The following is a 57671-nucleotide window of genomic DNA, read 5'->3' as shown; positions in this document are numbered from 1 at the left end:
ACAACTGCGCGGCGAACTGCAGAGTGGACTGCAAACGATTTGCGGAGATAAGGAGGTGGTTGTAAATCAGGCGCAGTTCCGGGCCTTAGCTGCGGCTTTCTGCCGATCCACTTCGCTTTCCACTCTCCGCGAGACAACAGGCCCATTGACCAATAAGAGGGCTCGCTCCATTCGGTTGCCGTATCCTGATTATCCCATACTCGTACCTTCCACCAGTATTGTCCCTCCGATTGAAGCGGTTGTCCGGCGTATGGAACGTGAACCGAGCTGCGAGACTCCACCTTGCCACTGTCCCACATGTCAGCATCGCCATGATCGAGCTTGTCGCGGGAGGATGAGACCAGCACTTGATAAGCCAGCTGCTTCGCATTGCGCTCTTCAGATTCCAGCTGCCAGAAGAGGCGGGGAACCAGAACATCTATTCCAATTGGATTGTGTTCGTATTCGGTTTTGCACATTGTGATTCGCATGATCGAGGTGACCTCCTTTTTCTATATAGTTTGTAGTTGGTGCCATTGTTTAAGCCTTTCAGCCATTTCTGTGTCATTGAGCATCACCATATCCGTTCATGATTCGGATTGTGCCGCTCAATTGGCTTGTGCAGCGGATTGCGTCCGCTCGTGATTGATCGCTTGAGAATGGTTTCAATCGAACCGTAAATGCTATTGATTCTGGGGCAAGCAGGTAAGACGGTAAGGTCGGGGCAAAGCCGCAGCTATGATTGCCAAGACCCGATTGTCTCCAATCGGCATTGATTTCCACTTCGCCCAGACGGATCAGGTCAGAATGATGCTTGGCTTCGGTCAAGGCTTGGGTTCCATATGGGCTTGCGCCAACTTGCCCGAGCGTCATTCCTGCTCCTGTAATAAGCAGTCCAACGCCGTCGACGTCAGCGATAGCAGCCCAGCGCACGTCTGCCTTGCTTCCATTCTCTTGCGGTTTGATATAGGGCACGAATTGCTCATCGATCATCCCTTCGTACACGCCCAGCTTCCCGCTGGCTTTGCGATCGGCGTAACATTCGTGCGGACCTCGCCCGAACCAGGAGAAGCGGTCGAATCGATTCGGCATCGTAAACTGAATACCGGCTCTGGGAAGAGGCGGCAGACCTTCCTTCAAGGGCTCAAGCCAGTTCTCCAGCATCACATCTCCACTGCCATGAATCGTATATAGCTGCTTCACTTGGAATAGTGGCCTTGAGCCTTTAACGCCGAGTACGGACTCCGTCTTGATCTGAACGGCTGAGTTGTCATTTAGAGGGTATAACTCGACATTGCGAACGTAGGCATCAAGCTCATGATAGCCCGCATCACACCATTGCTTCGCCAGATGGACATCGTTGTCGATCGGCGCGCGCCATAGATTGACTCGAGGTCCTTGCACAAGCAAAGACACCTCTTCATAATCCCAAGCACTTATCTCGCCGTTCAGCTTATCGAAGGTCAATGTGAATTCTTTGCCCTTGACACGAATAATTCGATCGTTCTCCATCGCGGATACTCTGGCGGGCACTTCCATATCAATGGCAGACTCTGAACAAGCCGAATGGTTCAGCGGTACGTCCGCCCATGCCACTTCGTGACCCGCCTGCGCCCAAACCGTATGCTCGAGCAGGACGAAGCTGACATGCAGCCAATATTCGCCGTGCCCATCCGTTGGCCGCGTGCGATAAGGGATCGTGACGAGCTCCTCGCCTCCTGCCGGAATATGCAGCGGCGCAAGCTCCCCTTCCTCCATCTTGATGCCGTCCCTATATACACACCAATGGACGGCAAGATGCGTAAGCGATACCCTATCGTAACGATTGCCTATCTGTAAGACGCCTTGCTCCGGCTGCACCGGATGAACGGAGACTGGCTCGATCGCCTTCTTGAATTCAATTAAGGCAGGCTTGGGGCTGCGGTCGGGGAACAGCAGGCCGTCGATGCAGAAGTGGCCGCTGTGAGGCTCATCCCCGAAATCGCCACCATAAGCGTATTGAAGGCAGCCATCGCTTACTTGGCGGCGAATTGAGAGATCCGTCCACTCCCAAATCAAACCACCGCATAGCCGGGGGTAACGGTAGACGGTCTCCCAATATTCCTTCTGATTGCCGAGTGCGTTGCCCATCGCATGCCCGAATTCCACCATCAGATAAGGTCGGGTTTCTTCTTTCTCCCCTTCGGCGATCAGCATGTCAACCGAAGGATACATAGAGCTGACAATATCGACAAGCGGCGCATCCTTAGCCCGTTCATAATGAATCGGACGTGTCGGATCCGCCGCTCTTGTCCACTCGGCCATGACGGTGTGATTATCCCCATAGCCTGATTCATTCCCGAGAGACCAGACGATGACGGAAGGATGGTTCTTGTCACGCTCCACTAGGCGGGCCATCCGATCCAGGAACGCCTCTCTCCACTCGGGATCCTCAGCCAACCGGCTTTCGTAAGCGGTCTTCTCATCAGGATTGTTGATCCAGCGACTGATCTCACCGAGAAATACACAGCCGTGCGTTTCCAAATCTGCTTCGTCGATAACATACAATCCGTATTCATCACATAGATCGAGCCAGCGCTCGTCGTTCGGATAATGAGAGCAGCGAACGGTATTAATGTTGTGCCGCTTCATCAACGTAATGTCACGTACCATCGCCTCCATCGTCGTCACATGACCGAGATCGGGGTCGAATTCATTGCGGTTCACTCCGCGAAGGATGACCTTCATGCCGTTGATTAGCAGCTGACCTCCCTTCACCTTCACTTCCCGGAAGCCGACCGTATAGCGGTGTACTTCTGCTGCCTTCCCCTCCGCATCGGTCAACGTCAGCAGGAGCGTATAGAGAGTAGGCTGCTCTGCTGACCATAGCTCAGGATTGCTGACCGGGATTTCAGCATAGACGACAGCTTCGGCACGAGGACCAGGCGCAGCCGCGGCAAGTGTTACGCTGGCAAGCTGTTCAAGATCTGGTCCGAGCAGTTCCGCATGAAGTCCACAAGCCGCTCCCATTCGGTCGGATCGATTCGTTAAGGTGACCGCAAGCTGCAGCATGCCGTCACGGTATGATTCATCAAGCTGGGTCCGAATGCGGACGTCGACCATATGAACGAAGGGGACAGATAGCAGATACACGTCCCGAAATATCCCGCTCAGCCGCCATTTGTCTTGATCCTCAAGATAGCTGCCGGTCGACCATTGATAGACGCGGACAGCCAGCTTGTTCTCTCCAGATCGGACATAGGACGTAATATCGAACTCCATCCGATTATGGCTGCCTTGACCGAAGCCGACTTTCTTCCCGTTCACCCACAAATGAAAAGCCGCATCCACACCGTCGAACGCAAGTATGACAGATCTGTCGATCCAACTGTTGGGGATAATAAACATCCGCACATAGCTGCCCGTCGGATTCATCTTTGGAATGAATGGCGGGTCAACGGGGAATGGATACTTGCTGCTGCTATATAAAGGCACACCGTAGCCGTGCAACTGCCAATTCGACGGAACGGGTAGCGTATCCCACGCTTCGCAGGAAAACGTTGCCTCGTGAAATCCCTCCGGAGCATCAAATGGGCTCTTCGAGTAATGAAATTTCCATTCTCCATTCAGACATTGATAATAAGGGGAGGCCGTTCGATCGTTCTCTATAGCCGCCTTAGCATTCGCGAACGGGATAGCAGCGGCCCTTGGACGCTCTGTGTTCAGCTGTAACACGTTCAAATTCTCATAATCGGGCACACTGGCGATGCTTTGCCTTGAACTATCCATTCCTTTCCTCCTCCTTGGATGGCAAGACTCATTCGTTCCTTGCACTTCTGAATGTGGACCACCTCCACTGACAAAGGCATCCGCACCTATCAAATCATCCCGCTCCTATTCCTCTTCGAACCTGCTCGAAAAATGTTTCACTGCCGACTTGGCCGCCCTTCAGTACCAGCTCCAGTCCGTCGAATGTAGAATTGTGGGAGTAGGCGCGGCACAAAGGTCCTCCTGGTTCAAGTGTGGCGATGCATTCCAACGCATAAATTCCGATCCCCCGCGTGACATAACCGGACGTATCTCCGCCAGCAATGACGATACGCGATAGACCTGCCTCGGCGACCACTTCCTTGGTCAAGTCGCCAAGCGTCTCACCGAGCAGACGGCTGCTCTCCTCTGCTCGCTGTCCCCGCGCGGCAAGCGCCTCCCGCAGCAGCCCGATGCTGGCATCCCGAGGCCCCAAGGCCGAATACAAAATAACGCTGCGTCCCGCCTTGAGGAGTTCCAATGTATCCTGCCGCAGCCTCGAGAGTGTGGAATCTCTCTGCTCAGGCAGCAGAAGTTCTTCGCAAGGGATACGAATTCCCGCATATCCAGCTTCTAATGCGCGCTCGATCTGCCTCTCGGTCACCGGCGAACAGCTCCCCGACACAACAAGCAGCTTGTCGACGGCCTCCGCCGTTTCCTCCGAAGGACCCGAGATCGGTGCCAGCCCTTCAGCCCGCCATACCGAACCAAGCGCATATTCGACACCAGAGGAACCGACGACAAACAAGCCTTCACTGTCAGATGCTTGTTCCCATATGACTCGCCCAGCAGCCTCTAATCGCTGTTCGTCGAGCACGTCGAACAGAACGATATCCGGCCGCTGCTCCCGCACGATCAAGTCGAGCCGCCGGCGCACGGCGTCATGATCTCCGTCGAGAGCCACGATATCGAGAAGTGACGTTCGCATGCCCGTCTGTCTTCCCAGATGCAGTCGTAGATCGGATTCCCCCATTGGCGTCACCGGATGCCTCATCATGGTAGGATGGCGGTCTAGTCGATGCACCTCTGTACCAGCTCCAGCAAAGTGATGACCGAACACGGTATAACGACGCAAGTAAGGGACGCCAATTAACATCGGTATGAACGATTTCTCCTTCTGCCCTTGAAATACCTCACGGCCGATCTCGGTCGCCTTGCCGATACTGCCCGTGTCCGGGGAAGAATCGAATGTCGAGCATACTTTATAATGCACGACCGCAGCCATCGCCGTACGGAGTGTTTCGAGAACGGGGCGTAGCTCGCGCTCCAGCTCCTCAGGGGACAAGGAGCGGCCGACTCCGGCTACTCCGAAGCAGTCTGCATCACGGAACTTTCCTTGTAGCAGCTGCTGATCGGGCGGCTCCAGAAACAGAATTGTGCGAAGACCGGTCCGGAATAGCGCCTCGAGCACGTCCGTAGAGCCCGTAAAGTCATCCCCATAAAAGCAAAGCAGCCGCTTCGCGATCGGAGCGGCATTCATCTCTCGAGCTTCCGACATTCCGCCTCATTCCTTTCTAATTGTTGAAATACTTTTGCAAGAATAGCTCCTATACGTGGAAGCTATAAAGTCGCTACCATACGAATTCGTTGTCCAATCGTCGATAATCACCTTCGCGCATTGGAGACTGTTCGAACACTTTGCGTCCGCTGTATAGCGGCTTTTTCGTGCCCTTTGGCGTTATGCCCACGACATCGTCTCCACGCCATTCGGTCTCAAACGTTTGACCGACCGCATTCTCCAGCGTCTTGCGGAAGCTCAGAGGGAAGGTGACCGTAATTTTTTCCCCAGCCACAGCCGGACCTAGTGTGAGGAAGTGACGGTTGACCCATCTGCTCGCCTCGCTGCCCCTGCCCTCGGTCATGACCCCGCCTTGCTCGCGGGTATACCTGATCTTCGTAAATCCAGCCCACTCCGGAATCCGTATCAAGAGACGCGAAATATCCGAACGCACGTCGAGCACGACTTTGCCTTCATGAGGGAGATAACTGCTAACATCGAGCCACTTCGAGCCGCGATTCAGCAGAAAATTGATACTGACCGTACCGTTCTTCTCCGTAATCGTATTGCTCCAACCCATGAACAAGCCGCGTGTACCCGAGCCTAGACAGCAAATTTGCAGGTCACTCGTATGTCCCCGTCCTTCGTTGACATCGCATACGAAATCATTCGGCGCGGAATAGCCGGCGAATGATCCGCGGGTACGCTCCGCCACCTTGTAGAACGATTTGTTCGCCGGAATATCATTCGACTTATCTTCCGTTTGCTCTACCCAGTCGAGATCGAGCAGCTGGGATTCTGCCAGATGGTTGCGCAGAAATCGCTCAGCGATGCCCCAATACTCTACATAGCCGCTCTTCGCGAGTGTAATACCGCAAGCAATCAAATCGACAAGCGAGCACGTCTCATGCTCATAGGCCTGCTCGTGCAGATCGCCCGGCGTCCAGCCGAACGCCGTGCATTTGGTTAGCACCCAATCGTAACACTTCTTCACCCAAGCGATCATTGCCGCATTACCCGAATGCATGCCGAATCGCGCAATAGCGTCCAGCGTCCCAAGACGGGTATGGAAGTGGCCGCTGCGATAGGCTAGCGAATCGTTGAAGCTGCCGTCCTTGTTGAAGACTCCGCTCCGTTCCATTATTAGCGAGGTGAAGAACTGACATAGCTCGTAAGCGTCTTCATTGTCTGTCAGCTCGTAGTATTTCAGCAGCGGCATGACTAGCCTTCCGCAGAAGGCAGCAGGATCAGGTGCAAGTCTCAGCTGTACACCGTTGGTCGAGGGCCAGCCTGTTTCCTTGTATTCGGAGGCAGGATAATACCAGACATCCCGTTCCTTCACAGCGATCCGCTTCAAGGCAGCCACATGCCGATCCGCCGCTTCCTTCACCTTCGGATCGCCTGACTCCATGTACCAGCTCGTCAGTGACAGAATAACGGCACGCTGGTCGACCAGGTTTGCATTCGGCTCCCAATTGTGAGTCGGATTCATTTGTCGATAGCTCATGCCATCCTCTTTGAAGAATGACAGCAGGTTCTCACGATATCGCTCCTCTACCTCCTTGCCGAATGTCTCGCCTGACATATGCCTTGCCAGAATCAAGCCGTCCACCATTCTCCCATGTGAGGAGCCGTAATCCCAGTCGCCATGAACCATATAGGCGGGCTTATGCATCAAGTCCGCACTGAAAAATGGAATGCAGCCATGGTCGTGGTCAGCCATGCCGATCATCGCATTGATCGCATGGGCCGCTCGCTCCTCCAGCATTAACGTATCCGGTATAAGGTTTCTTCGTTGTTGTTCCATTCTTTTCTCACTCCTTATTAGATTTACTATTAACAGCGCCTTCGCTCTGAAGCCTTCCTGCGAACATTAGATTCCGACGCATCCGGCAGCTTCGTTTGAAGCGCTTCCATTCTATTTCTGCCGAACATGATAATAGTGGCAATACTCCATTGCAACAGGCGCCAGGAAGGTAAATATCAGCTTCAGATGACTAATCCCCAGCGTATATAATAATTGTATAGACGTGCGCCTAGGATGAATAGTGATGAAAACTTAAAAACCAGCGAACATTTTTAAGATGTGTGTAAGCGTAATCATTATTTTCAAAACCAATTGATGAATCTTATCAGTCAGTAAGAAACGTACAGTAATTGATGGTGACTTAACAAAGCAGGAGGATGAAAGTATGAGCTTGACCCCAAATCAACGAAACGTGTTGCTATCACTAACCACTGAGTGGCAGTCACCCGTGCAAATCTCCGAGCTCCTTCCCCAAGAATCGGACAATCTATCTATTGTAAATCAGTCGCTTAAAGATTTAATGCATGCAAGATTAGTGCAAGCCAATTCAGTCATACTCGGTCTGTATCGATTAACCACGGATGGCACGATTAAAAAGAAATTGGAATTAAGTGAGAAGTAATCATAATGTCAGCAGTTATAAATTCGGACATAGTAAAACACAATAACCCGAAAGTTGGTCACTTTATCTACAGTGACTTACTTTCGGGTTTAGTAATCTCTCACTTATGCTCCTATTTGCGTCTGGAGGGATGGGATGTGTTCAGTGCAATAGTGCCGCGGACGAGTGTCGATAAAGCCACTCTCCTTCCTTTCCCAACTAGGTCAATACCTTCCCAAGCTCGCCGCACCATTTACCCCAGCCATATCTAGCGCCTTCGAGACCTTGAACATTGGCGAATCCGGTTTGCTCCAGATGAAGGTTAACCTTTCCATCTCCTAATTCCTGCAACGTCCAGGTGACCGAATGCTTCTCCCCTCCGCTAGCCCAAGTATAGGAAACTCGGTTTGGTGCATCCACGGTAAGCACTTCTCCGTTAATAATGCCATCCCAATAATCGGATGGTTGAGTGCGGAATTGAAATTGATGTCCTATGACAGGCTTAAAATCATTCTCCATCGCCTCACCTGTCTGGATGTTGGTTACCCACTTAGTAAGCTTGTTTGAATCAGTTAGGGCAGACCAAAGCTTCTCAATCGATGTCGTATACTGAAAGTCCAAGGATAATGCTGCACTCATTCGTCTTCCTCCTCTTAATAGTTTCAAGTAAGGCTTATCTGTAACTTTCAAATTGAATAATTTTTAATTGGACACCATTTGGAGTCGTTTTAATTATATGACACCATTCAGTGTCGTGTCAATAGCATCTATAAACTCGTGCGACGAGCACGACGGAGTTTGATTGGAAGCATGACTAAGAGCCCCCTTTTATGGCAAGGGCGCATGAGGTTGCATAACTTCACATGCGTGTTATCTTAGTCGTTGAAATACTTTGTAATATCACTTGCTCGTAACGTTACGTCATATGCTTAAATGAAGGCAAGGAGGTTAGCGTATGAATGAAACACTATACACTGTAGGCCGACTAGCAGAGCTTACCGGCACAACCATTCGTAGCATTCAATATTATGACAAAATCGGTCTTCTAGTGGCCACACGCTATGGCGACAAAAAAGCTAGGCTATACAATGAGCGCGATTTGGTGAAGCTGCAGCAAATCCTTTTCTACAGAAAACTGGGACTGTCTTTAAAAGAGATTCAACAACACTGTTTAAGCTATAACAATCAGCAGGATTTGAAGCGAATCTTAGAGCAGCAGCAAGAGATGCTATTCATGAAGAAAATGGATATCCAAGCAGATAGGGCTGTCATTGGTGCCATCCTTTCAACTATGACAACGGATAACGATTATAACTTGGAAGCAATCATGAAGCTATCCCTTCACTTGAATAAAAGAACCCTATTGGAATACACAGCAATAGAGTTTGATCCAAGGTTAACTGCTGCCTTTCAAGATCATGATCCAGAGCATGATAAGACCATTGAGATCTACTGGACATGGAAAAGATTGCTGCTGGAAGCCATCTCCCTGAAGGATAACGATATCAAGCCAGAGAGCGACGCAGGTTATCAGCTTGGCAAGAAATGGTCCGCCTTCATCCAGCTGGCCACGAATGACAATATCGAGATGATGGAGGCTTATTCTAGAACCTATCAACAGAGTGAGCGCTGGCCTGCTGAGGATCAATTATTAATGGATGATTGCGATGATTATATCGAAACTGCCTATCATTACTATCTTAGGAAAGAGGCTGGACATGAAAAAGATTAAGGCTGCGTCCATGATCGGACATTTCACTTCCGACGAGGGTGAACAGGATTTTTTATCCGCATATCAAGAAGCAATGTCTCTCCTGCCTCAGCCGGTGAATACAGGTGACATACAGACAGAGTTTGGCACGGTCCGTGTCTACTATTTCACTAAAGAGAAGAATAAGCACAAGGATCCTATTCTTCTACTGCCAGGACGCTCCTCCTCTACACCCATGTGGGAACCTAACTTGGAAGGACTGTTGAGTGAAAGGCCTGTGTACACCATTGATCTGCTCGGAGAACCGGGAATGAGTATTCAGAGTAAAGAGATTACAACTCAGGAGCACCAGGCTGTCTGGCTGCATGAAGTACTAACTGCTCTGGATGTAGACAAAGTACACCTTATGGGGGTATCTATCGGAGGATGGACTTCAATGAATCTGCTCCGGTACAATCCAGATAAGATTGCTTCCGTTAGCCTGCTGGATCCAATCTTCGTCTTTCAGCCTATCTCATTCAGAATGATCCTGGTATCCATTCCAGCCTCAGTTCCCTTCATACCTAAATTCATCCGTGAGAAAATGCTAAGCTACATCGCCGGTGGAGCCAAAACGGATGACAGTGAACCCATTGCCAAATTAATCGAGTCAGGCATGCGGAACTATCGACTTAAACTTCCTGCGCCTGACCTAATAAGCGAAGCAGAATTAAGCAGGATTACGGTCCCTATTCTTGCCATCATGGCCGAGAATAGTACGATGCATAATTCTGAACAAGCGGTTGCCCAAGGAAAGAAACTTGTGAAAAATATCGATATTATGAATTGGTCCAATGCCTCTCATGCCATCAATGGGGAGTTCGCGAATGAAATCAATGCAAGAATACTCGAGTTTGCGAAGCTGCATTCTCGTGATGACAATGGCATTGAACGTCAATAGGCCGATAGATGTTTGCTAGCTTACTAACTTCAACACTATTGCAGCACCGAGTACCATGGCAATGAACACAATTCTTAAGATATTTCTTGGTTCACCGTAAAATATCATACCCAGAATTGCCCCTCCGGATGCTCCTATCCCAGTCCATACGGCATATGCTGTTCCCATCGGCAGGGTTGCCATCGCCAAGGACAAGAACAGGAAGCTTGATCCAAAGCCTGCAATTAATAATAGGAATGAGACCATGTTACGGTCTTTGTTCAATTTATTGATCATAAGTACTCCGAACATCTCGAAAACACCAGCTAGAATAAGAAATACCCAATCCATGCGTTAGGTCACCTCCTTCTTTTTCTCTTTACTTAACATTTTTAGCCCAACGACACCGAGCAGCAACATCCCAATAAGCACCATCTTTGAAGCTTGAATCGGATAACCGAACAGTATAATTTCTGCGAACACAGTACCTGCTGTACCTAAACCAACGAATACAGCATATACGGTTCCTACAGGAAGTGAGCGGGAAGCCATTATCATCAATGTAAAGCTTACAATGATGGCAATCACTGTAGCTCCCCATTCTAGAATCCCACTGGCATGTTTCAATCCAATGACCCAGCCTACCTCAAATAACGCTGCAATAATGACAGACAACCACGTTTTATTCATTACTATCACCTCCTTTTATTCGTAATAAGCTGCATGTAGTATTTACTAGATGTAGCCTAAATATAAAAAAGCCTGAGAAACAAACTGTTTTTCAACAGTTTATCTCCCAGGCTTTTATCCCTCCGTGACACAGCCTTTAAGCTGTGCGTTTTCTCTCGGACCAGCCGATATCATATCGCGGAACCCTAGAAAACATTTGTTATTTAATTTTCATTTCATTATACACATCTATTTTCAATAATCAACTGGATCAAGATACCAGAATCCGTGATGCATGGGTTAACTCCATTTGGGGCAAAGTTTTGAGAACCCACTTTTTATAAAGGACTTGATTGGATGCTGGTACGGATGCTGGTTCTCTTTATATTGATTGTAACCGCTATTTCCTTACTGATTTATGTGCCTACGCCTATAGGGCTTGCAGATAATTCTGACTTTGACAGGACGATGAGAGCGTTTGGGCTGACCTCTATCCATCACATCAAATATTTAAGTGCTGAAGATTGGTATCATATCTCTGATCCTTCTCGAATTATTCATTATTTTTACCATATCGTTATACCCATCACAGACAATCCAGCAGGATATTATTCCACGCAATTTTTCTTTATCCGAATAGCCCTATTTATTAATGCCATCGCCAACAAACTTTCACATCGTGATCCCCACTTGTTTAACCTGTTCTTTCAAACCGTTCAGTATATTATTATCTACGCAATTGCCCTAGCTTTATTTCTGAAGAATAGGTGGAAAGACAATAAATATGCCAATCTTGCCGTGAAGATCGCTTTTTTATTTGTTTTTTTAGACTGTGGCTATTTGGTTTATTTTAACTCTTTTTATGGAGAAGCCACGACCCTTCTTTTTTTAATTCTGTCTTTTGTCTTGCTTTTATATCTCGAGAAGAATAAAAACAGTTATTGGGTGTACATAGGATTAACGCTTTCACTGTTTGTTTTCTCCGGTTCAAAACCAGCCAACTTCCCGTCAACCTTGTTGTTGTCCGTCCCCCTCGCTTATTATGCGATCAAAAATGAAATGCGCAACAAGAAAATCATCGTCTGCGTTTCAATAGCTGTTATGCTTCTCGCATCCTTCAGTTATGCGAAGCAAACGCCAGAGTGGATGAATAAGGCCACTACCTTTCAATCCGTTTTTTTTGGCGTATTATACAATAATCCAGCTCCGAAGCAGTCCATTAAAGCACTGGGTTTACCGCCGCAACTGTCCAAGTTGGAATCCTTAAATGCTTACGTGAAAGCCCCCTTGAATCCTTATAATATCTATGATTCAACCTTTCAGTCATTGTTTTTTGACCGAGCAAGCAAATTAAGAGTTTTAAACTATTATTTAACCCATTTCACTTTTTTTGTTGAAAAGTTGGATGTAAGTGCCGAAGCGGCGTTGCCTCTAAGGCCTACTTATTTAACCAACAAGAAATTGTCAGACGAGCAAGCAGACTTGTTGTTTAATTTCAGATTTAATCCGTGGGAAAGCATTAGAAAGCAATTTTCTGGCTTTGCTTCTGTATTTATATGTATGGTATTTGTTCTGTCTATGGCTAATCTAATTGCTTTATACAGGAAAAGGGCAAGCGTATACAGCATCTTACTGAGGTTGGCACTTTTGGTTGCAGCAGCAGGACAGTTGATTGTCCCCATTGTGAGCAACGGACACGCGGATCTGCAAAAGCATATGTTCTTATTTAATGTACATTTGGATATCCTGATCATCCTTTTGTTGCTGGATCAACTTAATTTTAAAAGCCGGGTATTCAGATGTGTTGGCATTGTCTCCGTGGCTTTGCTCGGGGTCATTTCCTCTTATCCGGGTAAACCGGAAATGATTACGTTGGGCAGCATAGATGGCAAACCCATCGAGTGGTTTGTTTTGGAGAGAAGCAATAGTTTAGTTAAGGTTATCGCTAAAAATGCGTTATATAGTGCCGCATACGATGAACGATCTAACGATTATACACAAGCCAGCATACAGAAAGACTTGAATGCCAGAATGGATATCTGGTTTACAGATGACGAGCGGGCTCGCATTCAAAAAGCATATTATCCTGCATATAGTAATAAAGAAAACTGGCTGAATGCCGATGGCGGAGACCGGCCTCATTACTGGTTTTCACCAATCAAATATGTTACACAGAACAGCAATCGGGCATTTCGAGAAGTGTACACCGCTTATTTAACCTTGCCGACCGTAGACGATGTGCAGCGGCTGTTTGACCTATCCAAGACCGCCTCTTTTCTGCCAAGTGATTATTGGCTCTCGTCCCCTTATTACAGCAGTACTGACAAAGCGCGCATCGTTTCTTCTGATTATCAGGTTTATCATCGAAGGGTGGATACTAAACTAGGCATACGTCCGGTCATGTGGATTAGGGAAACCAGTAATCGGGGTAATGCCAGCGTAGCTGACACCACCCGCAAACGTATGGATTATATTGGAAACTTATTAATAACCTCGTTATATTCATTTTGTGCGTCGGTAATCGCAAGCTTTGAATAAACTTCTAACGACTTTCTGCTTTCATGGCCGGAATACGGTTGAATCAGAGCGTCATCGATGCCTTGCTTTTTTAGCCAGGTTAATAGAAAATGACGTAATTTATGAGGAGACAGGTTTTGAGATAACTTGGCCTCCTCTGAATATTTGGCCAAAATCTTACGGATTCCTCTGTCAGTGTACTTTTTTTCCATAAGGACTCAAACAAATAGGCCGCTTGCTTCTTTTTCATCGAATCCGCGTGCATGGCCAGCAGTTCTTTGAAAGTCTGAGGAAATGGAACAATGCGGTCTTTGCTACCCTTTCCTTTGTTGATCCTGATCTGACAGTAATGAAAATCGATGTCCGCCAGCTTAATGCTGATTAACTCACTGACCCGGACACCTGTATACATGAGGGTTTTCACAATCATCATGTCCTGAAAATTCTTGGCTCTCCAAACCACTTCATAGTATCTTTTTAATTCTTCTTCTGTCGGCACGTAAGGCAGCTTCTTTGATGATTTTGGAACCTCAATTTCAAGCTCACTTCTTAAATGTTGAAACAAACTTTTTAAGTAAGCATAGTCCGGTCGTTCTGCGCGAAGATATTTCGCCAGTTCCCGGGCTTTCTTTTTTGCGGATACGCGGTTTTCAATCATGCAAGTTCACCTTCCAATGGAAAAAAGCCGACCAAGACTGTATTGTTCCAGTTTTGATCGGCTTTGTTGATGCTCCTACCAAGAATACGTTGAATACATGTAAATGTGTAGGCCTTTATTTTTCAAGAGGTTTTCACATGCTCGTTTAGATAAACGCGGAAAATATACGCTAAGACTTCGATCCTATCCGGCATTTATCTCATGATTTAATTACGGGGTGTCTATAGTCCAATCATTTAAGGAATTGATTGGTATTGGACAGTGTAAAGCTCTGATTTAATTATTGTTCGTTGAAAGAGAGGAAATGATTTTGGTGAGAGCTTGGGTGTCCAAGCCAAATTGATACGGTGACCCAAGAAGTTTCGGGATCGGCATGAATGTGTTCGCCACAGAGAATCTATTTAAAAATACGATCAATTTCGTTGATTTCTTCTTCTGTCAGGTGGACGTCAAATGTTTTTAAATTATCCAGCACTTGCTCTGCTCTTTTTGCTCCAGGAATGACAACATCAATTGAATCATGTGTTAAATACCAAGCAAGGACTACATGAGCAACTTCGGCATTTTTTTCATTTGCAATTTTACGGAGCTGCTCTACCTTTTCTAGATTTTTTTTAAATTTACCGCCCTGGAAGTGAGGCATATCTTTGCGTAGATCATTGAATGTCATATCCTTATTGTATTTACCGGCCAGCAAGCCAGATGCTAGTGGAAAGTATGGAATAAACGCGATATTATTCTCTGTCGTATATGGAAAGAATTCTTGTTCCGCTTCACGCTGCAACAAATTGTAGTTTCCCTGTAATACATCGATATAACCATCCTTATTTGCTTCTTTCAATTGTTCAAGTGAGAAGTTAGAAACGCCAATTGCTCTAATTTTACCTTCGTCCTTTAGCTGTTTTAAGACTCCAACCGCCTCATCTTTTGGTGTATCCTGATCTGGAAAATGAATATAAAATAAATCTATGTAATCTGTTTGTAGCCTTTTCAAACTATCTTCAACGGCTTGTTTTAAAAAAGCAGGCGAATTATCCATGGCAACATCATTGCCGACAAGTGTAAGGCCGCCTTTTGTTGCAAGGATGAGTTCATGACGCTTTCCTGCTTCTTTTATCACTTCACCTACTAGCTCCTCTGAACGTCCTGTTCCATAAAAAAACGCTGTATCTAAAAAATTCACTCCATGGTTGATCGCAGCCCGCACCAAATCTTTTCCTACTTCTTCATTTAAATTAGGATAAATATTGTGCCCACCTACAGCGACTGTTCCAAGTCCGATTGGATTGACAACTAAATCTGTTTTACCAATTCGTGTTTGTTTCGTCATTCTCTTCAACTCCCTCTCATTTTTAAGCTTATCGTACGTTTTCCGCGTTTTGTTTGCGCTACCCTACTTAAGCATGACTAGGTAATGCAACTACCTTGATTCTTTGGCAGCGCCGGGTGCAACTTCTGGAATACTACCGGCTTGGTTAGACTGAGTCTCTCCGATTGGTCGTACGTGCCGAAGCCGCGTAACGACAAGGATGATGGTAACAAGCATGATAGCGCCGCTGGCTGCCGCAACGGCGTGCATCCCACCGGTAAAGGCTTCACGTGCGCCGGTGAGCAGTGCCTTGCCGACTTGTTCGGAGAGGCCTTCCGCTATAGCCGTGGCACCGGCCAAGCTGTCGCGGGAAGCTTGTACCGCGGATGCCGGCAAGTCCGCGGGAATAGAGTTCGCCACCTGGTTGCGGTAAACGACCGTGCCGATGCTGCCCAAGACTGCGATGCCCAGCGCGAAGGCTAATTCGCCACTGGTCTGCAGCAGGGAGGCTGCAGATCCCGCCTTCTCGGGCGGGGCAGAGCCGATGACCAGGTCGCTGGATAGACTCGGCAACGGCGTTGCGCCTATGTTGAAGAAGGTATACCCGATGACCAGAATCGTGAGCCCGGACTGAGTTCCTACCTGTGTCAGCAGCAGACAGCCCGCAGCCGAGATCAAAAGACCAGTCCCGATAAGGAGGGCTGGGCGGATCCGGCGCGCGATGAGCGGCGAGAGGATCATACCAGCCATTGAGGCCATGACTCCGGGCAGCATGTATAACCCTGCCTCAAGCGGCGACATCCCTTGCACGAATTGGAGGTACTGCGCGATGAAAAGCATGGTCGCTCCTGTCAGTGTAATACCGAACATGCCTCCCAGTGCAGCGCTGAATCCGGGACTCGCGAACAGGCGCAGGTTCAGCAGGGGACTCGTCAGCCTGCGCTGCCGCGACACGAACACTGTGCCGAGGACGACGCCCGCCAGTATTAACAGTATAGGCACCATCTGCAAACCGTACTTGGCGATTTCCTTGAGGCCGTATATGACCGGCAGGACGGTGCCCAGCGATAACGCGACACTGGTCAAATCCAGCCGGCCGGCTTCGGGGTGCCGGTATTCGGGCAGCAACATGGGTCCGGTTATTAGTAGAAGCAACATGACAGGCACGCCAATAAGGAACACCGAGCCCCACCAGAAGTGATCTAGCATGATACCTCCAACCACAGGACCGAGTGCCATGCCGCCCATAGAGCACGTTAACCATATGCCGATGGCAAGGGAGCGTTGCTTATGGTCACGGAACATGTTGCTAATCAAGGCTAGTGTAGAAGGCGATACAGTCGCTCCGGCTATACCGAGTATTGCACGGGCCGCAATGAGCATCTCAGCGCTTCGGGAGAATGCAGCCAATATCGAGGCTATCATGAATGCGGTCCCGCCGATCAACAGCAGTTTGCGGCGGCCGATCCGATCTCCCAGCGTCCCCATGGTGATCAATAACCCGGCGAGCATGAATCCGTAGATGTCGATGATCCACAACTGCTGAGCGCTATCGGCGCCGAGGTCGGCGCCAATTTGCGGCAGTGCGAGAATCATTACCGAGAGATCGATCGAGACAAGAAGGGCTGGCAGGGCTAGTACCGCAAGCCCTGTCCATTCCCTTATGCCGGCCTTCATCTCATTTCCATGCAAGGTGTTCTTCATTCGTTCTGCAGCTCCAAGCCCAGCTTATCTAACATAAATTTTGTGCCGTGCTCGCGCTGTTCTGGTGTATCGTGACCATCGAAAAAGGCTCCTTGTTCGGTATAGATGAGTTGAGTGCCGTTGCCTGACTGCTTTATTTCCACTGTCGTCACGGAGACTGACATCCGTGACTCTCCTTGGTCCAGGGTGTAAGTATAAACGATGCGTCTGTCCTGAACGATCTCTTGATAGCAGGCGTCGAAAGTGTAAATCGGACCGTTCGGCGGGCCGCCGCGGTTGATTTCTCGACCACCAACCCGAAAGTCAAACTCGTCGGCTTTCGGGAACCACCGGGCTTTGGCTGACGGGTCCGACCAGGAGGAGAATACCCGCTCGGGCGATGCATTATAATTTTTCTCGATAACAAAGGTAACGCACTTTACAGATCGTTCATTCATGGTTTATTTTGTCCTCCCTTGGGATGCGTCATCTGGATACTCGCCAAGATAATCGCCAAGTCGATCGAGATGGGATTCCCAGCTCGCTTCCCGCTCGGCAAAAAATTTATGATGGCTCGTTCTCATGGCGCTCAATATTTTGGTGAATTCTTGAACGGTCAACGGTTCTTTTCTCTTCATAAGGCTTGTTACATGCTCTAATTCCTGTAAAAGCTTTTGTTGTAAGCTTATACTTTCCTTCAGACGCTCAATTTGAAAGGAAACAATGTCGAACAGGCTGAAATGATTGCCGGCAATAACGGATTTGACCTGATCCAACGACAAGCCGAGCTCCTTCAATGACAGAATTTGCTGCAGCCATGCAATATCGGATTCGGTATAGATCCTGTGTCCGGAGTCAGTATGACCGGATGGCGAGAACAAACCGATTTGGTCGTAGTATCGCAATGTTCTAACCGTTAATCCTGCTAATTTCGCAAGTTCTCCAACTTTCCACTCCCGTATCATGATCATCCCCTTTTTTTTCGCGCGAGGTTTTTACCGGTATCCACATCATAATGCATTACGTTACGTAAGTTTCAAGAGCATAATGAAAATTTTTAAAGTATGAATAGGGCCGAATGGCCCAATAACTGGATATGGTGTAAGAGTCAAACCTAGCATCGGTTCATGAGCGATCAATGTCTCCACGTTCTACATGAGAGTCATCAATACTAACGCTCGGGATGCTCAATGCGCATAAGAATGATCCCGCCCCAAGCAATCCGATCGACAGCAGAAATATTCGCTTAGCTCCACAACGACTCCTGAAAATAAGAGATTCCATCATTAGATTCCAAAATGAAGGTTCTTAGCTTGATGGGCATGGGGTCCAGACATCATTTTAACGAAAATACGATATGGACGGTTTAGGTTGCGTGTTTACCCTACTCTAGGCCTATCGGTTCACCAAAAAAGATATATAACCCTTAATTGTGCCGATTATAACCCTTTGTTTCCAATAAGAACTATTAGACTTAATACCGCTGCCTTTTTTTGATTCGTGATTTTTTCGGCCAGTGCAGCGGGGCAACATGTTTAACCATTGTTTGGAATATTCCTGCCCACTGAAGTTCATTTAATGAACACATAGGAGTATCTCTGGCAATCCCCAAGCTCACAACTAAATGTTTCAACTGAGGGGAAGTAAATACTTCCCTTAGCGCATCGCTAAATGACAATTTCGGATTTCTTAACCCATGTTCAGCAAGACCCATAAATACAGATTCATAGCGGCTTGGGATATCAGGGTTTGCCTTTCTCTGAATAGACAATATGCTGCATTCAACCTTTGGAGGGGGCGAAAAATAAGTTGGAGCTAGCACCTGCACCATCTCAATGTCATACCACATTCTCCATTTTAGTATTTCGGGATTTTTCATTAATGAGGCAGTAAAACGAATAGCAGCTCCTTTTTCAATAATGATAGCCGCTCGTTGCAGCGGTATTGCCGGGTCCAAAAGTTTTCTCAAAATTGGTGTAGTGATAGAAAATGGAATATTCGCTACTACACAGAAGGGTTCTCGCGGAAGATATCCTTGTAGAAAATCTCCTTGGATGGTTCTAATATTTGATACGCCCTCAACCTTATCATGCAATTTCCGAAGAAAACTAATATCATTCTCAAAGGCAACGACCTTCATTGCCTTCTCAGCCAAGGGCAGTGTAATGGCACCTAAGCCAGCACCTATATCAATGACTACATCGTTTTTTGTAATCTTTGCGGTTGTTATCAAGTCATGCACCACGCGTTTATTATGCAATAAATGCTGACCAGAGAAATTACGGCCGTTGCCGTTTGTATGAGTACGGGATTTATTCCCGGTGATGTTAGACCACTTCTTTTTTTTGAACAACACAAAAAACACCTCATTCATTTGTTTAGGTAAAATGAAAAAGGTACATTACAAATAAACCCAGACCATTCTTCAAAAAAATGGATGAGTCAACATGTACTGTACCTCACATTACCTTAAACGCATGAAATGGGTGATCAAAAAAAAGCACCTCCTTTAAGCTATAAGTATTATAACAAATAATCCTTGGGAGGCCAAAATAAACTTATGGGGGTTTAGCCGAAGGATGAATCAAAGACGTTTATCAAAGATTTGGTTCATGATATTAGTGCAGTTTATTATTATCGTATCGGCTGTTAAACCCCGTATAAAGATAAAGGATTATCAATTCCCATTTTAATCCATTCGATTGCGGGTAATGTCAGCTACGCTGGTACTACCCCTAATCGCGAATGAGGCCGCTCAGTTCTAATTCCAGCCTGTATTACAATAGTGAATTTTTTTGTAAATAGAGGAATTAATATGTAGAGCTATCTCTAAAAAAAGCAGCCCTCGGAAGGGCTGCTGTTCTCTATCTATTTGACTGTTGGCAATTGACCTCCGGTCTCTTTTTTCTTCACTCTTATACCGAGAATGATGAAAGCGACATAGAATACGATGGCAATGGAATCGATTAACGTATCCGTAAGTTCCGTAACGTCATGAAATGCTGTTATGCCAAGAATGACAATCAATCGAACGATCAGAAGCGAGACGATCGTCCATGCGGCAGACCGGATCATGGATTGGTCACTTTGGAATGACATGATCATGAATACGATGCCGAAGACTAGATTTTCCGCGGTGATGATGTGCCAGACAAACTGGAATATTGTCCGGGTATCCATGGATATTGTACTCTCGTGGAGCGTAGGAAGCACAGCGGATTGCCCGTTCCATGCGTGCGTAACGGCAAAGAGTATCGCGAGAATGCCTGCAATTAGATAGTAAAAATTCCTAATCTTCATGTCCATTACATTCCTCCTTGAATAGTTCCGTTTTCTCTTTTCGAATACCTTGGTAAATTTCTCGAACAATCTCTGCCAGCTGCTGGTCTTTTTCATGATTGAAGTCCCTTAGCGTTTCGGATGCTACGTCGAGCAACTGACTGACCTTTTGTAGATGCGCAATCTTCTTGCGTGTCTCTACATTCTTGTCATCGAGGAACGCTGCAACCTCCTTGCAGTACGCAGGGTCTACTTTCTCCATCCTGTGGAACCTAAACTTGCCCTTGATTTCGTCAAGAGAAAAGTCTGCATACTGCAAGATTTGAATATTCATTAAATCGATGAGGTCGTTCTTCGAATACCTTCGGTAACGATTGTCTTCCCGGGACGGTGATACGATGCCAATCCGGTCATAATATCGAAGCGTATCCTTCGGGATCCCAAGTAACCGCGAAACCTCCTGTATAGAATAAAGTTTATCCATGAATTCAAATTAACATTGGAGTGCCCTCTAATGTCAAGTCATTTTTCCACTCGGTAACTTATACCCCTAATGCAAAGAAAGCCGCTAAATTAGCGACTTTTCAACGAACTATTATCTGTGTCATCAACAGCAATATTCCAAATTGTAAAAATACCCAATGGTGCTTATGGAGCAAATGATGCACATGAAGTCAATGTAGATTTCATGTGCATCCCTTTGTTCATTTATTGAAATATGTTGGTTGCCACATACGCAAGATCCATAATATCGATCTTATTATCGCGGTTCATATCTGCTTTTTTGATCGTTTCCCACTCTGGATCAGTGGAATCTTTGCCATAGTAGTAAGCTACAATTGCAAGGTCACCTACATTAATGCTGTCGTCATTGTTGAGGTCGGCAGACACTTCTTTAATAACAGCCTCCTTGAAGACATTTACAGCGCTGTTAAGTGCTGTTACGGCATGATCCACCTCAGACTGTGTGACGCCTTGTTTGTCTTTAACAGCTTTCGCATCGTTAATCGCTGCTTCAAGTGCATCCTTGGCTGCCTCAGGATATTGACCAGGCAGTGTGCCAATTACTGCTGCATCATATAGAGCCTCTGCATTCGTAATGGCAGATGTCAACGCAGTTTTATCTACAACCACTTCATTCTCACCGATTGCTATGCTGATGCTATCAGGGGCCGCCTCCACGACACTTCCCTCTGGAGCTACACCCAGCTTCGCCTGCGAAACGGCAATTATTCCCGTCGTATTTTGTATGCCGGCTTTTACCTTGAAGGTTACATCCAAGACCGGGGTACTGGCACCAGTAATTCCTCCGATATTGGCGGTAACAAGTCTAACTACCCCAGCAGTGTCGTTATCCTCTGATACAATCTGGATGCTGTCGTTAGCACCAGCCGCACTTACATATTCGAATACATTGGAATCATAAGTCAGGGTGATATCCTCGGCATAGACGCTTCGTTCCAAGTTGTCTAGGCTGACTGCCACTGTGAAGCTCTTTCCTGGCTTCACGCTGCTGTCTGCTGACAGCGACGCAGTTGGTACTAACAGCTCAACGGAAGGTGTCACCGTTACATTACTTACCGCTGTTCGATTACCATCGGCTGTAGTTGCAGTAATCACTGCATTTCCTGCAGCCATTGCGTTAACGGTTACACTTGTCGTACCTGATGAAGAATCATAAACAGCACCAGTTACTGTGGCAACATCTATGTCGCTAGATGAGAAGGTTACGGTTTTGTTTGTTGCGCCTGAGGGAGTAATTGTGGCAGTGAGTGTTTCGGATGTACCTGCTGCAAGATTTAATTCCGTTTTATCGAGAGTGATTCCTGTAACGGATACATTGCTTGAGGGCCAGATGGGATCAGTAGTTGCATTGCTTGTCGTTAACAATATTCGGTCAATTGTAAGCCCATCTTCCCTTCCCCAGAAGTTCAATTCATGCACGCCAGCTGTAACATTCAATGTAGCACCACCAAACATACCGCCAGCAGTACCACTTATATTAACCCATTTATACTGGCCGAGGGTTACAGCTTCAATTTCATTGGTCGTGAATTTATACTGATTATCTAATCCAACGTGGATAGAGTCAGAATCATAACCAGTAGTCTTGACAAGCAGCCATACATTGTAAATTCCAGCAGTTGGGAAGTCAATACTATAACCCAACTTGGCACCGGAAGCGAGAGTAGCTGTATCTGTACCTGACATTGCGAACCCCGTATTCGGCCCAAAATACATAGCTTTTGTTGATACTCCATCTACTAGTGTCCAGGTATGGTCGTTGATGGTGCCAGATACATAGGCAGTGGATGTATTTTCTGCTGCTGTTTCTGCCTCAATGGCAATTACCGTAGGAGTATTGACGGTTACCGTAATTTGTGCGGTAACAGCATCACCTAATGTTCCTTTGAAGCTTACAATAACATGAGTTGTTCCGCTCGCTTTAGCCGATATCGAACCGTTCGATACCACTGCAATATCAGGACTCGGATTGGTGTACGTTGCTTTGTTGGTAACATCTTCAGTATGTCCGTCGATGTATTCCGCTGTTACTTTGAACGCTGCTGTACCGCCAGAATCCAGAGCAAATGAACGATTATCAATTGTAATTTTATTCACTGTTAGTTCACTGTTCAAGTCTTTGACAAGCACATGTAGTGTATCGAATTGACCGCCATAGCTCACTTCAATGCTCGTTGAGCCATAGCCAATTCCAGTTACAACACCGTTGCCGACAGCTACAATACCGCTTTGTACGGGTGCAACCAGTGCCTCAGCTGTAACATCTGAACTCGTTCCATCCGCATATATAGCTGTAATCAGAAGATTAGCCTCGTTGGTTCCCGGAACAATATCAATCTTATGATTATCCATGGATGCATGAATGGCAACAAGATCATGATCAGCACTTTTTTGCTCGAACTGCCAGTAATCTACCTTAAAGAGATTGGCTGCTGATGCCCCTCTGTATACCATGTACAGATCATGTACACCTGTGGCTCCGGAAATGCTAGTTGTTTTCGTCTGCCAGCTGTCTTCTCCACCTGTATTGGATATTGGAAGTGTTCCAATTAATGCGCCATCTGCACTGTCAAGGCGAAGCTCTATTGCCCCACCATTGGAACCGCTTGCAACATTAGCTTTAAAAATACCTGCTCCTGTGTTGCCGAAATCAACCTGTGAGACGGCAGTCCAGTCCGCATCATTAATACTTCTAACAGCAAGGTTGATGCTGCTTACCATGCTCCCAGGTTGTGTGATTTTTTCAGTGGAAATGCCGCCGCTCCAGCCTATGTTTTCTGCCTCAACTCTTGTATAAGGATCTACATTATTCACCTGAGCAACACCTGCATAATCGGCCGTAATATTCTGGATCACTCCGTTTACATCATAGCTTAGCTTATTGATATGTGCATTACGGTATCCATGCGGTTGTCCACCCATTTCGGGTACCGTCCCACTTTCTGCCATCGCCTTAGCAAGGGTTTGAGCATGGTATGTAATATACCATTCGCCTTTGAATTCAAAGATGCTATGATGATTGTTCCCACCAACACCGAAGAAGATGGCAGGGTTTGGCATTATCGTTTTCACATACGTGAACGGGCCCATTGGATTGTCGCTCACCATATATGCAATAGTACCTGTGGGTATATCCGCAGGATGCCCACTAGAGAAATTAGTGCAGTATGAGTAGTAGTATTTTCCATTGTATTTATGGATGCCTGAATCCTCGAACAACCAAGGTGGATTAATAGGTTTAGCAGTCCCATCACTAGCAGATAACTCCAAGCTGATCATGTCCGCCCCTAGCTTGACAACACGTGCTGTTCCCGGATCAGCCTCCTTGCCTGTCGGAACGCCGCCACCGAAATATAAATATCCACTTCCATCGTCATCAACCAGCACCGCAGGGTCAAATAGCCATGTAACATTGCTTGCCCCAGGAGTACTTCTATTGACCAGCGCTTTCCCAATTGGATCAACGAATGGACCGATTGGACTATCTGCTGTAAGTACACCAATGCCGTTAGCACTGTCTGCAAAATAAAGGAAAAACTTTTCCTTGCCGTCAATTATTTTGTGAGCTGCTGATGGCGCCCAGGAGTTATTCGCCCATTTCGCTGCCCCTTGTGAACCGGCAGCAAGTATTTCACCATGATCTGTCCAGTTCACCATATCATCTGATGAAACAACTGTAATTTTATTAATCAACCCATAGCTGTTATCCTTAACTGTTCCGTTAGCATTGTACTCTAGCACATCATTAGTCATGTATACATATACTCTGCCGTCATATACCATAGCGTATGGGTCGGCACCAAACTTTTGTGTGAATAGCGGGTTGGCATTTCCTGGTGTTTTAGCTATTGCTGGTGTTAACGCAGCTGCTGCAGCTGCTCTTTCCACCACCGGGCTTAATGTAATTATGAGTGTTACGGCCATCATTATAACGATTAACCTCTTCCAAATTTGCATGTGATAATCCCTCCTTCATATTTTGATTCATTGTTGCCGTTGATTCCTAATTATTTGGCTGCCAGGCTCTCTCGTAAGCAAGCACCTCCCTTCACTGCCTGTAAAGCTAATGATTCAATATCCGATATATAATAACGGCAGCTTCCGCTCTTATGGCTGTACCATTCGGCTTAATCAGGCCATTGTCGCCTTTGATGATTCCTTCTTTGGTCATTTGAGCCAATGGGCTCGCAGCATATGCTGCTACCTCACTGGAGTCACTAAAGCTGCTTAGATCTGTTGCTGATTCGTCCAGCGGTCTTCCTGCAATCATCATTGCTCTTGCAGCCATCACCATCATATCCTGTCTGGAAATGCTGCTCTTCGGCTCGAACCGGTTGTCACCTGTTCCCTGAGCAATACCAAGCTTTTTCGCTATTCCAACCTCTTTGTAATAATAGTCGGACTGTTCGATATCATTGAAATTACCATCGACTGTTGCACTAAGCTTCAATGTTCTAATTAACAGACTAATGAAATCTGCCCTTGTAATATTGGCTCCCGGACTAAAGGTAGCAGCAGACGTTCCCTTGATAATTCCCGAAACCATTAGAAATTCGATCTCCATCTTGGCCCAGTCATAACCCGCTAGATCGTTAAAAATGGTATATATAAAGGTTGTTATTGATAGATTCGGATCAAGGGCCTTAACATAGGCTAACTCAATTCTGGCATCCCCCCGTGCCTTCCCTTTGAAGACAATGGTGCTCAAGGCTGTGTTCCCCTGCTCTCCAGCTTTTTCCCCTATATGTGTAAAGGCGATCATTATTTTTCCGTTATCTATCTTTGGAGGTATAAAAAAACCGTCCAGCCTCGATTCCGCCTTATCTATCTCCACTAGATTAGGATCATAAGTAATCAACGCTTCGTAGGCATAGAGGCCATTTAAGTTGTTTCCATTCAGCGTAACCTGAAGTTCTTGATCAGGGAGAGCGATTTCTGCACTTTTACTGAGAGTGAAGGTGGTATTACCACCTTCTGCATACCCTACATTCGGTATACACACAGCAGTAATCATAATTGCAATAATTAATTTTAAAAGGATTAATTTCTTTTTTCGCATAGCCATCTCCCTATCTTCATTGTGAAATCGAATGATTGTAAGCGCTTTTAATAATGGACACAATTGTCATGATAAATAAAATTCAAACTGTTCAATGCTACAATCATCTTGCTTATCCCTCCCACTTAATTTGTTTTTATTATAACTACATCATTGGAAGATCACGATGTGATTTTATCTTTAAAAAGTTAAGATTTTTCAGCAATTCCTTTACTCGTTCAGGACTAATATTGCAGTTTCTTATCCCTGTACGCATATCCTGGTAAAATAACTAAAAAAACCTACGACTATCCTTACCAGTCGTAGGTTCTTCAGATAACTTACATGAACGAATGATCATCCAATTGCGGCCTGTAGCAGCTTAGTGAGCCATTGTCTCTGCTCTCCTTCTGCTTTAGCGGCTATCTTCTTCAGCTTGTCGGTTTTAATCTTTATCTTCATTGCATCCGTGCTATATAGCATGCATTTCACAAGCGAGGTATCGTCTCCGCGTTAACGCCATGGCGCTTTGCTAGTGCGAATGTGAAGTGGTTCTGAACAGATTGGTGTTCTTCGTCAATCATCCCCATATATTGTTCTACTACCGGAAAATATGCCTGATCAGGCTTGGTCGGATAAGTTCCCCCCTCGAGCTTATCCGCTATATAGTTGGAGATGCGTTCCAGCAGCTGTGCTTTCTTCGTCTCGTCGACATACTCGAGAATACGAACGTTGATTCCGCCTTCCCGAGTCCGAAACCTGCCATTAAAAATAAATCGATAATCGATTAATCCAGGAGGCAGCGCAAATAGCTTTTGTCTCATATAAGAAGCAAGCTTAGGGACGATCCTCTCTCGAACTTGCTCCTCAGTCAGAGACTCATCGGGTCCTGCCTTGTCTGCCGATCTCGTCGAATCGAGCTCATCATCCGTCACGTTCACTCTGCCCTTGGCATATTCCAATAGAGCATTACCGTGAATTTCTATCTGCAACGTAGTACGCTTCACGATTTATTCAATGTTCTTATCACTAATGTAAGCAATCCATTTGTCGATTTCCTGTATCATTGTTATTGTTCTCCCATACGTATATTGTGAATGATGTGGAATGTATTGACAACAGCATGGAGAGCTAAGTGTTCTGCGCTTCCACGACTTTGGTCGGGTTTAATTACCTGCTGCGGTCTGTTCCGAATCGCAGCATTCTCCGATACAATATAGCCAAATCTGTTAGAGGAGCGTTTGCCCATGAATTACGAGCAAAATCTATATAAAGAAATCGCTGCTTGGGAGCGTCAGTTATTCAAGTCGCCCGGATGGCTCGAGAGAACGTCGAAGACAATCGGTACGCGTATTAACAACCTGATTCCACCCAAAATGCATGAAGTCATTACAGCGACCATTAAGTCGATCGTGCGTACAGCGTTGTTCGGCGCGGAATACACACCTCAGAGACCAGTGCAGCGGTCTCTACAGCTAGAGCCCACTGATCAAGAGGCGAAGAAGTTGTTCTCTTTATACCAGAAAATAGCGACTGCCGAAGGGGCAGGCACAGGAGCGGGCGGTATTTTACTTAACGTTGTGGACTTTCCCGCGTTAATTGCAATCAAGATGAAATTTTTGTTTGAGCTGGCTCACATTTATGGCTATGATACGAATCATTTTTCCGAACGAGTATTTATTCTTAAGGTGTTCCAACTGACATTCTCTGGGTCCGAGCAGCGTGTCAAGCTATTGCATTCGATTAAACATTGGGATAAGGAGAAGGAGCAATGGCTCTCGGATATTGATTATTACAAAAACATGGACTGGGAGACGTTCCAGAAGGAATACCGCGATTCAATCGACTTTCGGAAAATGCTGCAGATGGTACCAGGGATTGGAGCGGTCGCAGGCGCTTGGGCGAATTACACTATTCTCGAGGAGCTTGGCGAAGCCGCAATGAATGCTTATCGATTGAGAAGATTGAACGAGGGGGATTTGATAGAAGGTTAATAGATGCAGTCAATAAAAAGAGCAGACCTCGTGAGGGCTGCTCTATCTACTATGTATGATTTCAAAGTATTATTTTAAATTCTGCAGCATATTTTTCATTTTCGTATAGCGTCCGCTTACCCGATCAATCATGTAATTGTACATAAGCTGATTTTCCGCAAGGTTCGCCATTTCGATATCAATGTCAACATTATTGCCGTTGTTGTTCATCGTCGTATTGCTGTGTTCAATAACCTGGTACGGAATGATGGAAGCGTTGGCATCTTTGGTCGGTAAATGCTTTGAATGAGTCCGTTTGATTCCTAAATCCCCAGTCTCACCATTTTCAATAATTCTTCTAAGCTCTTCCTCGAACTTCACCGATCTCTTTTTGTAGTTAGGAGTGTCAGCGTTGGCAATATTCTCGGTTGTGACCTTGTGCTGCACGGTAAGCACGTGTAATAGTGATTCGTTGCGGCTGGCTTGGATCACTGCTCAGTCTCCTTCACTGCAAAATCATGTAACTCTATAATAAGAAAATATGTTGCATCTTGTCAACTTTTGTCTATGTTTCTTGCTTGTTCTCTAGCTTACCAGCTTATACCCAACTACAGAATCGAGAATTAAGGCAAAAAAACACAATCCGCAACGCAGGATAGTTGTTTCTTACATAAGCGAAAGGCTGCCCATATTGCTGGCAGCCTTATTAATACATACATAAGCTTGATCATTACTTCAGATATTCTCCTGTAATTGACTGCACTGCATGGATGATCTGCCTTGGTGTTCCCTCGAACACCACCTGGCCACCCTTGCTGCCTCCGTCCGGACCCATATCGATGATCCAGTCTGCTTGACTAATCACATCAAGATTGTGCTCGATGACAATCACCGTATTACCGGCATCGACGAGTCGGTTCATGATCTCCAAAAGGTGACCGATATCTGACATATGTAAGCCAGTCGTCGGCTCGTCCATCACATAGATGCTCCCCTGCTTATGCAGCTCGCTTGCCAGCTTGATGCGCTGGCATTCCCCGCCTGATAGCGTACTGAGCGGCTGGCCGAGTGTAATATAATTCAGCCCTACATCACTCATCGCCTGAAGCTTACGTACAACCTCTTTCAGCTGGAAAAACTCCAATGCCTGCTCCACGGTCATCTCTAGCACTTCTGCTATTGACTTGCCATTCAGCTTGTATTCGAGCACCTCTTCTTTGAACCGCTTCCCTCCACATACTTCGCATGGCAGCTTCACACTGTCAAGGAATGCGAGATCCGTATACACAGCACCCAGACCTTGGCAGTTCTCGCATGCTCCCTTGGAGTTGAAGCTGAACAAGCCTTGGTTTACTTTGTTCGCGGATGCAAACGCTTTGCGCACATCATCCATAATGCCCGTATAGGTCGCGGGATTCGAGCGTGTTGACACTCCTACTGCAGATTGGTCGATGACGATTGCATCTGGATGCTCGCTGAGGAATATTTCGTTAATCAGCGTACTCTTGCCTGATCCGGCAACACCCGTAACTACAGTAAGCACTCCGGTAGGAATATCAACACTTACATTCCGCAGGTTGTGTAGAGTGGCATCTTTGATCGACAGCTTGTAGGAATGCTGTCTGCAATCCTCCTTCAATTGGAGCGGTCGCTTCATATGGGTACCTGTAAGTGTTCCTGCCTCCAGTAAGCTTGGGTAGCTTCCTTCATATACGATAGTACCACCGCGGCTGCCAGCATAAGGCCCGACGTCGACGATATGATCCGCTATCTTGATCACATCGGGATCATGCTCAACGACTATGACGGTATTGCCCTTGTCGCGCAGCTTCTGAAGCAATCCGTTTAACTGATGTACATCACGGGGATGCAAGCCAACGCTGGGCTCGTCGAAGATGTAAGTGACATCTACCAGACTGCCGCTCAGGTGCTTCACCATCTTGACGCGCTGTGACTCACCGCCGGACAATGTATCCGTCTCACGGTCCAACGTCAAGTAGTCAAGTCCGATATCCACTAGATGCCGCAGTCGATCACTAAGCGACTTGACAATCGGTACCGCGACTGGATCCTCAATCTCCCGAATGACGCGGATAAGCTGTCCGACCTCCATGGAAGATAATTCTGCAATGTTTAGTCCATTGATCCTGCAGCTGAGGACAGCTTGACTAAGTCTTGAGCCGTGACAGCTGGAGCATGGAGCCTCTGAGATGTACGGTGCAACAGCTCGTTGAGTGCGCTCAGACATCGTCTTCAGATCCCGCTTGATATACTTGTTAGTGAACTTCTCGATGACGCCCTCTACTGTAATATTCATTGCCTTTCCAGCGAATTGCATCTCCACTTTCTTCGCCTTAGCGTACAGCAGCTTGTCCAATTCCTCTTCCGAATAATCGCTGAGCTTCTTGTCTGGATCGAAATCCCCCGACTGTACGATATACGCCCAATCAAAGCTGTTCACCGCGTAGTCCGGCAATAAGATCGCTCCTTCATTCAACGACCTTGACATGTCGAGCGCCTTGCTCATGTCTACACCCAGCCTGCGGCCGATCCCGCTGCACTCCGGGCACATGCCTTGCGGATCATTGAACGAGAACATGTGGGCTTGTCCAACATAGGGCTGACCCACTCGCGAGAATAGCAGTCTGAGAATAGGAGAGATATCGGTAATGGTTCCCATCGTAGAATGAGAGCCTCCGCCCAGCCGTTTCTGATCCACAATAACAGCCATGCTTAGGTTCTCGATTCCATCCGTATCTGGCTGTGGAACGCGGGGTAGGAAATTACGCACGAACATGCTGAAGTTCTCGTTCAACAATCGCGTAGATTCGGCAGCGATGGTATCGAAGACGATCGATGACTTACCGGATCCGGATACTCCGGTGAAGATCGTGATCTTCTTCTTGGGAATTTGAAGGGATACATTTTTGAGATTGTTCTCCCTCGCACCCGAAATCACGATAAACTCCTGATTAGATTCGCTCATGATTAACATCCTTCCGATAGGTTTATATTCACATTGTACCATTCATCAGACATAAACCGGCTGCAAGCTACATGCAGCCGGTTTATGTTGATCCTAGCAAGGTTCATTTATAGTATCAATAATGCAGCATTGGGCAGTGAGATGCTCGCGAACCGAATACTGCTATTGCTCCAATAGCTTATCAAGCTCGCCGCACCATTTGCTCCAGCCATACCTAGCCCCTTCGAGACCATGAACATTAGAGAATCCGGTTTGTTCGAGATGAAGGTTAACCTTTCCGTCCCCTAAATCCTGCAACGTCCAGGTAACCGTGTGTTTCTCCTCTCCGCTTGCCCAAGTATATGACAACAGGTTTGGTTCATCCACGATAAGAACTTCACCATCAATAATGCCATCCCAATATTCGGATGGCTGAGTGCGGAATTGAAATCGGTGTCCTACGACGGGTTTGAAATCATTTTCCATCGGCTCACCTGTGTGGATGTTGGCCACCCACTTGGCAAGCTTGCTTGAATCGGTTAAGGCAGACCAAAGCTTCACGATCGATGTCGTGTACTGAAAATCCAAGGTTAAGGCTAAGCTCATTCTTCTTCCTCCTCTAATAGTTGGCTTAAGCGCAACATATTCGCACTCCAGAACTTGCTATAGAAAGCTACCCAATCTTGTATTTCTCTCAGTGGAGATGCGTTTAGCCTAAAACGCGTTTCTCTGCCGACTTTTCGGTCCAGGACCAGTCCGGCTTCTTTAAGAATTGTCAAATGCTTGGACACCGCAGTTCGGCCCATTTGAAATTGTGCCGTTAATTCATGAAGCGGTATCTCCTCTGCCTCAGCTAATAGACGAATCAGTTGGCGCCTAGTTGGATCTGCAATCGCGTCATACACATCCCGCTGCTGGTTGTTCTCGTTCACAACACCCTCTCCTCATTATTATTTCCTAGGGTATGCGGTTATTCGGACGTAGCGCCCAAGGGGTGAGAATCTCTGATTAGACACCATTCAGTGTCGTATATTATTATAGGTTACCATTTGGTGTCGTGTCAACTATTGATCGTATGCCCTATTGGCCTACATGACTACGTGTTAACAATCCTCAGCATGATAATGCTGAGGCTGTTGGGATTCTATGTTCTTATTATGTACAAATAAGAAGCCACAGTTATATGGCTTCTTATTTAGTAAAGTTCCAGCTATACGAATTGCATGACCAGCTTATTGAATTTATCGCGCTCATCATAGAAAGAGCCATGGCCGCTGTAATAAAACGGAACGAGCTGCGAATTTCTTATTTTTTGGTGCATTTCTTGTGCCTGCTCGAACGGTATCACCTTATCGTGGGTGCCGTGTACGATTAGCGTTGGAACTTTAATCTTGGGAAGGTCTGCTTCTAGGTTGAAATCTCGGAGCATCGTGATGATAGCCGCTGTCGACCATCCTGCTGCTTGCATGCCCAATTGAATAAACCAGTCTGCAAAACGATTCGTAACATATTGGAAGAAAAAAATATTCGTGACACCCTGCAGCATATTGGGACGATCATTCAAGGTTTCATCCATCAGCTGATCTGCTGTCTCTTTGGTGAATCCTCTCGGCACTGCGGCGTCGATAAGAATCAGACGGGATAACCCGTGACCGCTATAGCGTGATGCATATTTGACTGCTATGGCGCCGCCGGTAGAGTGTCCCGCGAGTGTGAAGTTTTTTAACTGAAGCGTCTCAATGACAATACGAATGTCCTCCGCCAGACGATCAAGATTATAGCCGTGCAGCGGTTTGTCCGAATCTCCGAACCCCCGCCAGTCTATGCCGATGCACCGGTACCCCATAGCAGGAAGAACATTGAACTGATATTCGAACTGCTTGTGGCTCAATGGCCAGCCATGCAAGAAAACAATAGTCTTGTTGCCCCCGGGGTTAAGATCCTCTACGAACAGCTTAACACCCGCTTCAACGGTCACATAGTATCCCAATTCGAATCCTCCGTTCCTTATGAAAGCCTTGTATCAGGATATTCAACTATTGTACAGAGGGTGAATGCCTATGCTGATGCAGGAAGTGCATAGCCCTATTGAGTCATGTCTTATTCGTTCGCTTCCCTTATAATAGATCGATGTGCATAAGAATCAGACAGGAGAGAACTATGGAAACGAACATCAAGCCAGTCATCAAGAAGCCCAATGCCGGATCGATCTATTTAACCATCTGGAGATGGCATTTATACGCAGGCCTATTATTCGCACCTTTCATCCTTTTTTAGCAATAACTGGTTCGGTCTATCTATTCAAGCCTCAAATTGAGCAATGGATGTATCATGATTATTATGTAGTCAACGATGATGGCGCCAAATTACAATCTTCACAGCTTATCGATAAAGTGCAAGCAGCCTACCCAGAATATACGGTCGTGAAGTATCGTCCTGGCGAAGGCGATACCCGATCTGCTGAAGTGAGAGTGAGTGGCGGGGATGAGACTTTTACTATCTTTATTAACCCGTACACCTCCGACATTATGGGGGAGCTCAATGACCGCAATTGATTAATGGATCGTATTGAAGAATTTCATGGAGAGTTAATGCTGGGCACAACCGGCGACCGAATTGAGGAATTAGCCGCATGCTGGGCATTAATTCTCGTATGGACTGGTTTATATTTATGGTTTCCGCGAGATAAGAAGAAATGGAAAGGCATCTTTATCCCGCGATTCAGAACGACTAAACGGAACTTGTTGAGAGATTTGCATGCTGTTCCTGCTTTTTGGTTATCCGCGGCTATGATGTTTCTCATTATTACGGGGTTGCTATGGTCCGGATTCTGGGGGACTAAGATTCAAACTCTTGTTACGAACAGCGGCCTCGGCTATCCGCCTTCAGTATGGGTGGGTGCTCTCCTTCCAGTACGTTGAAAACAAAAGATATTGCTGATGTGCCTTGGGCTGCAGAGAATTTGGAGGTTCCCGTATCCGTACCTAACGAAGAGTACATACAGCTATCGATCAATGATGTCGTGAACATCGCTAATCGACTACAGATGTATCCCACTTATGAAGTCATATTCCCGAAGTCAGATGAGGGAATTTTCACATTATCCGTATTTCCACCGAAAGCCAGAGATGAAGCAACGATTCATTATTGTGGTGGAAGCGCAAGCCTAAGGCACAGATAGGCGCCCCTCGCGCGCAAAGCTTCGGTTCTATTAAAGGTCTTCTTATTTTGTTTGTTGTATACAGCATTTTATTCCCGCTTGTTGGGGTATCGCTAATTGTAGTCGCCTTCTTGGATCTAGTTCTCATCAAGCGAATACCCAGACTGAAGAAAATGTTCAATGCTTAAGAAAACATAAAGGCGGTTTAAGCTATGAGGTTCAAACAACTTATCCTCGCAATTGTATTCCTAATGATCCTGACGGGATGCAATGCTGTTAGTCGGGATACGGCTGCAAAGTACAAACAGGAAAATATTCTAGACATTGAGATTCATATCCCTGCTCTTACTCATGGCAACCATCATTAATGATGTTTATCCGAAGAAAAGGCAGTCTATTGGCTGCCTTTTCTTATTCACTCTGCCGCTTCACTCCACCCTATCCCCTCCATTGAGAAACCAGGAGAAAGTCCAAAATCTCCTTGGGCAGCATCTATAAATGGAGGGTACACAAACAATGAGCTTGAATCATTGCCGGTCTCTTCTTGATAAGAGGCGAAGCCGGTATATGCGTTATTAGTCCATACCCATTCCGCATTGTCCGCTCCTGATTCAGCGTAATACACATTATGCTCCACCACGTTCCCCGTATTACTCGTATATTCATTATAGATCAGCACCCCCGAATCACTAGCGATTATAATGTTGTCCGTAATCGTATTCCCGGTCAAGGAAGCCTGCAGATACAACTGGCCGTTGCCAGCATCCAACAGGTCATTCTCGTAAAGGGTGTTGAATTGGATCGTGCTGGCTGTAGTACCGCCACGTTCCTCGTCATAACCTCCCATGGCAATGCCAGTTAGTCGGTTATGGTAGATTAGATTATGTCTCACCATAATGCCACTGGTCACATGCCCGGCATGCTCGGAAGCTAGTTCAATACCAATATCGTTGTCATACAATCGGTTGTGCTCGATGAGATTGTTCCTCCCTCCGTCGATATAGATTCCACCAGCCGAATTGCTGTCATTAGGCAGTACCTTGCCATAGGACGGATTGTTATTTGAAGTGATACGATACACCGTATTCCCTTTAATTGTGCCATTGCGGGCTTGGTCAACCGCTTCATCATCCACAGTACCCTCGAAGCCGATCAGGTCAATTCCGATGTTGTCATTGTCGTGGACTAGATTATTCGTTATGTCGAACCCGTCGACATTGCCGTTGACGGCAAGCGATTCACTTGAACCTAGCACCAGCTCATACAGCTCATTTCCATCGATGATCAGATCATGCAAGGGCTCCTCAGCATTTGTTCCGTAGACAGCAATACCATGGGCATCCCTTCCCGAAAGCTCTTCTCCTTCAGGTATGACGGTATTAGCGATGTCATGAACACGGTTCTCCAGCAAGCATATTGTTCTCCCAGATCCATGTATGTATATACCTACTGGAACTTCTCCGTTTGTTGAGGTCTTAAAATTACGAATCTCCAGCTGCTTGATCGTTACATAGCTCGTATTGTCGATTTCTACAAGGCCCTCCATCCCGTTAACCGGCAAGCCTTCTCCGTCGATAACAGCTGTTTCATCGGGATAACCGGTGAATACGATCGGTCCTTCTGACTCCGAGCCACCACGTGTAATGTTCAGCTTCTGATTATATATACCCTCCCGCACATAGACCGTACTCCCTGGCGGCACTTGGTCGGCTGCATGCTGAAGCGTCTTCCATGGAGAATCTATCTTTCCTTGGTTTCGATCATCACCATTTGTGGATATATAGTAGTCCAACCCTGTAGGCTTATCACGCGATAGCGGTGAGTCGGACTGACTAGAACAGCCGTATACCGCAATCAAACCAAGGCACATGGCCAGTCCTGGTAATATTTTCCTCATTGCTTTCTCCCCATTTGCATTATTACTGTGTATTACATATGAATGTAATTTCACTGTCTATTTCCTATGATTATATTCCAAAGTGTATCGTATTCAAGTGTAGAAGAATAATCAACTGCAAAAGGCAGAAGGTTTCTATCTTTCAAAACATAGGAAGTGCAGATTGATACACCAAGTGGTTCTATGTGGTTTTACTTTCCCCAACTCCTATAATCATCACTGCACTTGGTCTTGGTTATTTCTAAAAAATTATATTTTTTGATGCTTGAACCTATACTCGATGAACCATTCCCTTTGCGATTGACACAACGTTCATCTATCGGAGTCCGCCATCCGTCAGGGCTGACATAGAAATATTGACCATTAACTATTCCGTACTCCATATCAGGCTTTGAAGTATCGTATGTCCCATCGACTCCAATAGGAATGACATCAAACTCTCCCTCCTTCACAAGTAGAGGTGCGCCTTGAACATTATAATTCACCCTTATGTCACCTTCAAAGCCTTCAGGGATTAAATAAATATCATTCGTTGAAGTATTGCTGGTGAAAAACAAATGACCAAAAAATAAACTACCAATAAACCACAAGACAGCAGTAACTCCGAGCAAACCGATAATAATTTTTTTGTCACTCATTAAGTATCATCTCCCCCATCTGGTTCAGATTCTACTCCTATTCTTTGCTCTTCATTAGTTCTAACATTTGTAGTACCCTACCAGATGAATGGTACTGGCAATTAGAATGCTCTTCGCAAATACAAAAATGAATAAAAAAAAGTCGCACCAAATGCGACTTTTAAAGAGAGATAACTATGCTGCCCGAAATCTACAGCGATGAACTCGCCTTCTTCATACATACGACGACTTTCCCATGTGCTCTGCCTTCTCCGAGATGGAGTATCGCTTCGGCTGCATCGTCTAATGAATACTGTCGATCGATGATGGACTTGATTTGGCCTGCTTCAACGAGCGCCTTCCAGACCAACTGATCGTCATTGTTAGGTTTATGGATAAGTAAAGTAAGCTTCTTCTTGTCAAGCCACGAGACAAAAGGGGATATGAATACAGCCTGTAGGATACGAGACATTGTGCCGCCAATCATGACATAAGTACCACCTGATTTAAGCGCGCGCTTTACTTCGAATATTGACCGATTTCCAACGACATCGAGGATCAAGTCGTATTGCAATCCGTTTGCAGTGAAGTCATCTTTTCTATAGTCCAGCACGAAGTCTGCCCCGATGGAACGCAGCATTCCCAGCTTTTCAGCTTGATCTACACCAGTCACTTCCGTCCCGAGCAACTTGGCATATTGGATAGCGAACGTTCCGACGCCGCCGCCCGCTCCATTAATCAGAACCTGCTGCCCCTTCTGAAGCTTTCCCTTATCTCGCAACGCCTGCAAGGCCAGAACTGCTGCTTGAGGAATGGCCGCTGCTTGCTCGAAGCTCAGCCCTTCAGGCTTCGGAGTTATAGCACTCTCGTTAGCTGTTACATATTCTGCAAAGCCGCCCCACCCGCTCCCGGAGATATCCCCGAATATTTCGTCCCCCTCGCGGAAACGCGTAACCGCTGCGCCAACTTCAACTACCCGACCAGCAATATCTGCGCCTAGGATACGATAAAGGGGCTTGCGTAGCCCGCTAAGGCGGTTGATGTATGGTTTACCGCGGAGGAGATCCCAGTCCCAGGAATTCACAGATGCGGCATGCACCTCTATGAGTACTTCATGATCCTTAGGTTTGGGGATCGACACCTCTTCAATGCGCAGAACATCGGGTGAGCCATAGTTATCATATACTAGCGCTCTCATTGTACTTACTCCGCCTTCGCCTACTCTCATCATCAGCCTCCTACAGTTATTCCATTCAACTCTGATCTGTGCCTCTACAGTTATACTTAATTTTACCATAAACTCTGGCTGATCTGATGATACGCTCGATGCTTTTTACTTTTTATCACGATTGGATGTTTTGTATGTCTTGCCTTCGCTGTCATAGGTGACCCATTCACCCACAGGCTCGCCCTTGTCGAAATACCCCGAGCGCTTTATTGTGCCATCGGTCCGATACCATCGCTTTTTGATCATTATATCACAAGAATAATCTAGTATTTGTGTACCCATTACTAGTCAGCGTCTTCCCGAAGCTGACCGTTTTTCCCTTGATTTGAATATCTTTCAAAAGTTAGGAAATGTTATAAACGATCTACAAAAACGAATAAGGAATGGTCTCTGAATATGTGGACACAGATAATATCACACATCCCGGATTGGCTTATTTTTTTTCAAGCGGCGCTGACCCTACTCATTCCAATTGCTATTTATTATTTATACAGATCGTTCTATGCACTTATAGATAACCGAATAAGAATATCGAACACACAAGGGGACAAAGCTCCAACATCAGATAATGTAGAGCCTCGCTCAACACCTTTCACTGGCAATTATGATGACGATGTCACTTACATTAGAAACAAAATAGGTGCTAACAGTGACGTTAACTTCCGTACATTTGTGATGAAAGGAATTAATGCTCGAGCTGCCATGATTTATGTAAACGGAATGCAAGAGAATAAGGAATTTAATCTACAGATGATGAACGTATTAGCTTCTCAGCAGCACAGTGATTTAGCTGCAGCGCCTGAATTGGAAGAAGGATTAGCACTGAATCCCTTGCACAAAGTGCGTTCTTTTGAGGAATTGATTCATTCGATTCTACGGGGGCATATGGCCCTAATAATCGAAGGGTATCAAGAAGGCTTGCTGGTTAGCTCACCTGATAGCCCCTCTCGTGCTGTGAGTGAACCCGAATCTGAATCTATCCTGCGTGGTTCGAGACTTGGCTTCACCGAAAGGCTTAGTCAGAATACATCGATGTTGAGAAGTCACGGCACAACAGACAATCTGCAAATACGAAGCTTTTGGGTAGGCACCGCTATTAATAAGGAATTGGTTGTAGCTTATATGGACGATATTGTTAATGCGGATTTGCTCAAGGAGGTTATTGCCCGAATCCATAAAATAGACATCGATTATGTAGCAGAATCAGGTTACGTCGAACAATTGATTGAGGATAGTTATTTAAGTCCGTTCCAGCAGGCAATGAATACGGAGCGGCCTGATCGAGTTATCTCTGCTCTATTGGAAGGTAAAATTGCTATATTGTTAGAAGGCACGCCATTTGCCCTTATCGTGCCTGTCACCTTCAGTATGCTGCTGCAATCGCCAGAGGATTACTACGAAAGGTGGATTCCCGGTTCTCTCATGCGGATGCTGCGTTTCTTTGCAGCATTCATAGCGCTGTTGGCACCCTCTTTATATATTTCCTTTATCTCGTTTCACCCGGGCCTTATTCCAACAGAACTCGCTATGACGATAATCAAAACCAGGCAAGGAGTTCCTTTCCCTTCGATAATTGAAGTCTTAATTATGGAGATATCGATCGAGATATTACGGGAAGCTGGTATACGATTACCTAAGCCGATAGGTCCTGCGATGGGAATCGTTGGTGGTCTTGTCATTGGGGAGGCAGCGGTTCAAGCAGGAATCGTCAGCCCATTTCTAGTTATTGTTGTGGCGGTTACTGCGATTTCTTCTTTCTCGATACCTGTGTATAGTGCTGGGCTAACTCTTCGTATGCTTCGGTTTGTGGGTATGTTATTTGCAGCGATTCTAGGCATGTTCGGAACCATCTTATTCTTCTTGTTGATATGCAGCCATCTTGCGAAGCTGAAGAGCTTCGGCGTCCCCTATTTAACACCTGCAAGCCCTGTCCGTTGGAGCGATTGGAAGGATCTATTCATACGTGCTCCGCTGTCCATGATGAAACGTAGGCCGAGCATGCTGAAGACCAAAAAGCCTACACGTAGGTAACTATTGTTAAGGGGAGGTAAACCTGTGCAGGTTAAACATTCTTTTGCAAATCCCAACGATAAAATAACATCGACACAAGCAGCTATTTTTTTGAACAATAACGTTCTTGGCGCAGGTATTCTCACATTACCTAGAAGCGTGAGCGAGACGGTCAAAACACCTGATAGCTGGATGTCGATATTAATCGGTGGTTTGATTGTTATGCTCGTAGTTGTAGTAATGACCAAATTAAGCCAACAGTTTATTGGTCACACGGTGTACCAATATTCAAGAATCATTGCGGGGAAGTTTCCTGGGGGGCTATTGTGTCTCATATTAGTCCTATATTACATCATCATCGCAGGTTATGAAATCCGCTCAGTAGCGGATGTCACGCTTTTTTATCTACTGGAAGGCACACCTATTTGGGCGATTGTCATTCCATTTATTTGGCTAGGTGCTTATTTAGTAATGGGGGGAATCAATGCCATTGCACGGGTATTCCAGATTGTATTCCCAATTAGCCTATGTATTCTGATTGTTTCTTATATATTGAGCATCAAGCTATTTCATATTAGTAACCTCAGACCTTTTTTAGGAGAAGGCATTTATCCCGTATTTCAAGGCTTGAAATCAACTGTACTTGTGTATACAGGCTGTGAGGTAATCATGACGCTAGTTGCCCAAATGGAGAACCCTCGACAAGCGATCAAAGCTATGTTGTTCGGTATTGGCATTCCCTTTGGCTTGTATTTCTTCACTGTTGTTATGGTAATAGGAGGCGTTTCTGTCGACTCAGCGATTACGAGTACTTGGCCTACCATTGATTTAGTCCGCAGCTTTGAGATTTCTGGCTTTTTATTTGAACGTTTTGAATTTCCGCTTTTGGTGATATGGCTGATGCAAATGTTCTGTAATTACAACTGCTTTTTTTATAATGCATCGCTTGGCATCTCACAAATATTCAAGGTTTCGTACAAAAAGGTTGTTTTCGCGCTTATGCCGCTTATTTTCATTGCTGCAATGATTCCTAAAAATATAAATGAAGTGTTTGGCCTCGGTGATACAATTGGAAAAATGGGTCTCGTCATTTTTTTCCTTGTGCCGGTACTTCTCAGCTTGATTTGGATCATACGCTCAAAAGGTGGTAAACAGCATGAGCAGACCTAGACGAGTATTACTTCTCCTCAGTATGTTGATCTTATTGGTACAAACGGCCTGTTGGAGCAGCAAGGAGATTGAAGATTTGTCGCTTTATTCAGGCTTGGCATTAGATGTTGGTCAACGAACAGCTATCGAAAAGGAATTTGAAGAAAAGGGAAGTGCCTATTCGAAGAAAAATAAACTAACAGCGACTATTCAGATCGTTCCGGTCGCATCATCTGAAAAAGAGAGCAAAGGCAAATCGTCTGCTTATAGCAATGTTACAGGAACTGGAGATTCTCTTCTTGAAATATTCCGACAGTTTTCCATAAGGCTTAACCGTCCTATAATCGGACATCATCTCAAAATTCTAGTTATTTCGTCTAAGCTGCTCAAGCAGCAGAGCATCAGGCAGATCACGGACTTTGTTCTACGTGATAACGATATAAGGCCAAGTGTGAAAGTTTTCGTAAGCTCTGGTAAAGCTCTCAATACGTTAATGACCGAAGTTCCAGATGAAATCCCTTCTTTTCACATTAATGAAATGGTGAAAAACCAGTTTAGGACAAGCAAAATTATGAGCTCTGTTCTCATAACAGATCTAGATGCGCTTATGCATTCCAAACAAAGCTTTATCCTTCAGAATATCATTGAAGCACAGGGAGAGATTGAACTTAGCGGTGCCGGGATCATTAGAGGAGATTCGGGGCATTGGATTGGGAATCTAACTCAAGAAGATGTAGAATGTATAGTTTGGATAACTAATGAGGGTAGTAGTGGTACCATTAAGGTACAAGACGATAAGGGTAATCCCCTGTCGTATGAAATGAAGTCGATGAAGAGCAGCATTAAAGTACACACAAATGCGCTTGGGCAGATCACTTTTAAGGTTCATATGGAAAGCGAAGGACGGTTAAGTGAGGATTGGAATGTGGAGGGGAACCCTTCTTCTACTGAATACCAAGATGAGATGGCGCTGTTGTTCGAGCGTAAGCTTAGGAAGATGATGGATCACCTCTTGTTCGCGATGCAATCCAAGTACAAAGTAGATGTAGCTAAATTCGGACAAGCAGTCCGGATTCAGAAGCCACAAGTCTGGAATAAGGTGAAGAAACAATGGGACGATACGTTCAGCCAATCCCAAATTGACTTGAAAATCGATTTGAAAATAACTGATTTTGGTTCTACAACAGAATAAAGCGGCAGGCAACGTTTAAACGATGGACATTGCTCTGCCGCTATCATGCGATTTGAACACATGTATGTGACCCGTGAATGGTATCTGGTCAGTCTATCGCCTTCTCAATATTATAATCCACTAGATCAATTTCCAGTTCCATTCCAAGCGCTAATCTAGCCAACTGGCTTCCGATATAAGGTCCCATCGTCAATCCAGACGCGCCGAGACCGTTTACCGCAAGAAGACCTTCCCAATCTGGTATAGCTCCAATGACTGGAAGAAAGTCGGCTGTATAGGGGCGGAAGCCCACTCTAACTTCTTGGAAAGTGATATTGGCCAGTTCAGGTGCGAATGCCAGAGCTTTGCTCAAAATCTCATGCATCCCACCCGGTGTGATCCTCGTATCATAGCCTTCTATATCATTCTCATGAGTCGCCCCAATCACGATTTTCTGATCCTCGAAGGCAAGCAGATATTGATCAGAAGGCGGTATAACGACTGGCCAGTTGCCAGTATTAAGATTCGGCTCAGGAATCTGCAAGTGCATGATCTGCGCTTTCTGATAGCTCACCTTGAACACAATTCCTAATGGTTGAAGCAACGCTCCCGCCCATGCTCCCGCACATACAATAACCTTGTCTGCTTGATAGCTATTAGTCCCAACTGTTGCGCCTGTTACACGATTACATTCATATTCCAGCTTAGCATTTCCATAGATCAGCTCAGCCCCGTTCCTGATCGCAGACCGAAGCAATGCATCACGCAGCGCCCTTCCATCAACACGAGCGGCTCCGCTAATATGCAAGGCCGAATACTCTTCGACTAGCAGCGGGAATAGTTCACGGGTGCTTTGCTCATCAAGTCGTGTAATCGCACCTATTTCTGCGGCGTCTTCCATTCGTTTGTAAGCTCTTGCTTCCATTTTGTCGAGCTTCTCTTGATTCATCTCTATGCTGAGGGCTCCGACCTTGCCATAGCCGGTCTCGGTTTCTCCTTCACTCTCAAGCTCTTCGATTAGCTCTGGGTAATAACGTGCTCCCGCTTTGGCGAGTCGGTACCAAGCTTGATTGCGTCGCTGCGATAGCCAAGGACAAATGATGCCAGCTGCTGCATCCGTAGCCTGTCCTTCATCTTGCCGATCAATAATAAGTACATCTGCTCCAAGCTTAGCTAATTGGTACGCAGTGGATGCGCCAGCAATCCCCGATCCGATGACAATTATCTTCATGATGCATTCATTCCTTTCAGTCATGCTCCTCTTGTGAATATTCCATTATTCAACAATCCCTATGTTCACCTTCGTGCCATTCATGTTTAGGTAACAACTTTATCTTCTTAAAGCCACACTTTTCATAGCATGCTATCGCTCGAGTATTCCATGTCTGCGGGTCCATTACAACCTTATCTGCTTCCAGCTCATGTATCAAATAATCGACCATTGATCGAACTAACAATTTTCCAATTCCTTGGTTCCAATGATCAGATTCTCCAATAAATTGATCTGTACCATAGAATTTCCCCAACAGATCGGTATAACCATATTCCTGTTTACCTTCATCATCAAGGACATAGAATTGAATATAGCCTATTGCTTGTGAATCATATTCTACAATACATCTCGTTTCATCATCCTGTTGAAGGAAACTTTCTCTTACCATTTCATAATCATGAGGTCGATCACGTCCCCCATAGTATTGCAGTACAGTTGGATCTGAGAGCCATTTCACAAGTAAGTATGCATCATTTTCCGTTAACTCACGAACTCGAAGCTTCCCCTTCTCCAATACCACCAAGTTATTCCCCCCCAACCCGTATCTGATATGTAAAATACCATACAATCGTTTTCTTCAGCTTATTCAAAAGATATCTTCCACAAGTAGATGGATGCAACGGAACCATAAGGTGAGTATCTCTTGCGATAGTGATCGAATTGCTCTTTCGTCAGCGATTCTAATCCATACAGCTTCATCATTCCTCGTCGAATCGCAATATCCCCCCAGCTCACTATGTCCGGGCGCTCCATGGCGTTAAGCAGCAGCATCTCTGCAGTCCATCTACCAACACCGTTCAGCTTTATGAGCTCTGCTATTACCGCCTCGTCGGATAGCTGAGTCAATTGTTCCAGCTGAACATCGCCTCTTACAACTGCTTCAGCCAGCTGATGAATACACGCTGCCTTTTTCATAGTCAATCCACAGCTCTGAATGGTATCGCGATCCTGTGATTGAATAACTTCTGGAGTGATATCAACGAACTTGAGCTGCATACGAGCCCAAATGGTGTCGGCGGCTCTAATGGATATGAGTTGGCCTACGACTGCATGAACCAATGCGGTGAACAGATCAGGTATGACTACTCGTTTCATTATACCAATTCGCTCGAAGGCAGAGCCAAGAACAGGATCGACTGCCTGCAAATGCTCCATTTCTAATGCTCCGTATTCAAAAATCTTTGTATAAACCGTACCCATGCGCATTCCTCTTTTCAATGGAAGATATAACATAGGCTTATTATTTTCTTTCTATCTCAAGGAGCTGCGTCTTCATGGTTAGTCCGCCGCGATAGCCGGTTAGTGCACCGTTTTTACCTATGACACGATGGCAAGGAACCGTAATCAGTATGGGATTGGCTCCAATCGCGGCACCAACAGCGCGTACAGCTTCAGGCTTGTGAATGTGTGCAGCGATATCTGAATAAGACCACGTGTGTCCAAAAGGTATCTGCTCAAGCGCAGCCCACACCTTCATTTGAAACTCCGTACCTTGTATATCATTCCTCATCGTGAAATGCTGCCTCTCTCCGCGAAGGTACTGAACCAATTGCTCCGTATACGGCTGTAATCGGGTGTCGTCTTGAATCAGGGTATGTGCTGGGCGGCGTTTGTCTCTCCACTCTTCTAATTCTTCGAATGAACTCCCCTGTGACCCAATGAAGCAAAGACCCTTCTCGGTGGCAGCCACATATAGCCTCCAGTCTTCATAGGACAACAGTGTCCAGTATAGGTTCGTATCTGTAGGTGAATACATCTATTGAAAGCCTCCAATCATATTGGCCGTTATATCTACTTTTGCATTTACACCGTTAGTATAACTCGCGACTGCAGCATTTGTACGCACTTCAGAGTATAAAAGCAAGATAATGAAATATCTAACCAACAAAAAAACCGCGTAAGACGTAAGACGCGGGAATTGTTTTGTACCTGTTATTTTGGAAAAGCTTCATTTTTCGAGACATGAATCATTTCATGAGGGAAGCTTTTTCTAAAATACTTCTCTACTCGGACATGGATATCGCTTCGATACCATTCTGACAGCTTATGTGCCTCGAACAATTCAGGCATTCCTAGCTTCTTAGAACGTCTGCCCATTGAACCATCCCCGATATTAAGCGTATCGATCCAGATCCGATCCACGATTCCCGCCAACGATTGAGAGAACTGAGGGGTGAACGGCAATACAGGTGAGATGGCGGCCTGTGTTGTTATTCCCGCCTCATGCAGTTCTCTTAGAGCTTGCAGCCGCAGGCCAATTCCAGGTGCGTATGGAGCGAACATTCGTTTGATATCTTCTCGATCCGTTTCAATCGTCATGGATACAAGCACGCTGCAGGTCTCCTTCAAGCGGAGTAACAGATCAATATCCCTTGTGATGAGCGGACTTCTAGTCTGAATCTGAATCAGATCAGGCGGCGCTACTATCATCGCTTCCAGAAGCTGTCGTGTAATTTCTGCTTTTCGTTCAATAGGCTGATAAGGATCTGTTGCCGAGGACATGAATAGATTGACGGTTTTGTTTTTACGACGGAGGGCTGCCATTTCTTTTCGGTAATTGTCAGCTGCATTGGCTTTAATCTCTACCCATTCTCCCCATGGAATCTCTTTGAACGCTTGAATCGGCATTTCTCTAACGTAACAATAGCTGCAAGCAAATGCGCATCCGCTATATGGATTCAGGGAATGGGTAAATCCGATATCCAAGTAGCCCTTCGCTTCGTTTAATATTTTCTTGGATAATATAGTTGTGATTGCAATGGCCATTGGAATCAACATCTCTCTTTATTAAGTGTAGGTTCTAATTATTTACTATTATGGTTCCGTTTCCATACAATCGCTCTTCGTTCCAAGTTTTGTACAAAATCATTTTTACCATTACTATATCCTTCGATGTCTTTAGGTAACTGTTGGGCGAGTCTTTCTTTTAACTTTCCGTATTCAATTACGTCTTCATCATGCCATTTAAGGTAATCACGAACTGCAAGATGACGTTCTATTTCAAAATCATTATCATATTGAAAAATATGAATTTGGTGTGTCCTGTTCTCTCCGCCTTTACGAAAATATCTTCTTCCCTTAATCCCTAATTCTCCAAGTGGCTCATAACCTATTTCAATCATCTTTTCATTAAAATAATCAACTTTTTCAATGTCTCTGACTATTGGCATCATATCGATGATTGGCTTAGCTTTTAAATTCGGTACTGCTGTACTACCTATATGATGAATTTCAATGAGTTGAACTAGACACCTTATTCAATATCTAGTCGTCGATATTACCATTGCAACGACACTTTAGCAAGCTGTTCTCTTGTCACTTCAATATTATATATAACACACAGATGCTGATGAAGAGGCACAATGGTGAATATAGAATGGTATCCCACTTGGCGAATAAAGTACCTCGTTGTTTCTTGAAGAACCCCAGCCAACGAAAATCCCCTATAGCACGAAAGATGAAGACGATTGACAACATGTATCCACCATACAAAAGTATCCCATCAGAGAACAGCAGCTGTCGAATCCCCTCACCGAGCTCAAGTACTAGCCATCCCGCTAGTGCCAAAGCTCCCGCCACGATGCCGGTGGCAGCCTTCGAAGGACGGAACAAAGCATTAGAGCCGCTGCTTGGGATTGCTGCCAACCCACCTCTACTCCCTCCTGCCATCCAATACACATGAATACCACTTAATAGAAACAGGATTGCCCCTACGATCCAAGTGAACCAAATCCCCATCGTGCTCCCCCTTAGATTCCTAATAACTGTTGCCGCAGCATAGACACATGATCTTGAAGTTCTTCTTCACTAACGGGATGATGCTTATTCCGTTCATACCACCCTAAGTAATAATGATATAAGAGGAGTGATCTATGCTTAGCAGCTTCCGTGTCCATACCTGCCTTCTTGAAGAGCTCTTGTGCATAATGGATCCTCTGCTGCTCGATCGTTTCAAGCATGGCCTGATAAGATGGTGATTGGGTGCCGAGCTTCCTGAAGTAAAATAAAAAATCCCCATTCTCTGTTGCGGAGAACATCTGTATCAGCATATTACTTATTTGATCCTTCGGGTTATCAGGAATAGACGAGAGCCTGATCACCTCTTGGGTTGATAATTCCCTCCAACGCTCAATCAAGCGTTCCACAAACTCATTGCGATTCGTGAAATACCAGTAAAAGCTGCTTTTGCTGCAGCCTAACGCCGACGCCATTTTCTCGATGACTAAGCCATCTACACCGTTTTGTGCGAATACCTCCAGCCCTTTTTGAATCCATTCCTCTTGTGTAACGATAATTTTCGGCATCTATTTATCCTTCTTTTCTGTACGGTATCGTTTAGAAAAATAATAACCTAAAATCAGGAAATCTTCAACAAATGTTTGATACTGTGAATTTTTAAAAAAACAGCGCGCACCGGTTAAATACCGATGCGCGCTGTCTAGGTTGTTTGTTTTTAAAAATACAAAGGATTTGCTGCGCATCCACATAGAATGAAAACTCCGTAACATTTCTCCCTACAACCATCTAACGTTCCAAGCCTAGTTAGCTTCTATAGAAATAGGGTCCACACATCGATTCGTGAGTATGTACATACGTCCACGTGAGATTCTTGTCGAATAAATATATATCTTGTTCATAATCGAAATCAGCGGCGACTAAAGCATTAGCATTACTGTACACAAACACGATTTCAGGAGAATTCTGATACATCACATACATCTCATGCTTAGCCTCAGCATCGAATGCCTCTCTTGCTGCTTCATTTCTTAAGCAAGGTTGTCTCTCATAGCTGAAAATATGCCACTTAAATTGACTATATGCGATTGTCTCTCTTGTCTCGTTGCTAATGTTATTAGCGAAGGCTTGATCCCACTGCTCTCTGATGATTAGTGCTTCCTCACCGAATCCCTCTGTTACAACTACCCCCTTTTCTTCTAGATTTTTTCGAAAAAGATACTTCTGGCGAATAAACTCAATAGACCAATAAACATGATTTAATTCCTCATCCGGCAAACTATCAATCATTTGATTAATTTCTTGTCTGTAGTTCATGTGTCACCTCTATTTGTCCCGAATATCGTTCTCTTTCTCTAACGCAAATGGAGAATATAGGTTGCACTTCCCTCAATAAAGAAGGAGCAACTGCCTTGGCAGCTGCTTCTTCTTGGATTATAGAAGTTATTGAAGACGACTCAGCCTTTCCACTTCTAGAGAGGCAAGCAATAATGGACCTATGCCCATATAATGGTCTGATACGACGGCTTCAGAGATGTAATAGTCAAACGATCCATTGCGGTCTATGCTTAACCCAGCTCCATGGCAAATCTGATGAAGATGAACACCGTTGTCATCCTCCGTGACCAAATGACTTATTATACCATTGTAGCCTTGTTTCATGACTGCTCGGAATCCTGAGCTCAGGTACCCAAGCCGGAGTCCCTTGGCCATAGCGTATACAAACATAATGGAGCCAGAAGCTTCTAAGTAGTTCCCTTTGCGGCCACCTTGATCGAGCACTTGATGCCACAAGCCACTTGATGGATCTTGTACGCGAACCAAAGCGTGGCACATACGCTCGAATATACCTATAATCGTCCCTCTGCTCCGATGGGTAATGGGGAAATGCTCAAGGCTGTCAACAAGCGCCATAGCATACCATCCCATAGCCCGGCTCCAAAAGTGCGGAGACTGTCCAGTTACGGAATCGGCCCATTCCTGCTCCCCTGATTCATCCCATCCGTGATACAACAGGCCAGTGCGTTTATCGCGCGTTTTCCGTTCAATAAGCAGGAGCTGATGCGCAGCCTCATCAAAGAACGCTGGCTGATCACAAACCTTGGCATATTCTGCCATAAAGGGTGATGACATATACAATCCATCCAGCCACATTTGGTATGGATATATTTTTTTGTGCCAGAACCCGCCTTCCGAGGTGCGTGGGTGACTTGTGAGCTGGGCAGCCAATAGGTGAGCTGCCTGGACAAAGCGTTCATCGCCCGTGCTCTCCAGCAGCATGAACAGATTTTTGCCTTGATTAATCTGATCGAGGTTGTATTCTTCAAGGGAATAGGTGTTAATCATCCCGTTCTCCGTGATATAACCATTCATATGGCGCTGCATAAAGGCAGTATAGCTCGTATTGTGCAATTGCTTGCCCGCTCTACCCATTGCCATGAGCAGCATACCTGGTACATAAGCCCACCGTTCCAACGGATAAGGATGAAGACCATCCTCCCTGCATTGACTCATGATGGTATCGGCTATCCTATGAGACCACTGTAGTGGCTGGTAATCTGCTGGCTCAATTGAGGATTCGTTCATGAACATTGTGATACTCCTTTCCAATCTGAACAAGTTTATTTATACTATTGAATATCTGTGGACATGGAGGAATGACTATGGCAGCGACTGAAACTTCTTCCCCAAAATATGATTTGGATAACGGCAAGCTGAGCATTCAGCATATGAAACGCCAGGGGGCAACCGCAATGCCACGGCCGCATAGCCATTCCTCTATTGAGCTCTATTATCTGCTCGATGGCGAACGCGTCTACTTCGTGGATGGTCAAGTTGTAACCGTTCACAAAGGAGAGCTTATCATGATCGCAGAGCATGAATTACATGCTACGGCAAGCTCCGAAGTAGCGGAATTTGAACGTATTCTTATTAACTATGACCCTTCTATCCTGCTCCCTGCCCTCCAATCTATCGAGCTGCTGCCTTGCAGTCAGCGATTTCGCGTCTTTCCTCTCTCTCTCCGCGAGCAGGGAGAAGCTGAACGTATCATGAGCAGAATAGTAGAGGAGTGCCGCCAAGCTAAGCCCTATTTTGTACCAAGCTGCCTTTCGCTGCTCACTGAGCTTATCGTTGTACTCGGTCGATCCGAGCAGGTCGAAGCAGCCTTACTACCTCGCCATTCCCTGCACAACAAAGTATCGGAGATTGCGACTTATATCCGCGATCACTATGCTGAATCATTAACATTAGAGGAAATGGCCAAGCGCTATTTCTTGAGCACTTCTTATTTAAGCCGTATTTTCCATAAGCTTACCGGATTTCATTTTCGCGAATATATCATTCATATCCGTGTTCGCGAAGCGCAGCTTATGCTGGCACAATCTCGCACCAAAATTCAGGAAATTGCGTTCGATGTCGGTTTTGAGCATCTGTCCCATTTCAACAAAACGTTCAAAAAAGTGACCGGTCTGACGCCCCTTCAATATCGAAAGCAAGCCAGAACGGAACCTTCTAACTGGTAGGATGTTCCGGAATATACCTTGTACAGTGATGCAGCTGAATCTCAGGAAGAATAGTCGTACGCAAATTCAGCTGCTCCAGCCTCAGTCCATCGGCATAATGTGCAATAATTCCCTTCTTAGTCTCTGCGTAATACCCTTCTACAGTCAATTCAGTCAGCGGCATCTCCGGCAATCCATTCACTAGAAGAGCCGTCTCTCCACCTACACAAGTGAGATCCCGCAGCGTTATATTTCTGAATATCGGAGTTTCCTCCGTTGCTTCATAGAACTGTTCACTGAACTCCCCGGAGCCTTCAATCCCTGTGTAAAAGAGATTAAAGGATACTGCTTCTTGGGCAATAGCGGACATATAGATCCGTTCCATCACAATATCCTCTACTACGCCGCCGCGACCGCGGGCGCTTTTGAAGCGAAGGCCTATGTCTGTGTTCATGAGCTGACAGTCCGACACACGAACTGCCCTGACGCCGCCGGACATTTCACTCCCAATAACAACACCGCCATGACCGTGATACACCACGCAATTCCGAACGGTAACATACTCACATGCTAGTGCTCGTCTCCGCCCTTCCTCATTCTTCCCAGATTTCAAACAGATCGCATCGTCCCCTACATCGAACGTGCAATGCTCAATCCGTGCATGCCGGCAGGATTCAAGATCGATTCCATCTCCGTTCTGAGCATGCCAAGGATTACGGACGTTCAGATGGGCAGCGGTAATCTGCTCGCAGTTCTGAAGATGCAAGCACCAAGCGGGGGAGTTCTGGAAGGTTAAGCCTTCTAACAGCACTCGCTTGCAGCCGCGCAAGCTGAGCAGCGCTGGCCGCAAATAAGCTCTTGCCGGCAAATAATCATCAGCCTCCGCATCCTTTTGCTCGTGCAGAGAGCGAACAATCTCTTCGCCATGCATCGCTTCCGCAGATGGCCACCATAGATCCTCGGAGTTGCTCGTAACACCGCCGGAGCGTACCAATTGCTGCCACTGGGCTTCTGTCAGCTTGTTGCGTTTGACCGGTCGCCAGCCATTCCCGCCACCGTCATAAATCCCTTGGCCGGTCAATGCGATATCCTCCAGCTCCTCACCATCTAGAGGAGCCTGACAACGAACGGCACTACTGCCCTCGAAGTGCGACCAGAGAAGTGGGTAGAGCTCTGACTTGGGCTCAAATAAAATGAGTGCGCCTTCCTCGGCATGAATCTCCATGCGGCTCCGCAAGCTCCAAGGTCCAGTCCTCCATACGCCCGGTGGAATGATAAGTCGTCCTCCACCAGCTGCTGAGCAGGTATCTATAGCCTGTTGAAATAATTCAGTGCATAGCTCTAGAGGATTGGGACGATCGCCATACGTTAACAGATGGAACGTTCGGTCAGGTATCACCGGTGTAACAGGAATGGGATAATCGCTATTGTACATTTGTTTCATCAGATCTCCTTCTGTTATCTAATCCTTGCTGAACCAATCGAATTCGGTATAGTTATGCTTATAGCGGGGAGGTCAGGATAAAAGTCTGGAAGATAGGATTTCGGAAAGTTCACTGCCTCCCTCTGTTCAATATTGATCCCATTATAGTTCAAGGAAACATTATTTAATTGAGAAATCCTTGCTTATTTTTATATTTTTTATACATTCTTGTTCACATAAGCTGCTTTTTCATCCGGCTGCCTCCCTCCTACAGCAATGCGCAAAAAAGGCAGACGCTAGAAGCGCTGCCTTTTTACTTCAACTTATATTTACAGCTTATAACGATTGCAATGCCTCAGGAATCGGATCATGACCCGATACAAGATCAAATGAACGCTTGAACGTGTGTTTCTCATTCAGTGCAAGCATAATCGCATGGGCTACATCTTCACGTGGGATAGACCCATTGACGATATGGTCAGCTGCAGTGACCCTGCCCGTCCCTGGTTCATTTAATAGCGTCCCTGGGCGAATAATGGTGTAGGTTAACGTACTATGTTCCAGCATTTTATCAGCATAATGCTTAGCGGCATAATACGGCTTGATCGAATCATGCCAATTCTCTCGGTGATTCGCTTGGATCGCACTAACCATGATGAACCTGTTAATGCCCATTTTCTCAGCAGCTTCTATCGTTTTACAAGCACCATCAAGATCGATAAGAAGGGTCTTATCAAGCCCTGTACTTCCACCAGAGCCAGCGGTAAAGACGATAGCGTCGCAGCCTGCAGCAGCTGAAGCAATCTCATCTACTGTACCTTCTAGGTCTGCAACAACCGTTGCAATGCCGAGCTCATGATAAGCAGCTATTTGTTCTTTTTTGCGTACCATTGCAATGACTTCGTGCTCGGTGCTTTTACTTAATGCATCTATGAGGTGTTGTCCGATTTGCCCATTAGCTCCAACTACAAGAACCTTCATTAGATGACACTCCTCCAATAACGACTTTATTGTTCCTCATGCTTATAACATTATCCAATCACCAAGGAATAACTCGGAGGTTCTCGTCCACATTAGAATCCTGATGTGTATTGTCTTGGTACTGCTGTTTCTTTATTGAGCTTAGCTGCAGCCTCCAAGGACCAGTATGGATTTCTTAGTAAACCTCTTCCTATCGCCACTAGATCAGCTTCCTCATTCCCGACCACAGCATTGGCCAGCGTAGGATCATCAAGTCTCCCCACCGCAATAACGGGGATGTCCAGTGATTGTTTAATTTCTCTAGCTAACGGCACTTGATAGGCTGCATGCGTACCAGGTCTTCCCCATGCGGCAATAGGTCCCTCACCACCTGAAGAAATATCGAACATATCGACGCCAGCTTTTTGATATTCTTTGGCAAATTCTGTGCTTTCCTTGATCCCATATCCGCCTTCCACGTATTCCTTGGCCGAGATGCGCATGATTAGCGGCATGTCTTCAGGCATTACGGCTTTAGCTGCTGCTATAATTTCCTTGCCGAATAGGGTAAGGTCTTGGCCATATTCATCCTCCCGCTTATTCGTTAACGGGGAATGGAATTGATGGATCAGGTAGCCATGTGCACCATGAAGCTCAATCGTATCAACTCCTGCTTGGACAGCACGAGCTACGCTGCTGCGGAATTTCTCTACGATCTCCTTCACTTCTGTTGTTGTGAGTGCTCGCGGCATTTTGGATTTCTCATCGAATGGGATTGCGGACGGAGCGACCGGCACTTCTGCATCTTCCGCTTTACGTCCGGCATGAGCAATTTGGATGCCTACTTTGGCACCATAGCTGTGGCACGCGTCTACGATTTTCTTCAGAGCAGGAATCTGCTCATCCGACCAGAGACCAAGATCGAAATCAGAGATCCGACCATCCGGCTCTACGTCTGTCATTTCGATGATAATCAAGCCAGCCCCACCAATCGCACGGCTAACATAATGCAAATAATGCCAATCAGTCGCGACTCCGTCCTTCAAATCCACCGAATATTGGCACATAGGTGCCATGACAACTCGATTCTTAAGCTCCATACCTTTGTGCTTATAAGGGCTAAATAGATCCTTCATTATATAAAAACTCCTTCTTAACCATATTTATATGCATGCGCATGCAATTACAATAGCATATTTAATTTGTCGATGTCAACTGAACGAAGGTAGCGCAATTAGATTAGAAAAAACCAAAAAACCCGGAGTAGCCTCCGGGCAATGATTCAATCCTATTGCATTACTATTCCACTTCATTGCATTTCTTAATCAGGGTTTGCATCTCTTGTTGAAGCCCATCGTTTCCAAAGGCTTCTTGGAAAATTTCATTGAATGTAAGCATAGCTTTCTCCAGCTTCTGCTCTCCATATTCCGTTAAACCTGTGTAGACTCCTCTTCGATCATCTTCACATACATGTCTCTCCAAAGCTCCACAGTTATGGGCTTCCATTCTAACGACCAGCCGCGATATGGCGCTCTGGCTTAGACCGACCAGCTCTTGCAGCTGCTGCAATCTTAACTGCTTATTGCTCGTTTGCGACAAAAAATAGAGGACATAAAATTCTTTTAACGATAAGCTGTAGTTCTCCTGCAATGCGCTCTCTAGCTTGTTATTGAAGCTGGCTTGTATGTTCGTAAATGAAAGCCAATTATCTAAAAGTTCATTATTGGTGTTGGTATTCATCAAGCTTCACCTGCTCTAATTCAGAATATAGGGCCATTCGGCGGTTCTTACTCATCTGTTCTTCTTTGTGTTAAGAATATCATACCGTTTACCTTATAGCTATCATGTACATGATTAAAGCAAAAACCCAACCACTAATGGGCTGGGTTCTTGAAGTAGATAAGAGATTAGATCAGAATTGTCTTCTCACCATTATAAGCTCCGCTTGCTGTGAATTAATTCTGGGAGATTCCGCTAACCACTTGTTTCAAAGCATCTTGGATAGGAGTTACTGGACGACCCAGCAGCTTCTCCAAATCATTACTTTCGATTTCCAGGGCACCCTCTCTGATTCCGCTCTGGATAGCTACAAGAATGGGGATTACGAAATCAGGTACACCCGCTTCTGCCATAATTTCAGCAAATTTAACATCATCGACTTGTACAACAGGCACTTCTTTACCAATTACCGATACAACGGCAGCTACGATTTCCTCTTGCGTTAGAAGCTTTCCTCCAAGCTCGTAGACCGTATTCTCATGTCCATTACCGACGAGTACAGCTGCAGCTGCCTCCGCGTATTCTTGTCGAAGAGCCCAGCCTGCTCTGCCTGAGCCAGCTGAGGTTAACCATGGCTGTCCAGCAATCGCACCTTGAATATTGCCAACCTCATTCTCTAAATACCAGTTGTTACGTAAGAAAGAATAAGGAATACCCGTCTTCACAATCGCTTTTTCCGTAGCACGGTGTACAACAGCTAGGAATAGCGAGCTTTCTTGCGCATTAGTTGCACTGGTATAGGCAATGAATCCCACGTTCGCTCTTTGAGCTGCTTCTACTGCGTTCGTATGCTGTCTAATTCTCGTATCATTGTCCCCATCAGCCGAAATAATCAACAGTCGATCGATGCCTGCGAAGGCAGAATCCAAGGTATCGGGACGATCGAAGTCACCATGACGAACTTCTACACCTTGAGCCTTCAATCCTTCTGCTTTCTCAGGGCTGCGGACACTGACAGCCAATTGACTTGCTGGTACAGTTTTCAATAACGCTTCGATTACTTTTGCTCCCAATTGTCCAGTTGCACCTGTCACTAATAGTTTCATGTTAAATGACCTCCAAATTGTTTTTTTGTCATAACCATTATGGTTACAACGATGCTATAAAATAAAAGCTCTTATCGAGCTCTCATTATTAGAACTTTGCAGTTAGCTGACTTAAAGTCGTCTGTGCCAGCCTCTGCTCCATGGCGGACTGAGCTTCACTCAATTCGGACTGGAGAACACTCTCTATACTCTGTCCGACTATGCATCGCACATTAGAATCTTCGTGGACACCAAATAATTGGTTGTCTTCAATGACATTGACTGCGCGATAAATATCAAGCAGAGTAATATCATCAGGTGATTTGAGTAAAAAAGCTCCTCCTACTCCAGGACGTACATCCACTAACCCTGCTTTTTTCAGCATCCCCATTAATCTTCGGATCACTACCGGATTCGTATTCACGCTGCCCGCTATAAAATCACCAGTAACTTCCTCTGTACAAATAGCTATTAAGGAAAGGGTATGAACAGCCATAGAAAAGCGTGTGCTTATTTGCTTCAAGATTATCACCACCGATGTAACCAGTATAGTTACTACGAGAGAAGATGTCAACGCCATTTAATTGAGAGGATCAGAATCAATCCCTCTGTTACCACCAACTATCCCTTGAAAGGAATAACAGACTGCAGCAATTTAGTCGCATACTCACTTCTCGCCTCGTATAACCTGTCGCTCGCAAGCTCCTCGATGATATGTCCATCATTGAGAAACACAATACGATCGCATAATTTTGCTACAGCTTGTAGATCATGGGCAACAAACAAATAAGTCATGTTCATCTCTCTCTGAAGAGATTGCAGCAAATCTAAAATTTGTGCCTGCACGGAAACATCTAGTGAGCTGATCGCTTCATCCAGCACGATAAACTCTGGATTCGTAGAGATAGCACGAGCGATGCATACACGCTGCAGCTGCCCTCCGCTTAGCTCATGCGGATATTTACGGATCACAGCTTGAGGCAGCCCCACTTTATCCAGCAAATCCGCGATTCGTTTCTTATAGTCGCTTCTATTTTGCAGCGCAATCATAGGTTCAGCAATAATGCTCTCTATAGTGAAGTTAGGGTTCACAGAGGTTGTGTAGTCTTGAAAGACTACGCTCATCTTCCCCTTATTCTCATTCATCCACTGCGTGACTGGAAGACCTCCCACTCTTACCTCGCCGGATGTCGGCTGCTCCAGCCCTAGAATCATTCGGCTTAATGTACTTTTACCGCTGCCGCTTTCGCCAATCAAGCCAAGACATTCCCCTCTGTGAATATGAAACTGAATGCCTTTCAGAATAGCCGTATTCTGTTTTTTCAAGAACCCCTTGCTATAGCTTTTGGATAGATCGTTAACCTCTACGAACATTCACTCACTTCCGCTTCCATAGACTTGTGAAAAGGCTCAGACAACGTCATTCGAGTATCAATTAAATAACGGGTATATTCATGCTGTGGGTTAGAGAATATTGCTGCAGCTTCACCTGCTTCTACGCATTCCCCATCTTTCATAACGATCAAGTCATCGGCCAAATATTGGACAACACCTAAGTCATGCGAGATGAAAATGATGGACACGCCCATAACGGTACGAAGCAGCTTGAATTGCTCGACAATCGCCCGTTGATTAATGGAATCAAGCGCGGTGGTTGGTTCATCTGCGATAATAATATCAGGCTCTAGCATGATCGTAATTGCAATCATCACTCTCTGCAGCATACCGCCGGATAATTGATGCGGATACTTAGCCATCACCTGTTCGGGTTGATGCAAATGCACACGGTGCAGAGCTGTAACGGACAGCTTCTTTGCCTCTGCT

53 protein-coding genes, 2 pseudogenes and 1 riboswitch (2 of these 56 cut by a window edge) are annotated in these 57671 nt (G+C 45.7%); of the genes and pseudogenes, 10 read left to right on the top strand and 45 right to left on the bottom strand.

The genetic code is table 11. The features are described from left to right. From AC6ESP_RS08465 to AC6ESP_RS08445, 5 genes are all read right to left on the bottom strand, one after another. Positions 1 to 470 carry the 5' end (the start) of a family 78 glycoside hydrolase catalytic domain gene (locus AC6ESP_RS08465; RefSeq protein ID WP_497096265.1) on the bottom strand. Its footprint begins 2224 nt before the window's first position, so 470 of the gene's 2694 nt are visible here — the first part of the coding sequence; its start codon is at positions 468 to 470; its stop codon lies beyond the left edge, outside the window. A gap of 73 nt (positions 471 to 543) precedes the next feature. Further along, positions 544 to 3747, bottom strand: a complete 3204-nt coding sequence (locus AC6ESP_RS08460) for a glycoside hydrolase family 2 TIM barrel-domain containing protein (protein ID WP_497096264.1) — start codon at positions 3745 to 3747, stop codon at positions 544 to 546. A gap of 94 nt (positions 3748 to 3841) precedes the next feature. Further along, positions 3842 to 5263 carry a four-carbon acid sugar kinase family protein gene (locus AC6ESP_RS08455; RefSeq protein ID WP_497096263.1) on the bottom strand — a complete coding sequence of 474 codons (1422 nt, stop codon included), beginning with the start codon at positions 5261 to 5263 and terminating at the stop codon, positions 3842 to 3844. Positions 5264 to 5336: 73 nt separating this feature from the next. Further along, a complete protein-coding gene (locus AC6ESP_RS08450) occupies positions 5337 to 7070 on the bottom strand; it encodes a glycoside hydrolase family protein (RefSeq protein ID WP_497096262.1) in 1734 nt (577 codons plus the stop codon). An 820-nt stretch (positions 7071 to 7890) separates the two neighbouring features. Beyond that, on the bottom strand, positions 7891 to 8310 hold the full coding sequence (locus AC6ESP_RS08445) for an SRPBCC family protein (protein ID WP_497096261.1): 420 nt from the start codon (positions 8308 to 8310) through the stop codon (positions 7891 to 7893). A gap of 316 nt (positions 8311 to 8626) precedes the next feature. Here AC6ESP_RS08445 and AC6ESP_RS08440 point away from each other — a divergent pair, with 316 nt between their 5' ends. Beyond that, a complete protein-coding gene (locus tag AC6ESP_RS08440) occupies positions 8627 to 9403 on the top strand; it encodes a MerR family transcriptional regulator (RefSeq protein WP_497096260.1) in 777 nt (258 codons plus the stop codon). Next, positions 9390 to 10322, top strand: coding sequence for an alpha/beta fold hydrolase (locus AC6ESP_RS08435; RefSeq protein ID WP_497096259.1), 933 nt, complete (start codon positions 9390 to 9392; stop codon positions 10320 to 10322). Before AC6ESP_RS08440 ends, AC6ESP_RS08435 begins: the two co-directional genes overlap by 14 nt. A gap of 15 nt (positions 10323 to 10337) precedes the next feature. Here AC6ESP_RS08435 and AC6ESP_RS08430 read toward each other — a convergent pair whose 3' ends face one another. Beyond that, positions 10338 to 10652, bottom strand: a complete 315-nt coding sequence (locus tag AC6ESP_RS08430; protein ID WP_497096258.1) for a DMT family transporter — start codon at positions 10650 to 10652, stop codon at positions 10338 to 10340. 3 nt (positions 10653 to 10655) lie between these two features. Beyond that, positions 10656 to 10991 carry a DMT family transporter gene (locus tag AC6ESP_RS08425; protein WP_497096257.1) on the bottom strand — a complete coding sequence of 112 codons (336 nt, stop codon included), beginning with the start codon at positions 10989 to 10991 and terminating at the stop codon, positions 10656 to 10658. A 101-nt stretch (positions 10992 to 11092) separates the two neighbouring features. Further along, positions 11093 to 11191: riboswitch (guanidine-I (ykkC/yxkD leader) on the bottom strand. Between the two features lie 136 nt (positions 11192 to 11327). Between AC6ESP_RS08425 and wsfD the strand changes: the two genes are divergently transcribed. Next, entirely contained in the window at positions 11328 to 13508 is a 2181-nt protein-coding gene (gene wsfD, locus AC6ESP_RS08420; RefSeq protein WP_497096256.1) for a glycan biosynthesis hexose transferase WsfD, read from the top strand. Here wsfD and AC6ESP_RS08415 read toward each other — a convergent pair. The 11 genes and pseudogenes from AC6ESP_RS08415 to AC6ESP_RS08365 form a co-directional block, all read right to left on the bottom strand. Further along, positions 13439 to 13920, bottom strand: a pseudogene (locus AC6ESP_RS08415) (tyrosine-type recombinase/integrase). The gene wsfD and the pseudogene AC6ESP_RS08415 overlap by 70 nt on opposite strands. Before the next feature lie 622 nt (positions 13921 to 14542). Next, a complete protein-coding gene (locus tag AC6ESP_RS08410; protein ID WP_497096255.1) occupies positions 14543 to 15475 on the bottom strand; it encodes an aldo/keto reductase in 933 nt (310 codons plus the stop codon). Positions 15476 to 15565: 90 nt separating this feature from the next. Next, positions 15566 to 17158 carry an MFS transporter gene (locus AC6ESP_RS08405; RefSeq protein ID WP_497096254.1) on the bottom strand — a complete coding sequence of 531 codons (1593 nt, stop codon included), beginning with the start codon at positions 17156 to 17158 and terminating at the stop codon, positions 15566 to 15568. Next, a complete protein-coding gene (locus AC6ESP_RS08400) occupies positions 17155 to 17595 on the bottom strand; it encodes an SRPBCC family protein (protein WP_497096253.1) in 441 nt (146 codons plus the stop codon). The genes AC6ESP_RS08405 and AC6ESP_RS08400 overlap by 4 nt, the downstream gene beginning before the upstream one ends. Positions 17596 to 17598: 3 nt before the next feature. Further along, positions 17599 to 18102 (bottom strand): MerR family transcriptional regulator, encoded by a 504-nt coding sequence (locus tag AC6ESP_RS08395; RefSeq protein ID WP_497096252.1) that lies wholly within the window; start codon positions 18100 to 18102, stop codon positions 17599 to 17601. A gap of 509 nt (positions 18103 to 18611) precedes the next feature. After that, positions 18612 to 19493, bottom strand: a complete 882-nt coding sequence (locus tag AC6ESP_RS08390; RefSeq protein ID WP_497096251.1) for a 23S rRNA (adenine(2058)-N(6))-methyltransferase Erm(C) — start codon at positions 19491 to 19493, stop codon at positions 18612 to 18614. A 512-nt stretch (positions 19494 to 20005) separates the two neighbouring features. Next, positions 20006 to 20443: a hypothetical protein gene (locus AC6ESP_RS08385; RefSeq protein ID WP_497096250.1), complete on the bottom strand. Its 438-nt coding sequence runs from the start codon at positions 20441 to 20443 to the stop codon at positions 20006 to 20008. Next, positions 20427 to 20900, bottom strand: coding sequence for a MerR family transcriptional regulator (locus AC6ESP_RS08380; RefSeq protein WP_497096249.1), 474 nt, complete (start codon positions 20898 to 20900; stop codon positions 20427 to 20429). The genes AC6ESP_RS08385 and AC6ESP_RS08380 overlap by 17 nt, the downstream gene beginning before the upstream one ends. A 224-nt stretch (positions 20901 to 21124) precedes the next feature. Next, the gene (locus AC6ESP_RS08375) at positions 21125 to 24892 is read right to left on the bottom strand and encodes a carbohydrate-binding protein (RefSeq protein ID WP_497096325.1); all 3768 of its coding nucleotides are present in this window, start codon (positions 24890 to 24892) and stop codon (positions 21125 to 21127) included. A gap of 112 nt (positions 24893 to 25004) precedes the next feature. After that, a complete protein-coding gene (locus AC6ESP_RS08370; protein ID WP_497096248.1) occupies positions 25005 to 25955 on the bottom strand; it encodes an S-layer homology domain-containing protein in 951 nt (316 codons plus the stop codon). 512 nt (positions 25956 to 26467) lie between these two features. Beyond that, positions 26468 to 26986 carry a DUF6138 family protein gene (locus AC6ESP_RS08365; protein WP_497096247.1) on the bottom strand — a complete coding sequence of 173 codons (519 nt, stop codon included), beginning with the start codon at positions 26984 to 26986 and terminating at the stop codon, positions 26468 to 26470. Positions 26987 to 27226: 240 nt separating this feature from the next. Between AC6ESP_RS08365 and AC6ESP_RS08360 the strand changes: the two genes are divergently transcribed. Further along, the gene (locus tag AC6ESP_RS08360) at positions 27227 to 27973 is read left to right on the top strand and encodes an EcsC family protein (RefSeq protein ID WP_497096246.1); all 747 of its coding nucleotides are present in this window, start codon (positions 27227 to 27229) and stop codon (positions 27971 to 27973) included. A gap of 69 nt (positions 27974 to 28042) precedes the next feature. Here the strand turns inward: AC6ESP_RS08360 and flgB are convergent, their stop codons facing one another. The 5 genes from flgB to AC6ESP_RS08335 form a co-directional block, all read right to left on the bottom strand. Next, positions 28043 to 28444, bottom strand: a complete 402-nt coding sequence (flgB, locus tag AC6ESP_RS08355) for a flagellar basal body rod protein FlgB (RefSeq protein ID WP_497096245.1) — start codon at positions 28442 to 28444, stop codon at positions 28043 to 28045. Positions 28445 to 28682: 238 nt separating this feature from the next. Further along, positions 28683 to 30938 carry an ATP-binding cassette domain-containing protein gene (locus tag AC6ESP_RS08350; RefSeq protein WP_497096244.1) on the bottom strand — a complete coding sequence of 752 codons (2256 nt, stop codon included), beginning with the start codon at positions 30936 to 30938 and terminating at the stop codon, positions 28683 to 28685. A 162-nt stretch (positions 30939 to 31100) separates the two neighbouring features. Continuing rightward, a complete protein-coding gene (locus tag AC6ESP_RS08345; protein ID WP_497096243.1) occupies positions 31101 to 31523 on the bottom strand; it encodes an SRPBCC family protein in 423 nt (140 codons plus the stop codon). Continuing rightward, entirely contained in the window at positions 31520 to 31849 is a 330-nt protein-coding gene (locus AC6ESP_RS08340) for an ArsR/SmtB family transcription factor (protein ID WP_497096242.1), read from the bottom strand. The genes AC6ESP_RS08345 and AC6ESP_RS08340 overlap by 4 nt, the downstream gene beginning before the upstream one ends. Before the next feature lie 278 nt (positions 31850 to 32127). Next, positions 32128 to 32907, bottom strand: coding sequence for an alpha/beta fold hydrolase (locus AC6ESP_RS08335; RefSeq protein WP_497096241.1), 780 nt, complete (start codon positions 32905 to 32907; stop codon positions 32128 to 32130). 170 nt (positions 32908 to 33077) lie between these two features. Here AC6ESP_RS08335 and AC6ESP_RS08330 point away from each other — a divergent pair. Together AC6ESP_RS08330 and AC6ESP_RS08325 are read left to right on the top strand one after the other, a co-directional pair. Continuing rightward, positions 33078 to 34265 (top strand): annotated as a pseudogene (locus AC6ESP_RS08330) (PepSY-associated TM helix domain-containing protein). A 24-nt stretch (positions 34266 to 34289) separates the two neighbouring features. Continuing rightward, positions 34290 to 34445 (top strand): hypothetical protein, encoded by a 156-nt coding sequence (locus AC6ESP_RS08325; protein WP_497096240.1) that lies wholly within the window; start codon positions 34290 to 34292, stop codon positions 34443 to 34445. A 47-nt stretch (positions 34446 to 34492) separates the two neighbouring features. Here the strand turns inward: AC6ESP_RS08325 and AC6ESP_RS08320 are convergent, their stop codons facing one another. The 4 genes from AC6ESP_RS08320 to AC6ESP_RS08305 all read right to left on the bottom strand — a co-directional run bounded on the left by AC6ESP_RS08320 (position 34493) and on the right by AC6ESP_RS08305 (position 38065). Beyond that, positions 34493 to 35974, bottom strand: coding sequence for a right-handed parallel beta-helix repeat-containing protein (locus tag AC6ESP_RS08320; protein ID WP_497096239.1), 1482 nt, complete (start codon positions 35972 to 35974; stop codon positions 34493 to 34495). Between the two features lie 191 nt (positions 35975 to 36165). Next, positions 36166 to 36612, bottom strand: a complete 447-nt coding sequence (locus AC6ESP_RS08315) for a DUF6843 domain-containing protein (protein ID WP_497096238.1) — start codon at positions 36610 to 36612, stop codon at positions 36166 to 36168. A 190-nt stretch (positions 36613 to 36802) separates the two neighbouring features. Then, a complete protein-coding gene (locus AC6ESP_RS08310) occupies positions 36803 to 37819 on the bottom strand; it encodes an NAD(P)-dependent alcohol dehydrogenase (RefSeq protein WP_497096237.1) in 1017 nt (338 codons plus the stop codon). A gap of 105 nt (positions 37820 to 37924) precedes the next feature. Continuing rightward, a complete protein-coding gene (locus AC6ESP_RS08305) occupies positions 37925 to 38065 on the bottom strand; it encodes a hypothetical protein (RefSeq protein ID WP_497096236.1) in 141 nt (46 codons plus the stop codon). 150 nt (positions 38066 to 38215) lie between these two features. Between AC6ESP_RS08305 and AC6ESP_RS08300 the strand changes: the two genes are divergently transcribed. Genes AC6ESP_RS08300 through AC6ESP_RS08290 form a run of 3 tightly spaced genes read left to right on the top strand, consistent with a single transcriptional unit; the run spans position 38216 to position 42170 of the window. Next, the gene (locus AC6ESP_RS08300; RefSeq protein WP_497096235.1) at positions 38216 to 39850 is read left to right on the top strand and encodes a spore germination protein; all 1635 of its coding nucleotides are present in this window, start codon (positions 38216 to 38218) and stop codon (positions 39848 to 39850) included. A gap of 24 nt (positions 39851 to 39874) precedes the next feature. Then, complete coding sequence (locus AC6ESP_RS08295; protein ID WP_497096234.1) at positions 39875 to 40999, top strand: GerAB/ArcD/ProY family transporter; 1125 nt, start codon at positions 39875 to 39877, stop codon at positions 40997 to 40999. Then, complete coding sequence (locus AC6ESP_RS08290) at positions 40986 to 42170, top strand: Ger(x)C family spore germination protein (protein WP_497096233.1); 1185 nt, start codon at positions 40986 to 40988, stop codon at positions 42168 to 42170. The genes AC6ESP_RS08295 and AC6ESP_RS08290 overlap by 14 nt, the downstream gene beginning before the upstream one ends. Positions 42171 to 42258: 88 nt before the next feature. Here the strand turns inward: AC6ESP_RS08290 and AC6ESP_RS08285 are convergent, their stop codons facing one another. The 10 genes from AC6ESP_RS08285 to AC6ESP_RS08240 all read right to left on the bottom strand — a co-directional run bounded on the left by AC6ESP_RS08285 (position 42259) and on the right by AC6ESP_RS08240 (position 49743). After that, a complete protein-coding gene (locus AC6ESP_RS08285) occupies positions 42259 to 43383 on the bottom strand; it encodes an NAD(P)/FAD-dependent oxidoreductase (protein WP_497096324.1) in 1125 nt (374 codons plus the stop codon). A 46-nt stretch (positions 43384 to 43429) separates the two neighbouring features. Next, on the bottom strand, positions 43430 to 43945 hold the full coding sequence (locus tag AC6ESP_RS08280) for a GNAT family N-acetyltransferase (RefSeq protein WP_497096232.1): 516 nt from the start codon (positions 43943 to 43945) through the stop codon (positions 43430 to 43432). Positions 43946 to 44004: 59 nt separating this feature from the next. Next, positions 44005 to 44622: a DNA-3-methyladenine glycosylase family protein gene (locus AC6ESP_RS08275; RefSeq protein ID WP_497096231.1), complete on the bottom strand. Its 618-nt coding sequence runs from the start codon at positions 44620 to 44622 to the stop codon at positions 44005 to 44007. 40 nt (positions 44623 to 44662) lie between these two features. Continuing rightward, positions 44663 to 45178 (bottom strand): methylated-DNA--[protein]-cysteine S-methyltransferase, encoded by a 516-nt coding sequence (locus tag AC6ESP_RS08270; RefSeq protein ID WP_497096230.1) that lies wholly within the window; start codon positions 45176 to 45178, stop codon positions 44663 to 44665. 176 nt (positions 45179 to 45354) lie between these two features. Beyond that, on the bottom strand, positions 45355 to 46188 hold the full coding sequence (locus AC6ESP_RS08265; RefSeq protein ID WP_497096229.1) for an SPL family radical SAM protein: 834 nt from the start codon (positions 46186 to 46188) through the stop codon (positions 45355 to 45357). Positions 46189 to 46226: 38 nt separating this feature from the next. After that, on the bottom strand, positions 46227 to 46652 hold the full coding sequence (locus AC6ESP_RS08260) for a GrpB family protein (protein WP_497096323.1): 426 nt from the start codon (positions 46650 to 46652) through the stop codon (positions 46227 to 46229). Between the two features lie 85 nt (positions 46653 to 46737). After that, positions 46738 to 47160: a DUF3995 domain-containing protein gene (locus AC6ESP_RS08255; protein ID WP_497096228.1), complete on the bottom strand. Its 423-nt coding sequence runs from the start codon at positions 47158 to 47160 to the stop codon at positions 46738 to 46740. 11 nt (positions 47161 to 47171) lie between these two features. Next, on the bottom strand, positions 47172 to 47726 hold the full coding sequence (locus AC6ESP_RS08250; RefSeq protein ID WP_497096227.1) for a TetR/AcrR family transcriptional regulator: 555 nt from the start codon (positions 47724 to 47726) through the stop codon (positions 47172 to 47174). Between the two features lie 238 nt (positions 47727 to 47964). Continuing rightward, entirely contained in the window at positions 47965 to 48474 is a 510-nt protein-coding gene (locus AC6ESP_RS08245) for a DUF4275 family protein (RefSeq protein WP_497096226.1), read from the bottom strand. A gap of 126 nt (positions 48475 to 48600) precedes the next feature. Beyond that, the gene (locus tag AC6ESP_RS08240; RefSeq protein ID WP_497096225.1) at positions 48601 to 49743 is read right to left on the bottom strand and encodes a glycoside hydrolase family 88/105 protein; all 1143 of its coding nucleotides are present in this window, start codon (positions 49741 to 49743) and stop codon (positions 48601 to 48603) included. Between the two features lie 77 nt (positions 49744 to 49820). Here AC6ESP_RS08240 and AC6ESP_RS08235 point away from each other — a divergent pair, with 77 nt between their 5' ends. Further along, positions 49821 to 50681: an AraC family transcriptional regulator gene (locus AC6ESP_RS08235; RefSeq protein ID WP_497096224.1), complete on the top strand. Its 861-nt coding sequence runs from the start codon at positions 49821 to 49823 to the stop codon at positions 50679 to 50681. On the opposite strand, the gene AC6ESP_RS08230 is transcribed toward AC6ESP_RS08235, so the two are convergent. From AC6ESP_RS08230 to AC6ESP_RS08195, 8 genes are all read right to left on the bottom strand, one after another. Next, a complete protein-coding gene (locus AC6ESP_RS08230) occupies positions 50671 to 52104 on the bottom strand; it encodes a glycoside hydrolase family 28 protein (protein WP_497096223.1) in 1434 nt (477 codons plus the stop codon). The genes AC6ESP_RS08235 and AC6ESP_RS08230 overlap by 11 nt on opposite strands. A gap of 315 nt (positions 52105 to 52419) precedes the next feature. Continuing rightward, positions 52420 to 53064 carry an SDR family oxidoreductase gene (locus AC6ESP_RS08225; RefSeq protein WP_497096222.1) on the bottom strand — a complete coding sequence of 215 codons (645 nt, stop codon included), beginning with the start codon at positions 53062 to 53064 and terminating at the stop codon, positions 52420 to 52422. Positions 53065 to 53156: 92 nt separating this feature from the next. Continuing rightward, entirely contained in the window at positions 53157 to 54179 is a 1023-nt protein-coding gene (locus AC6ESP_RS08220) for an NADH:flavin oxidoreductase/NADH oxidase (protein ID WP_497096221.1), read from the bottom strand. 163 nt (positions 54180 to 54342) lie between these two features. Next, positions 54343 to 54783, bottom strand: coding sequence for a MarR family winged helix-turn-helix transcriptional regulator (locus AC6ESP_RS08215; RefSeq protein WP_497096220.1), 441 nt, complete (start codon positions 54781 to 54783; stop codon positions 54343 to 54345). A 215-nt stretch (positions 54784 to 54998) separates the two neighbouring features. Beyond that, a complete protein-coding gene (locus tag AC6ESP_RS08210) occupies positions 54999 to 55868 on the bottom strand; it encodes an SDR family oxidoreductase (protein WP_497096219.1) in 870 nt (289 codons plus the stop codon). A gap of 88 nt (positions 55869 to 55956) precedes the next feature. Further along, positions 55957 to 56370 (bottom strand): Rrf2 family transcriptional regulator, encoded by a 414-nt coding sequence (locus AC6ESP_RS08205; protein ID WP_497096218.1) that lies wholly within the window; start codon positions 56368 to 56370, stop codon positions 55957 to 55959. 98 nt (positions 56371 to 56468) lie between these two features. Continuing rightward, positions 56469 to 57221, bottom strand: coding sequence for an ABC transporter ATP-binding protein (locus AC6ESP_RS08200; RefSeq protein ID WP_497096217.1), 753 nt, complete (start codon positions 57219 to 57221; stop codon positions 56469 to 56471). Next, positions 57212 to 57671 carry the 3' portion of an ABC transporter ATP-binding protein gene (locus tag AC6ESP_RS08195; protein WP_497096216.1) on the bottom strand. 362 nt of this gene lie beyond the right edge of the window, so only the last 460 of its 822 coding nucleotides appear in the window; its start codon lies beyond the right edge, outside the window — the gene reads right to left on this strand; the stop codon is at positions 57212 to 57214. The genes AC6ESP_RS08200 and AC6ESP_RS08195 overlap by 10 nt, the downstream gene beginning before the upstream one ends.

It is taken from the genome of Paenibacillus xinjiangensis (genome assembly GCF_059686975.1).
The sequence above is the reverse complement of the archived record's forward strand: the minus strand, read 5'-3'. Positions and strand labels throughout refer to the sequence as shown.

Bases quoted from the DNA above. Each gene is read 5' to 3' on its own strand.
- AC6ESP_RS08370 (WP_497096248.1), bottom strand. From the start codon at position 25,955: ATGATTACTGCTGTGTGTATACCGAATGTAGGGTATGCAGAAGGTGGT.
- AC6ESP_RS08220 (WP_497096221.1), bottom strand. From the start codon at position 54,179: ATGAAGGATCTATTTAGCCCTTATAAGCACAAAGGTATGGAGCTTAAG.
- AC6ESP_RS08270 (WP_497096230.1), bottom strand. From the start codon at position 45,178: ATGTATTCACCTACAGATACGAACCTATACTGGACACTGTTGTCCTAT.
- AC6ESP_RS08240 (WP_497096225.1), bottom strand. From the start codon at position 49,743: ATGAACGAATCCTCAATTGAGCCAGCAGATTACCAGCCACTACAGTGG.
- AC6ESP_RS08360 (WP_497096246.1), top strand. From the start codon at position 27,227: ATGAATTACGAGCAAAATCTATATAAAGAAATCGCTGCTTGGGAGCGT.
- AC6ESP_RS08225 (WP_497096222.1), bottom strand. From the start codon at position 53,064: ATGAAGGTTCTTGTAGTTGGAGCTAATGGGCAAATCGGACAACACCTC.
- AC6ESP_RS08440 (WP_497096260.1), top strand. From the start codon at position 8,627: ATGAATGAAACACTATACACTGTAGGCCGACTAGCAGAGCTTACCGGC.
- AC6ESP_RS08350 (WP_497096244.1), bottom strand. From the start codon at position 30,938: ATGAGCGAATCTAATCAGGAGTTTATCGTGATTTCGGGTGCGAGGGAG.
- AC6ESP_RS08300 (WP_497096235.1), top strand. From the start codon at position 38,216: ATGTGGACACAGATAATATCACACATCCCGGATTGGCTTATTTTTTTT.
- AC6ESP_RS08305 (WP_497096236.1), bottom strand. From the start codon at position 38,065: ATGATCAAAAAGCGATGGTATCGGACCGATGGCACAATAAAGCGCTCG.
- AC6ESP_RS08460 (WP_497096264.1), bottom strand. From the start codon at position 3,747: ATGGATAGTTCAAGGCAAAGCATCGCCAGTGTGCCCGATTATGAGAAT.
- AC6ESP_RS08200 (WP_497096217.1), bottom strand. From the start codon at position 57,221: ATGTTCGTAGAGGTTAACGATCTATCCAAAAGCTATAGCAAGGGGTTC.
- AC6ESP_RS08265 (WP_497096229.1), bottom strand. From the start codon at position 46,188: ATGGCCATTGCAATCACAACTATATTATCCAAGAAAATATTAAACGAA.
- AC6ESP_RS08210 (WP_497096219.1), bottom strand. From the start codon at position 55,868: ATGAAACTATTAGTGACAGGTGCAACTGGACAATTGGGAGCAAAAGTA.
- AC6ESP_RS08410 (WP_497096255.1), bottom strand. From the start codon at position 15,475: ATGACGAAACAAACACGAATTGGTAAAACAGATTTAGTTGTCAATCCA.
- AC6ESP_RS08445 (WP_497096261.1), bottom strand. From the start codon at position 8,310: ATGAGTGCAGCATTATCCTTGGACTTTCAGTATACGACATCGATTGAG.
- AC6ESP_RS08405 (WP_497096254.1), bottom strand. From the start codon at position 17,158: ATGAAGAACACCTTGCATGGAAATGAGATGAAGGCCGGCATAAGGGAA.
- AC6ESP_RS08230 (WP_497096223.1), bottom strand. From the start codon at position 52,104: ATGAAACAAATGTACAATAGCGATTATCCCATTCCTGTTACACCGGTG.
- AC6ESP_RS08430 (WP_497096258.1), bottom strand. From the start codon at position 10,652: ATGGATTGGGTATTTCTTATTCTAGCTGGTGTTTTCGAGATGTTCGGA.
- AC6ESP_RS08380 (WP_497096249.1), bottom strand. From the start codon at position 20,900: ATGGATAAACTTTATTCTATACAGGAGGTTTCGCGGTTACTTGGGATC.
- AC6ESP_RS08400 (WP_497096253.1), bottom strand. From the start codon at position 17,595: ATGAATGAACGATCTGTAAAGTGCGTTACCTTTGTTATCGAGAAAAAT.
- AC6ESP_RS08215 (WP_497096220.1), bottom strand. From the start codon at position 54,783: ATGAATACCAACACCAATAATGAACTTTTAGATAATTGGCTTTCATTT.
- AC6ESP_RS08310 (WP_497096237.1), bottom strand. From the start codon at position 37,819: ATGAGAGTAGGCGAAGGCGGAGTAAGTACAATGAGAGCGCTAGTATAT.
- AC6ESP_RS08315 (WP_497096238.1), bottom strand. From the start codon at position 36,612: ATGAGTGACAAAAAAATTATTATCGGTTTGCTCGGAGTTACTGCTGTC.
- AC6ESP_RS08325 (WP_497096240.1), top strand. From the start codon at position 34,290: ATGAGGTTCAAACAACTTATCCTCGCAATTGTATTCCTAATGATCCTG.
- AC6ESP_RS08385 (WP_497096250.1), bottom strand. From the start codon at position 20,443: ATGGACATGAAGATTAGGAATTTTTACTATCTAATTGCAGGCATTCTC.
- AC6ESP_RS08320 (WP_497096239.1), bottom strand. From the start codon at position 35,974: ATGAGGAAAATATTACCAGGACTGGCCATGTGCCTTGGTTTGATTGCG.
- AC6ESP_RS08290 (WP_497096233.1), top strand. From the start codon at position 40,986: ATGAGCAGACCTAGACGAGTATTACTTCTCCTCAGTATGTTGATCTTA.
- AC6ESP_RS08425 (WP_497096257.1), bottom strand. From the start codon at position 10,991: ATGAATAAAACGTGGTTGTCTGTCATTATTGCAGCGTTATTTGAGGTA.
- AC6ESP_RS08435 (WP_497096259.1), top strand. From the start codon at position 9,390: ATGAAAAAGATTAAGGCTGCGTCCATGATCGGACATTTCACTTCCGAC.
- AC6ESP_RS08250 (WP_497096227.1), bottom strand. From the start codon at position 47,726: ATGCCGAAAATTATCGTTACACAAGAGGAATGGATTCAAAAAGGGCTG.
- wsfD (WP_497096256.1), top strand. From the start codon at position 11,328: ATGCTGGTACGGATGCTGGTTCTCTTTATATTGATTGTAACCGCTATT.
- AC6ESP_RS08245 (WP_497096226.1), bottom strand. From the start codon at position 48,474: ATGAACTACAGACAAGAAATTAATCAAATGATTGATAGTTTGCCGGAT.
- AC6ESP_RS08395 (WP_497096252.1), bottom strand. From the start codon at position 18,102: ATGATACGGGAGTGGAAAGTTGGAGAACTTGCGAAATTAGCAGGATTA.
- AC6ESP_RS08455 (WP_497096263.1), bottom strand. From the start codon at position 5,263: ATGTCGGAAGCTCGAGAGATGAATGCCGCTCCGATCGCGAAGCGGCTG.
- AC6ESP_RS08275 (WP_497096231.1), bottom strand. From the start codon at position 44,622: ATGGGTACGGTTTATACAAAGATTTTTGAATACGGAGCATTAGAAATG.
- AC6ESP_RS08345 (WP_497096243.1), bottom strand. From the start codon at position 31,523: ATGAGCTTAGCCTTAACCTTGGATTTTCAGTACACGACATCGATCGTG.
- AC6ESP_RS08450 (WP_497096262.1), bottom strand. From the start codon at position 7,070: ATGGAACAACAACGAAGAAACCTTATACCGGATACGTTAATGCTGGAG.
- AC6ESP_RS08235 (WP_497096224.1), top strand. From the start codon at position 49,821: ATGGCAGCGACTGAAACTTCTTCCCCAAAATATGATTTGGATAACGGC.
- AC6ESP_RS08255 (WP_497096228.1), bottom strand. From the start codon at position 47,160: ATGGGGATTTGGTTCACTTGGATCGTAGGGGCAATCCTGTTTCTATTA.